Below are 56,333 nucleotides of genomic sequence, written 5' to 3' on the forward strand. Positions count from 1 at the left end.
GGGATAATCTGGCGCGCTTCAATCGACGCTCAAAGCGTTTCTCCAAAACTCATGACATGCTGGAGATAACGCTCACACTGTTCTTTAACAGGCACCTCATCGGGAGTCCTCAGTAAACACTGCCCCTACAAGGGGGGGGGGGGGGGGGGGGAGACAAGTGGAAAACGCTCGCTCTAATCTCACCTCGATTACGCGATGACGCCCTTCAGCCCAATAGAAGGCATTGCATTGCCGCCTCTTTCGTTCTCCCCCCTTGTGGGGGAGATGGCGGCAGCCAGAGGGGGAGTCTTTCGACAACGGGATTTTCTTTTAGAGCTTGTGAATGTCATCGTAGGGGATGGTGAATACCTTATCGTCAAATCGCACGCCTGTCTGGACGTTGTAGATCATGACGGACGTATCCTTGTTCTGCACGTCGGTGATCGTCCACTGGCGCAGATCATAGGTCTTCGGATCAAACATCATGGTGATGGTGGAATCCCCGAAGATCGTCTTGTTGCCGAGAACGATCGTCGTGAGGTCCGACTCCTCGCGTACCTCGCGCACCATCTGGTTGGAGAGATCGATCTTGTCGGCGAGAAGCAGGCTGAGCGGCGTCTTGGACAAGGGATAGAGATCCCAGGTCTTGAGCTTCAGGTTGCCGATCACGACGTTGCTACCATCCGCAATGACGCGGATCGGCGACGGATCCTCGAAGTTAAAGCGCAGCTTACCCGGTCGCTGGATATAGAACTTGCCGCCAGTTTGTTCACCGCGCGGACCGAACTGTACGAATTCACCCAGCATGGTCTTCACGGACGAAAAGTGGTCGGCGATCTTCTGGGCAGTCGTGGCACCCACAACCCCCTGTGCAAAAGCCGGCATGCCTGTAGCACCTGCCAGGGCGGCGCCGGCCATACCCAGAAGAAGGCTGCGGCGGCCAAGGAGCAGAGCGGAGGTTTCGGTCGCAGGTTTGGTCATGGGTGTTTACTCCTTCTTCTCTCTTATTGTGCGGCCAAAGGCGGCGGCTTCGTGACCAAGGTTATCGCTCAAGGATATCGGATTCGGTCGGCACCAGGATTTCGCGTTTGCCCGCATGGTTGGCGGGTCCGACAATGCCTTCTTTCTCCATCCGCTCGATCAGCGAAGCGGCACGGTTATAGCCAATGCCCATTCTGCGCTGGATATAGGAGGTCGATGCCTTGCCGTCACGCAGGATAATCGCCACCGCCTGATCGTAAGGGTCATCGGAGCCGGAAAGATTGGCGGTACCTGCAGGACCGTCGCCATCGCCGTCTTCATCATCATCGGCAGTGATCGCATCCAGATAATCCGGCGCGCCCTGGCTCTTGAGATAAGAGACGATGTCTTCCACTTCGCCATCGGAAACAAAGGGACCGTGAACGCGCTGAATGCGTCCGCCGCCTGCCATATAAAGCATGTCGCCCATGCCGAGCAGCTGTTCGGCACCCTGCTCGCCAAGGATCGTGCGGCTGTCGATCTTGGATGTTACCTGGAAGGAAATGCGGGTGGGGAAGTTCGCCTTGATCGTGCCGGTGATGACATCGACCGAGGGGCGCTGCGTTGCCATGATGACGTGAATGCCGGCGGCACGCGCCATCTGCGCGAGGCGCTGCACGGCCCCTTCGATATCCTTGCCGGCCACCATCATCAGGTCGGCCATTTCGTCGATGATCACGACGATATAGGGCATGGGCTTCAGGTCGAACTCTTCCGTCTCATACATGGCCTCGCCGGTGCGGCGGTCAAAGCCCGTCTGTACGGTGCGCGTCAGCACTTCGCCCTTGGCGAGCGCCTGCTCGACGCGGGTGTTGAAGCCATCAATGTTACGCACGCCGATCTTCGACATCTTCTTGTAGCGTTCTTCCATCTCACGAACGGTCCACTTCAGCGCCACAACCGCCTTTTTGGGGTCGGTGACGACGGGGGACAGGAGATGGGGAATGCCATCATAGACGGAAAGTTCCAGCATCTTCGGATCGATCATGATCAGGCGGCACTGCTCCGGCGTCATACGGTAGAGCAGCGACAGGATCATGGTGTTGATCGCGACAGATTTACCAGAGCCGGTGGTACCGGCCACCAGCAGATGCGGCATCTTGGCAAGGTCGGCAATCACAGGCTCGCCGCCGATCGTTTTTCCGAGCGCCATGGCAAGCTTTGCCTTGCTGCTGTCGAAATCCCGGCTGCCGATCAGCTCGCGCAGGAAGACCGTTTCGCGGCTCTGGTTCGGCAATTCGATGCCGATGGCATTGCGGCCGGGTACAACGGCGACGCGGGCAGCGATCGCACTCATCGAGCGAGCAATATCATCCGCGAGACCGATGACGCGAGAGGACTTAATGCCAGGAGCAGGCTCCAGCTCGTAGAGCGTCACGACCGGGCCGGGGCGCACATGGATGATCTCACCACGCACGCCGAAATCCTCCAGCACACCTTCAAGCATGCGGGCATTCTGTTCCAGCGCTTCGGCCGAAAGGGTAGCGTCCTTCACCACATTGCGAGGCTCAGCCAGAAGGTGAACCGAGGGAAGCTGGAAACCTTCCGGATCGATCAGCGAGCCCTGTGCTTCACGCGCCACCCGCGCACCGGGGCGCGGTGCCGCAGCCGGTGCCGAAATGCGCGCCGAGGTGCGTGGACCACCCTGTTGCAGGGAGCGAAGCCCCATGTCGAACGGCGGTTCATCGTCATCATCGGCCAAGATACCGGCAGGGCGCGGATGTGAAGGCAGATCTTCATCATCTTCGTCCTCGTGGACGGCGGCCTTCGGAGACAGGCGGCGGCGCGCCGCCATTAGATCCGACACCGACCCATCCATCGACGGTTCCGCGCGGGACGCCGGGCGCTCCTTGGCGCGCACCGGTTCGTTCAGCGTGCCGAATTCATCCTCGTTGAAATCATAAGGCTCATTATAGCCGGTCTCGGCCCTTGGGCGCGGCTTGATGCGCAACAGGCGGCGGAACCGCGCCTGGGTGATGTACCAGTAGTGCGCAAGTGCACCGAAGGCATGGAAGGCAAAGAAGCTGCGGTCCTCGTCTTCCTCCTGGAGATCACGAGCCGAAACAGCGCGCCGCACGGGGCGATCGTCATCGTCCTCGTCTTCCTCCTCGTCCTCATCGATTTCCTGCTGCCCGAGGAGCCCTGCGGCAAACAGCAGAAAGCCTGCCGTCGGAATGGCAAAGATGACGCCGAGAACGGTAGCGAGAATGCCTGTTGGATAGGTACCCACAAAAAGCGCGGGAAAGCGCAACAGCATGTCACCGATGACACCGCCAATGCCATTCGGAATGGGCCATGTATGCGGTGCCGGGAAGCAGCCGAGCGTGGCGGAGCCCAACAGCAGCCCCACACCGAGCGATGCGATGCGGGCAGGAATTCGCCCTATGCGGCGGCCGACGATCAGCGCCAGCGACCAGGACAGGACCGGCAAAAGCGCGATAACGCTGGCCAGCCCGAAGAACTGCATCATGATGTCTGCAAAGACGGCGCCGGGAAACCCGAGCAGGTTCGTCGCCGCGTGATCCGTCGCATAAGAGAAACTCGGATCCGAGACATTCCAAGTGGCCAATGCGGCAACGGCAAGCGCCAGCGCCAGGAATATCCCGAAGCCAAACATCGCCAGCACCTGCCGAACGACGAAGGCCGTCAGCGCTTGGCGTGTGGAGTGCTGCGCCATAGCGGCCGAGGTGCTTCTGCCCATGATACAATCAGCCCGAACTTAAGTTGACGCCAGGGCAAGCGTATCCGCGGCATGTGCCGCAAATTGCGCCCATCTATCCCAACGCTAGCGAAGTTTGGTTAACGCGACTTTAACCACCCGCGGCAGGCACTCGTTTACCAATATGAAAAACCCGGCACGAAGGCCGGGTAAAAGGAGGCGGTGTCGAATTTCGTCTTTTGAGAAGATGGCGCCTGTGACGCCATCTTCCGATTTGCAGGCTTAGGAGTGGTAAGCAGCTTCGCCGTGAGACGACAGGTCGAGACCTTCGCGCTCAGCTTCAACCGGCACACGCAGACCGAAGATAACATCCACGATCTTGTAAAGGATCGCCGAACCGATGCCGGACCACAGCAGGGTCACGACCACGCCCTTGAACTGCGCCCAGACCTGCGTAGCGGTGCCACCGTAAGTCGCTGCGAAGTCGGCCGTGGAGTAGTCGACAATGCCGGCGCCGCCGAGGGCCGGGTTGACGAAGACGCCCGTCAGGATCGCGCCGAGAATACCGCCAACGCAGTGGACGCCAAACACGTCAGCCGTATCGTCATAGCCGAACTTGTTCTTTACCGTGGAGACAAAGAAGTAGCAGATCGGGGAAACGATCAGGCCCATAACGAGGCCGCCCATCGGTCCAACATAGCCGGCAGCCGGCGTGATGACGACGAGACCGGCCACAGCACCGGAGGCAGCACCCAGCATGGAGGACTTGCCGCGAGCGAAGGTTTCAACCAGCGACCAGGAGACGATCGCAGCCGCAGTGGCGACGAAGGTATTCATCATGGCAAGGGCGGCGCCACCGTTCGACTCGAGGTTCGAACCGGCGTTGAAGCCGAACCAGCCAACCCACAGCAGGGATGCGCCGACCATGGTAAGCGTCATCGAGTGCGGGGCCATCATGTCCTTGCCGTAGCCGGTGCGCTTGCCGATCATGATGGCACCAACCAGGCCTGCGATACCAGCATTGATATGAACGACAGTGCCACCGGCGAAATCGATCGCGCCGAAGCCGAAGATCAGACCACCCGGATCAGCATAGGCGCTCGGGCCACCCCAGAACCAGACCATGTGCGCGATCGGGAAGTAGATAAAGGTGAGCCAAAGGACCACGAAGAGGATGACCGCGGAGAACTTTACGCGCTCTGCAAAAGCGCCCACGATCAGGCCGGGGGTAATGGCAGCAAAGGTCATCTGGAAGGCAACGTAGACCAGTTCCGGAATGACCACGCCCTTGCTGAAGGTTTCAACCGTGGACGCCGGCGTCACGCCTGCGAGGAACATCTTGGAGAGACCGCCGACGAACGGGTTGAGCCCGCCACCAGCCGTGAACGAAAGCGAATAGCCATAGACAACCCAGAGGATCATGGCGACAGCCGCGATCATCATGACCTGCATGCAGACGGACAGCATGTTCTTGGCGCGCACGAGGCCGCCGTAGAACAGGGCAAGACCCGGAACGGTCATCATCAGAACCAGTGCCGACGAAATCAGCATCCAGCTGGTATCGCCCTTATCCGGAACCGGAACCTTGGCAGCGGCGGCGGCGGCAGCCGGAGCGGCGTCCTGCGCAAAAGCGATCGCCGGGGCCAACAAGGCCGCGGACGCGACGCCAAGCCGCGCGACGTTGGATGTGAACTTGGAAAACGACATATGAATGAACTCCCCTCGACGACCAGTCTTACAAGGCTTCGCTGTTGGTTTCGCCGGTACGGATGCGCACGGCCTGCTCGATCGAATAGACGAAGATCTTGCCGTCCCCGATCTGACCCGTCTTCGCTGCAGAGGCGATGGCTTCAACAGCCTTTTCGACCATGTCGGAAGCAACCGCGATTTCGATCTTCAGCTTGGGCAGGAAGCTGACGGCATATTCCGTGCCACGATAGATTTCGGTATGCCCCTTCTGGCGCCCGTAACCCTTCACTTCGGTTACGGTCAGGCCCTGAATGCCGACAGCCGTGAGAGCTTCGCGCACCTCATCGAGCTTGAATGGCTTGATAATGGCCATCACGATTTTCATGTGGTTTCCCATCCTTTGCTACATCGGCGAAACGCCGAACTCTCCTGGCCGCTGGCACCGCACCGAGCAGCGACTGCCATCTACCATTCAAGGCCCGTGCCAGTTTGATGGGCGGAAATAAGTTATTGAAATATAAAGGTTATGATGAAGCGCTTAGTTTGAAATGCAATTGAGCGCCTTTTAGGCGCTCAATTTTCGTGCAATTTATTTTTTTTGCACAATCATTGTTCAGTTGCTCGTTTGCGAATCAAGCCTTCTTGCGCAACAGATGCAATCAGCATACCACAGCGTGTATAAAGACCGCCACGCGTCATACCGCGCGCACCGGAAGCGCTGGGACTGTCCTGCGTGTACAAAAGCCAGTCATCCAGGGCGCAAGGACGGTGAAACCACATGGCGTGGTCGATACTGGCCGCCTGGATCTCCGGATTGAAGATAGTCGTGCCATGCGCATAAAGGGATGTATCAAGAAGCGTCATGTCCGAAAGATAGGCAAGTGCTGCTGCCTGGTAATGGCGGTCATCGGGCACGGCTCCGGTCATGCGAACCCAGATCTTCTGTTCCGGCTTCAGCTTCTCATTTGAGACATAGTGCACGAGCGAGAGTGGGCGTATTTCTACCGGACGCTTCTGACCCCAATAGCGCTTTACCATCTCAGGCGCCTGCGCCAGGAACATGGCCTGAAATTCCTCCTCGGACATAAGTTCCTCGGGCTGACGCACCGGTGGCATATCGGTCTGATGGTCGAAACCCGGCTCCTCGACATGGAACGAGGCGGACATGGCGAAGATCGCCCGACCGTGCTGAATGGCCGTGACGCGACGTGTGGAAAAACTAGAACCATCCCGCAACCGCTCGACGTCGTAGATGATCGGGACCTTCGGGTCGCCAGGCAACATGAAATAGGCGTGCAGCGAGTGTACGAAACGGTCGCTATCCGTCGTGCGCTGGGCTGCCATCAGCGACTGCGCAATGACCTGTCCACCAAACACGCGCTGCCAGCCGATCTGCGGACTCATGCCGCGAAACAGGTTCTCCTCCAGCCGCTCGAGATCGAGCGTGACAAGCAGTTGATCCATGGCGGACAATGTGTCGGAAGGATGCGGCATTTTTAACAGGCCCTGACGGTAGGAAGCGCAAGTCACTTGCTCTATATGTCTGGCAGTTCAATCTCAAGTACAGGAGCGTTGCGATGCTGGACATGCTGATCGTCGGAGGCGGATATGTGGGCCTCGCGGTGGCGGTCGCGACCAAGCAGGCCGCGCCCCATTTGGCCGTTGAAGTGATCGAAGCCGCACCAGAAGGTGTTTGGCAGAAAGATGAACGCGCATCCGCCATCATCGCCGCTGCCACCAAGATGCTGGACGTATTCGGCGTCTGGGGCGAGATCGAGCCGGACGCACAGCCGATCACCCGCATGATCGTCACCGATTCGCGTACCTCCGATCCAGTACGCCCCGTCTTCCTGACCTTTGACGGCGACGTCGAGCCGGGCCGACCCTTTGCGCACATGATTCCCAACCTCGCGATCGTTCGCGCCCTGCGTGGGGCCTGCGAGCGCCTGGGTATCAACATTCGCCATGGCGCGGCGGCGACCGCTTTTGAAGCAGGTCCCTCCAGTGCGACGCTGACACTTGCAGATGGATCGGAAATCAAGACGAAACTGGTCGTCGCTTGCGACGGCGTTCGTTCAAAACTACGGGACATGGCGGGCATCCGTACCGTGCGCTGGGATTACGGCCAGTCGGGCATCGTGACGACGGTGGAGCACGAGCGTCCGCATGAAGGCTGCGCGGAAGAGCATTTCCTGCCCTCCGGCCCCTTTGCCATCCTGCCGCTGACAGGCAACCGCTCTTCCCTGGTGTGGACGGAACGCACTGCGGATGCAGATCGCCTCGTGGCTTCCGATGACCTGATTTTCGAAGAGGAATTGCAGCGCCGCTTCGGCCACAAGCTTGGCGCACTGACGGTAGTGGGTGGCCGCAAGGCTTTTCCTCTGGGGCTGACGCTTTCCCGCTCCTTCATCGCGCCACGCCTTGCACTTGCGGGCGACGCCGCGCATGGCATCCACCCCATTTCCGGCCAGGGCCTGAACCTAGGCTTCAAGGACGTGGCAGCTCTTGCCGAAACCATCGTTGAGGCGGACCGCCTGGGTCTGGACATCGGCGCGGTCAATGTTCTGGAGCGCTACCAGACCTGGCGGCGCTTCGACACCTTCCGCATGGGTGTCACGACAGATGTTCTGAACCGCCTCTTCTCGAACGATATCGAGCCGGTGCGCATTGCGCGCGATCTCGGTTTGGGCATCGTCGAGCGTCTGCCGAAACTGAAGTCCTACTTCATCGGCGAGGCGGCCGGAACCAAGGTGAAGGATTCGCCGCGTCTACTGGCAGGCGAGCAGATCTGACGGCCGCAGGCTATGCAGCCACTCAGTTCTCGATCTTGCGGGCTTCCGAAACAAGCATGATCGGGATGCCGTCGCGGATGGGATAGGCCAGCCGCGCAGCCTCTGAGATCAGCTCGTTGTTCTGCCGGTCATAGGTCAAACGCGTCTTGCCCAGCGGGCAGACGAGAAGATCGAGAAGCTTGGGATCCACCTTGCTGAGTTTCTCGTCCATGCCAACAGCCTATTGTAGGATCGTATCGGAATCGCCGAAGTCGCGCGCCAGATGGATCTCGGTAATGGCAATCAATGTTTCCGCCCGCGTCTTGAGGTCAGGAGCTTCCAGCAACGCCTGCTTCTCAGCGGGCCCGAACGGAGACATCATCGACAGCGAGTTCACCAGCGTCAGATTACCGGCACGCTCGACGCTGTCCCAATCCGCTTCCAGCTTGTTGGCATCCAGATAAGCCCGGAACACCCGCAGAAGCGCTTCGCGATCCACAGCCAGTTCATCGTCGTCTCCAGAGAGATCGGTCATGAACGGCATGAAGCGGAAAGTACGGAAAGGATGCCCCTCGCCAACCTCTTCCACCGCCCGAAAGCGGCACACGCCGCTCAGAGATACGATATAGCGGCCATCCCCGGTCTCAGCGAACGAGGTGATACGGCCAAGACAGCCAACCGTACTGAGGGCTGGCCGGGTTCCCTCGCCTGCTTCACCGAGGGCAGGCTGGATCATCCCGATCAGGCGATCTCCGGCAAGTGCCGCATCGAACATGGCCAGATATCGGGGCTCGAAGATGTTGAGGGGCAATTGCCCGCCGGGCAGCAGCAAAGCGCCGCTCAATGGAAACACCGGCACTGCTTCCGGAAGATCCTCACGCTTTACATATCTTGCATTGCCGACATGCATTGGCCTTCTCCCGCGTACAGCGCAACGGCCGCCCAATAGCGGCCTGCCATTCTATGTGGTGTGTCCGTTCTCAATCACAAGCGGCCGGGCGAAAGGTAGCCACCTCTCACGAAAAGAGAATAGACGAAAGCTTACGACGCGCCGAAATCGTCGCCGGATCCTTCGGTCCCCAGGTCTCGAAGAACTGCAGAAGCTGGCGGCGCGCGCCGTCATCATCAAAGGTCCGATCCTTGCGCATGATGAGCAGCAGGTGCTCTGCGGCTTCCTCGCGGTTGCCCTGAACGTTGAGAATTTTGGCAAGTTTCATACGCGCTTCGTGGTGATCCGGGTTAAGGGCCAGTTCATGCTCCAGAGCAACGGGATCGCCGAGTTTGCGGGCTTCCTCGATCTGCTGCAGCTTGAGGACAGCCGCCTGGATCGGTGCCTGCTTTGTCAGTTCCTCTGGCAAGGAGTCCAGCATCTGCCGGGCGCGGGCCGTCTCACCCAGCGCCACCAGGCATTCGAACATGCCGGCAATACCCTTCGCGTTTTCCGGATCGGCCTGCAACACTGCTGCAAACAGCTGGGCAGCGCCGTCGATATCGCCGCCATCGAACAGCGCCCGAGCTTCCTCGAGCGCCGATTCGATTTCCGCTTCCGGTCCGGCGCCAGCGGGGCCTGCGAGCTTGTCGATGAACTGACGGATCTGGCTTTCCGGCACCGCACCCATGAAGCCATCGACCGGACGACCATTGACGAAGGCAATGATGGCCGGAATGGACTGGATGCCGAGCTGGCCCGGGATGGAGGGATGATCGTCGATGTTGAGCTTAACCAGCTTGACCCGGCCATTGCCCTCATTGACCACCTTTTCAAGCACCGGCGTCAGTTGCTTGCACGGACCGCACCACGGCGCCCAGAAATCCACCAGCACCGGCTGCCGGCGAGATTCCTCCAGAACATCCTTCGTGAAGGCGGCCGTCGTCGTATCCTTGATATAGCCGCCTCCAGCAGCGGGTGACGCAGCGGGCTGCGAACCGAAGCTCATAGTGCCGCTCATCTGGCCGCCATAGCCGCCGCTATAGGGATTATTGGTGCCGCTGCTCATGGATGTCTCCCGGACTGAAATTTTTGTCTGCCGTTTGCTCGCAAAGATCGTATGTCAGCCGGTGACTTTCAAGACAAGCGGCTCATGCCCTGTCGCCTTCAGAAAACGCAAGAGATCCTCGCGACCGATGGAGGTCGTGGCATCGTTGGAAAGCGGATGGCCATTGATCACATCATAGGTCATCAGATCCTCATCGAGAACGAAAGTGACATTCAGCCCCGTGTCGTTGATGGCCCCGAACACGGTCACCGATCCCGGAACGACCCCCAGATATTCCAGCATCCTCTCCGGGCTGCCGAAGGACACGCGGCTGGAGGCTCCGATCACCTTGTGAACCGTCTTCAGATCCACCGTGGCATGCTCTTCCACGGTCAGCACGAAATACTGATCCTTCTTATCCTTCACGAACAGATTCTTGGTGTGCCCACCAGGGATCTCGTCCCGAAGGCTCGTGGATTCCGCGACCGTGAAGACCGGCGGATGCGTCTTGTTGGAATAGGAGATTTGCAGATCGTCCAGAAAACGAAAGAGGTCATCAGCGGTTTTCGGAGCGGCGGAAGTCGAAGTTTCGGTCATGGATACAAACGCGCTTTGTGGATTGATGAACATCAGGAACGAAGTTGCGAGACTATAGAAAGCTCCGCGAGAATCCGACAGCCCGATCTGCGTCACGAGTGGGTGCGATTTCACCACCCCTGGCACCATGAAACGGGTAGCACGAACCGCGATCAGATTTTTCCATCCTGCAATACATTGATTTTGCTAACAAAATAAACTTTCTTCAAAAAATCTGCCGATTCCTGTCATTTCCCTGTTGCATTCAAAAATGAGTTGGGCCATATAGCCCCCGTCGCCGCAACGCAGCGACCCGCGGTTCAGCGAACTACCCCGAACCGACGGAAAAATGAGCGGGTGTAGCTCAGGGGTAGAGCACAACCTTGCCAAGGTTGGGGTCGAGGGTTCGAATCCCTTCGCCCGCTCCAGTTTATCAAAAAAGCTTGTAGTATGATAAAGAGATAGACGCGCAACGCGTTGTCTAACCTCCGTTCGAACGGGCGCTTTCGCGCCCGCCCCCTTTTGTGATTTCGCGAATCATCAACTCGGCATCGTGCCTACGTAGCACGATTGCGGGCGAATGAGCCTGCCCGTCTGGTCCTGCTCCAGAACATGCGCCGTCCATCCGGCCATGCGCCCTGCGGCAAACACATTGGTGAAGCTATCGCGCGGAAAACCCACCGCTTCAAGAACAAGCGCCGTGTAGAATTCCACATTGGTCTGGAGCGGGCGTAGCGGCTTCCTTTCCTTGAGAAGATGAAGCGCTGCCGTCTCCACCTTGCCGGCAAAGGCGATCCGGCCCGAACCATCTTTCAGCGCCGAGACCGCTCCCTTCAGCACATCGGCGCGGGGATCACGCACGCGGTAGATCCGGTGTCCAAAACCCATCAGCCGCTCGCCGCGATCAAGTGCAGCCGCGAGCCAGGGCTCGATCCGCGTCTCGTCGCCAATATCGTCCAGCATATCAAGAACCGGGCCAGGTGCCCCGCCATGCAACGGCCCCTTCAAGGCGCAGAGCCCGCCCACGACCGAGGAAAACATGCCGGCCTTGGTGGAAGCGATAACGCGAGCCGTGAAAGTCGATGCGTTGAGGCCGTGATCGGACACCGTAACCAGATAGGTATCAAGCGCCTTCACCTTGTCATCATCCGGGTTGGCATCCCCAAGCATGCGCAGGAAATCTTCGGCCTGGCTGCAACTTGCGTTGGGTGAAACGGGGGCGAGACCCCTCGCCTGCCGAACGATTGCCGCGGTGAACACCGGCACGGATGCGACCGCCAGAACGTGGTGCGGTTCTGCTGCATCATCCGGCAGCGCCGAGAGCAGAAGCCGCAGGGCCTCCACGGGGCTGAGCGTGCGGATGCCGGCGAGCAAGGGCTGCATCAGAGAAAAGGCCGTGACACGGGCTTTGCCGAGCGCTTTGCCAATCTCCTCGGCGGTCAGCGGGGGCTGCGCGAGATCCCGCCAAAGCAGTTCCAGCACCTGTTCGAAACGCCAGTGCGCCAGTTGTTGCAGATGATATCCGGCGATGATGAGTTTCCCCGCCTGGCCATCCACATGGCTGAGCCGGGTTTCGGCAGCAATCACATCGTCGAGGCCGGGTGCGGGGGTCTGCGCAGCAAGCTTGGGCGCAGAGGGAGCAATAGGTGCCATGATCAATCTCCTCAAATTAGCAGGGTGACTTGAGGATGTTGCAGTGCATATATATGGTCAATCTTGATTCATATAATCAATGCATATGGTATGATCATGACCGCTGGTGAAAAATTCCTGGATGCTGACAGTGCTGCCGCAACGCTCGGCATTACGAAAGCCACGCTCTATGCCTATGTCAGCCGCGGCCTGGTCCACACGAGCGGAGCCGATGATGATCCCAGACGCCGGCTGTACAGCGCCCGCGACGTGGAAGCCCTGAAGAAACGAAAGTCCGTGGGCCGAAAGCCGAAGGAGGCTGCCGCAACCGCACTGGATTGGGGATTACCGGTTCTGTCCTCCGCCATTACCCTCATCGAAAACGGCCGTCTCTTTTACCGGGGAAAGGACGCGACGGCGCTCGCAGACCACGCCTCGCTGGAGGATGTGGCGCGCCTGCTCTGGGATTGCGGCTTGACCGACCCCTTCGAGGACCCGAAGGCAGAACCGGAGCCCTGGCAGCCCGCTCTTCTTGCCGCAACCGCCACCCTGCCTCTGACCGAACGCTGCCAGGCGCTCGTTCCCTTTGTCGCGGGCGGCAGGGCAACGGCCTGGAAGCGCGATGCCCGGCGCCTGCTGCCGGGTGCTGCAGCCCTCACGCGCAGCATGGCCGGCGCCTGTGTAGCAAGGAGCCCAAGCGCTGAGCCGATCCATGATTTTCTCGCAAGGACATGGGGCCTGCATGGAAAAGGCGCCGATATTCTTCGCCGTGCCCTGGTGCTGCAGGCAGATCACGAACTGAATGCATCTGCCTTTGCAGTCAGGGTTACGGCTTCAACGGGTGCCTCGCTCGGGGCCTGCCTGAATGCCGGCCTCTCTGCCTTGAGTGGACCGAAGCATGGCGGCATGACAAGCCTCGTGGAGCTGCTGTTCGACGAGGTCGAGCGCAGTGGCGATGCTTTTGATGTCGTCGAAAGCCGCCTGCGGCGCGGCGATGGCATTCCCGGCTTCAATCATCCGCTCTATCCGGATGGCGACCCGCGCGCCAATGCCCTGCTGCCGCACCTGCCGGATGATCCGCTTCGTACCTCCCTGCTGGGTGTGATGGAGGATACGGCAGGTCTGATGCCGACCTGCGACGTGGCGCTGGTCGCATTGCGGCGCAGCTTGAACCTGCCGCGGGGCTCGGCGCTTGCCCTGTTTGCCATCGCCCGCACGGTCGGCTGGATTGCCCATGCGCTGGAACAGAAGGATGACGAGCGGCTGATCCGCCCGCGCGCCCGCTATGTCGGGCCGGCCGCGCAGCAATCTTGAAAAAAATCGATTCGGCCGCGGAATAAGTTCAACACCTGCTCCGTATATTGGGGCATGAGCGAAAAACGGCACCCTTTCGATGTTCTGACCCAGTTGGCGACGCTTCGGCGTTACGCCCGCTCGCTGGTGCGCAACCCGGATGATGCCGAAGATCTGGTCCATGACGCTCTGGTGAAAGCCTATGAGCGCCACGGCACTTTCCGCTCCGGCGGAAACCTGCGCAACTGGCTGCTGTCGATCGTGCACAACACGCATATCGACCGCCTGCGCCGCCGCCGCTCGACAGAGCTTCGCCATCAGGCAGCTGCCGATCTGGCCGAGACCACGCAACATGCAGACCCGGATCAACCGATCCGCCTGCGGCAATTGCGGGATGCCTTCTTTGCCCTGCCCGACGAGCAGCGGGATGCGCTGCATCTCGTCGCCATTGAAGGGCTCAGCTACCAGGAGGCCGCCGATGCGCTTTCCATTCCGGTCGGCACGCTGATGTCCCGCATTTCCCGTGCCCGCGCCCGTCTGCGCGCCTTTGAAGAAGGCGATCGCACGGGCTCCGGGCCGAACTTGAAATTGATTGAAGGTGGACGCGATGAAAAGCCTTGATCCGATCCTGTCCTCTGACATTGAGGCCTATGTCGATGACCAGTTGGGCGCCGCACGCCGCATCGAAGTGGAGGCATACCTTTCCGCCAATCCGGAAATTGCCGCCCGCGTGATGGCCGATCTCAGCATCAAGGGTGAACTTCGCCTGGCGCTGGCTGGCACCTTCAACCATGGCCGCCCGGAAACGCGCGAGGCCGCGCGCCGCCTGCAGTCGGCACTCTCACGAGGGCGCATCTTTCGCACGCTGCAAAAGATTGCTGCCACCGTGGTCCTGATCGGCGCCGGTTGGGTGGCGAACGCTCATCTTGGTGCTTCGGAAGTGGTGGCGTCCGTTCATCCGCCGGAATTTGTTGAGGAAGCCATTCGCGCTCACGGCACATCGATCCTGCGTGGCACGATGACCTCCCAAACGGAAGTCTCGCATTACGATCCGGCGGAAATTCGTTCCGCAACAGCCATCGTGATGCCGACCATCCCGAAGGAATGGCGCGTTGAGGATGTGCAGGTTTTCCCCTCCGCCTTTGGCCCCAGCGTCGAAATGGCGGTGAAGGGAGAAAAAAACCTCAGGCTTTCGCTGTTTGCGGTGCGTCCGGGTTCCTTCTCGGTACAGCCGGTCACGCTCGTCAAACAGGGCAATGTGCAGGCGTCCTACTGGCAGATCGGGGAGGTGGCCTATGCGCTGGTGTCCAGCACGCCCGATGGCAGCCTTCTCAAGGATGAGGCGGAAAGCCTCAGCCGCTCTCTTTATTAAGTCATCAAGTTCAACCTCAAGGAGGAAAACATGAATCCGAATTTCGGGTACCATTCATCCGTCCAGTCCCAGGCCCTGTTCGACGAGAGCCTGCGCCAGCACATGCTGCGCGTCTACAACTACATGGGCATCGGCCTCGTCATCACCGGCATTGTCGCCTTCGTGGTCGGCAGCACGCCGGCGCTTTACGTGCCGATCTTCTCCACGCCGCTGAAGTGGGTGGTAATGCTGGCGCCGCTCGCCTTCGTCTTCTTCTTCTCGTTCAAGATCCAGACGATGTCCGCCTCCACCGCGCAGATGACCTTCTGGGCTTTCTGTGCCGTCATGGGCCTGTCGCTCGCATCCATCTTCCTGGTCTTCACGGGCGCAAGCATCGCGCGCACCTTCTTCATCGCAGCCAGCATGTTCGGCGCGACGAGCTTCTACGGCTATGTCACCAAGCGTGACCTGTCGAAGTTCGGCTCGTTCCTGATGATGGGCCTGATCGGCGTGATGATCGCTTCGATCGTCAACATCTTCCTCGGCTCCAGCGCACTTCAGTTCGCTGTCTCCGTGATCGGTATCTTCGTGTTCGTCGGCCTGACGGCCTGGGATACCCAGAACATCAAGGAGCAGTATGCGGAAAACTTTGACCAGGAAAGCCAGCAGAAGCTTGCCGTGTTTGGCGCGCTCTCGCTCTACCTGAACTTCGTCAACATCTTCCAGCTGCTGCTCAGCCTCACCGGCGACCGCGAATAACAATCGGCCTTAGGTACAAGGAGACGATCCATGGACTACAACGACCGTCAGGCGATCGAGGGTCTGTTCGGCAAGCTCTCCCGCGTGGAGAGCCAATCCGGCCCGCGTGATCCGGAAGCGGAAAACTTCATCCGTGACCGCATCGCCCACCAGCCCGGCGCCCCCTATTTCATGGCGCAAACGATCGTTGTGCAGGAGCAGGCGCTGACGGAAGCGCAGCGCCGCATCGAAGAACTGGAATACCAGCTGGCCTCTCGCCCGGCTTCGGGCGGCGGCTTCCTGTCCGGCCTCTTCGGCAGCAATCAGCCTGCGCGTCCCGCGCCGCGGCCGGTACAGCCGCAAGGCTACGGCGCAGCTCAGGCCTATGCCGCACCACAAGCACCGGCCGCAGGGCCTTGGGGCAATCAGGGCCAGGGTAATGGCTTTGGTCAGGCCCAGGGCTATGCGCCGCAAGGTCAAGCCTTCGCTCAGCAGCCCTCGCGCGGCAGCGGTTTCCTGGCAGGTGCTGCCCAGACGGCTATGGGCGTCGCAGGCGGCATGCTGCTTGGCAACGCCATTGCCGGCATGTTCTCCGGCAATGAGGCACAGGCAGCCGAAAGCGGCAACGAAGAGTCCGGCGCCGACGACGGCGGCATGGAAGATCTGGAATTCTGATCTTCCATTCTGACACAATTAAAATGGCCGTGCCTTGGGGCGCGGCCATTTTTGTTAGGGACTGACGCTGGCCAGGCGCTCTCTCAGGCTGAGAATCGTCGGCACATCGGCATTGGCAAAGGCAAAGCGCAGAGACTGCTCCTGGCCGGGGCCGAAATAACCGCCGGGGATGCAGACGATACCTGCCTGTTTTGCCAGATGTTCCGCCACTTGGGCAGAGGTCATCTCCGGGAATGGGTGCCGCACAAAGGCGAAGTAGGCGCCGACTGCATCCAGCCGCCAGGCGGGCAGCCCGGCCATCACTTCTCTCAGCGCATCGGCGCGGCGCAGGATCTCTTGCCGGTTTTCTTCCCGCCATTCGGTTAGTGGCACGAGGGTCTCGGCCACCGCCCCCTGCCCCGCCCGTGGCGCACAGATCTGCAGATTGTCCATGATCTTCGCCACCTGCTCGATAAAGCGAGGTCCAGCTGTAATCGCCCCCAGCCGGTGGCCGGGAATGCAGAAGCTCTTCGAAAAGCTGTAGAGTGAGACGAGACCATCCTCCCAACCCGGTACACTGAAAAGATCATGCGGGGCGATATTCGCCTGAGGCAGAAAGTCCCGATAGGTTTCATCCAGGATCAACCAGATGCCGCGCGCCTGACAGAGTTCGAAGATTTTACGTAGCAGCCCTGCAGGATAAACGGCGCCGGTCGGATTGTTGGGCGATACGAGAGCAAGCGCCCTGACGCCGGACACGATGGCAGCCTCGATCGCTTCAAGACGCGGAACGAAACCATCTTCCGCCAGGCACTCGACCAGCGCCGTGCGGATACCCAGCATGGCCAGCGTCGTCTCATGATTGAAGTAATAGGGATTGGTCATCAGCACCGTATCACCCTTGCCCGCCACGGCCATCGCCGCGCAGATGAAGGCCTGGTTGCAGCCGGAGGTGATGTGGATGTTATCGACGCCGATCTGCGCACCATAGCGGGAGGCGACGTGCGCCGCATACGCCTGCCGCAGGCTGCGATCACCCTCGATCGGTCCATAGCCGGCAAAAGACGTGGATGAGGCAGCCTTGCCTAAAGCCTCCAGCAACAGCGGGTGGGCGGGATAGCCGGGCACGGCCTGCGACAGGTCGATCAAGGGCCCCTTGCTGCCATCATAGGCTTTCGCCCAAGCCTGAACGGACGGGATGGGCGGTGGCGAGATGGTTTCGACCAAGGGGTTGAAGGCAGGCAAGGACATCAGGCAACAACCAAATCCGACAAAGGTGGATCAGAGATCCTAAGCTTTCCCGCACCGGCAGCGATGGCCCACCGGGGCGGCATGAAAGATCAGCTCTTGGAGAAGACGTAATCCGTTTCCTGGCGAAGCACCTCGCCCGGACGAAGAACAGCCTTCGGGAAGCCTTCGTGATTGATGGCATCCGGCCAGATTTGTGTTTCGAGGCAAAGCCCTGCATAGGGACCGTAGGGCTTGCCGGAGAGACCGGGTACCGTCGGTTTCAGCTTGAAGCCTGCATAGAGCTGGACGCCCGGCTCAGTCGTCCTCACCTCAAGGCTGACGCCGGAATTGACGCTGCGCACCAGCGCCACCGAGCGTTTCTCTGTCCGCTCGTTCGACAGGCAGTAATTGTGGTCGAACTCGACCTGGCCGCCATCCGCACCAGTGCGACGCACGGAACTAAGCTGGCGCAGATCCATCGCAGTGCCTTCAACAGCGATAAGCTTGCCCGTCGGCACCTGATGCTCGTCCAGTTCGAGATAGTGATCGGCGGCGATCATGATGTCGTGACCGAGGATGTCCTCACGGCCGTCCAGATTGAAATAGGTGTGCTGGCAAATGTTGGCGAGTGTCGGTTGATCGGTCACGCTCTCGTAAAGCACGGACAGGACGCCGTCGTCCTTCAGCTCGTAGGTCGCGGTGACGGTGCAGTTGCCGGGATAACCGCCGCGCCCGTCCGTATCGGTCACCTGCAACATGACCTTGTTTTCGGAGTGGGAAACGATGGTCCAGTTGGTCTTGCCAAGGCCGTCACTGCCACCATGCAGATGCGTATCACCATTCTGGTTGAGATCCAGCTGGTAGCTCTTGCCGTCCAGCGTGAACTGCCCCTTGCCGATGCGGTTCGCCACGCGGCCAGGCGTCGCGCCAAAATAGGAAGAATACTTTGGATAATCATCAAAAGCGTTGAAGCCGAGGACCAGCGGCGCCTCGTGTCCCTCAAGCCTCAAATCCTGAATGACCGCCCCCCAGGTCATGACATGGGCTGTCAGTCCGCCACCGGAAATCTTTACCCGGTACACAGTTTCGCCTTTGGGAGTGGTGCCGAAGATCTCGCCCTGGGTTGTCATTCTTTCTCGTCCTGTATGGTAATGAAGGCGGCAGCAACCTGCTTCATTTCAAACGCTTTCGCAATCACGAATAGACGAGAAACGACCGCCGCCAGATTGCGAGCAAGCGGCGATCGAACGCTGACAATGAGAAGCCTATTCCGCGCCGATCTTTTCCAGATCGTATGGTGTGGTCTGGTAGATTTCGTTAATCCAGTTGCCGAATAGAAGATGCGCATGGCTTCGCCAGCGGTTCTGGGGCGGCAAGGACACGTCATTATGCGGGAAGTAGTTGTAGGGCATCTTGATGGGAACGCCGGCATTCACATCCCGGAAATATTCGTCCGCCAGTGAGGTGGAATCATATTCCACATGGTTGAACATGTAGAGCCGCTTGCCCTTTTTCTCATGGACCAGGCAGACGCCCATTTCCTCCGATTCCATCAGGATTTCGAGCTGTGGGATCTTTACGATGTCGGCGCGACGCACTTCCGTCCAGCGTGAAACCGGAACCTGGAAATCATCCGAGAATCCATTCAGGTAAACGGAAGAGGGCACGAGGTTACGGTGACGGTAAACACCAAAGGCCTTCTCGCGAAGCTCATGCTTTGGCACGCCGTGGAAGTGATAGATAGCAGCCATCGCCCCCCAGCAGACATTCAGCGTCGAATGGACATTGGTTTCGGTCCAGTCAAAGATCTGCCGCATCTCGTTCCAGTAGGTTACGTCTTCATAGGCCAGCGTTTCCACCGGCGCGCCCGTGATGATGAAACCGTCGTACTTTCGGTGCTTCACCTCTTCCCAAGTTTCATAAAAGGAAAGCAGGTGTTCCTCGGAGGTGTTCTTTGCCTTGTGCCCCCCGACGCGGACGAGCGAAAGCTCGACCTGCAAGGGGGATGCCCCCACGAGGCGTGCCATCTGCACTTCCGTCTTGATCTTGTTCGGCATGAGATTGAGCAGACCAATCTGCAGCGGGCGAATATCCTGCCGCACGGCAACCGTTTCGGTCATGACCCGCACACCCTCGTTCAAGAGGGTCTGAAAGGCGGGCAGCGTATCGGGTATTTTGATCGGCATATTTGCACTCGACAAAACAAAAAACCGGCGGCGAAAAAATCGCGACCGGTCCGTGGAAGGTTTCTGATGTCTTCTCGCGGCCCTTTAGCGACTTGTTTTACGTGGCTGCAAGCCGGCCGGCCAAATCACCACGATTGAAAGCAACAAATAGGCCTTTCGCCTGCCAAGGTCAATGTCAGCGACGCTCGGGAGGCAGAACGTAGGATAGGTGACTTTCAATTATCATGAACTCACCGTTACCTGATCTGTCTAAACTACTGTCTACAAGATTATGATGCGCAAATCACCAACAGCTACGTTTGTATGATCAACCCGTAGACATCTGGAACAAACCGCGCATATAACCTAGTGGTTAGTAGGTATAACGATTTCAGCAAGAGCTATTGCACGATGGTCGCTCACCAGAACCGGCATAAAAAGGTATTATGCCGGCTGGGGCTGCGCAGTGATAACCGCATTGGGCTTGGTATCATCCGCCAGAAGCCCACTCGTTTTCAGCAGCGATGCAAAACGACCGCCCCGGGCAGACAACTCGTCGAAAGTGCCCTTTTCAATGATGCGCCCGTGATCCAGGAAGAGAACCATATCCGCATCCCGAATGGTGGACAGGCGATGCGCGATAATGAAGGTCGTGCGGTTCTGGCGAAGACGATCAATGGCTTCCTTAACGCGCGCTTCGGTTTCGACGTCGAGCGCGCTGGTCGCTTCATCAAGTACCAGGATTGGCGCATTCTTCAGGATCGCACGGGCAATCGCAATGCGTTGACGCTCGCCGCCGGACAAGCGGTTTCCACGCTCCCCGACATGTGTTTCGTAACCAGCCAAACGACTTTCGATGAAATCGGTCGCAGCCGCAGCTTCCGCCGCCGCAGTCACCTCAGCATCGCTCGCACCTTCACGGCCAAGACGGATATTGTCGCTGATCGAGCGATTAAGCAGACCCGCATCCTGGAAAACCGTCGCGATGGAGTGCCGCAGAGACTTACGGGTTACTGTCGCAATATCCACTCCGTCAATCAGGATGGCGCCGTTCTGCGGCTCGTACACCCGCTGCAGAAGATTGATCAGCGTCGTCTTGCCCGCGCCTGTCGGTCCGACGATGGCAATCGTCTGGCCCGCCTTCGCCACGAAAGAGACATCCTTGACGCCCTGCGTAGTGTTGGCGAAGTCGAAGGACACATCGCGGAACTCGACCTCACCCCGAACGCCGGCGAGTTCGCTGGCACTGGCAGGCTCTTCGCGATCCTTGACGGAGTCCTCCAGGCGGAAGAAGTCCTCAAGTTTAGAGCGAGCTTCGAAAATTTGCGTTGCAAATTGGCGCATCTGGTCCAGGCGGCCGATCAGCAGGTTCGCAAAGCCAATAAAGGCGATGATGTCGCCTACCTTCAGTTCACCCTTGCCGACCAGTACGACACCGATGATCAAAATGATCAGCATGGAGACAGTGGATGCCATGCGGTTCAAAGCACTGGCGAGGGCCCACCAATCCAGAACTGGGTACTGAGCGGACAAAAGCTTTTCAGTGAAGCCCTTCAGCGCCTTGGTCTCGGCTTCGATGCGGTTGTAGCTATGCAGCACGGTCACATTGCTGATGGAATCGCTGACATGCGAAAAGACCGTGTGATAGTGGCCCTCCACGGAAGCCTGGCCTTCCTTCGTGCGATTCATCACCACGCGACCGATGATCCAGTACAACACGCCAAGTACGATGAGCACAGAACTCAGACGCCAGTCCATGGACAGCGCTGTCGGAACCAGCAGCACGAGAGCGACTGCGGTGGCAAGATGGGTGCGCATGAATTCCAGCCAGAGGCCGAACAGGGTCTCGCTGGCACGCAACAGGGTGTGCAGAGCATTAGACGTGCCGCGCTGATGATGCCAGGCAAGCGGCATAGAAATGATTCGACCAAAGGCCTCCGTCAGCAATGTCGCACGGCGACCATGCGCAAGACGGTCGGCTTCGCGCGCAACAAGGACGTAAGCGACCGTATTGAAAACACCGAACCCACCCCACAATACAAGAATGGGTGTGACATCACCGCCGCCAGATATTCTGTCGATGATCCGTCCGAAGAGGATGGGCTCGGCAATGGTGATGACGGCAAGCACGATATTCGCGATCACCACAAGCGATACCCGGATGCGGCTCTCACCCAAATATTTCAGCGCTCTCGCGTAGACCTGCAACAAACTCAACTGATTGACCTCAATGGTAATGAATCATGAACATGATAATCGTGCCGACCTGTATGTACGGTGAACGACAACAACAACCTTAGATTGCATATTCGCAAATCTGCATAGGATAGTCGGCATTGCGGCTTGCATTCTGATGCACCAAAAGACCAAAATGAAATGCGGCAACCACCATTGTATTACCAGGTCGAAATCTAGGGTGGCTGAAAGAACGGAATCGGACGATAAGCGTCCAGACAATATTTTAAACGTGAATATAGATATCGAGGGGGCATGAGTGAGAGTTCACTCAATTTTACAGCTTTTGGTACTGATCGATGAAGCAAAGACCCAGGCAGAGCTTGTGTCAGAGCTCGAGTCAGTTTTGCGAGCTTATGGCTTTAATTACTATGGCTTATGGTTTCATCATAAACCGGTTGCCGGAATATCAACACAAATGTTGATCGGAAGCTGGCCCGATGGCTGGCGCCGCATATATATGGTTAAGAAATACTCTCTGATAGACCCAGTTCGCCGGATGCTTTCTATTGCACAACGCCCGTTTCGTTGGAAAAATGCGGTCAATACTTTCAAAAATGACCCGGCCTTCAAACGGATGACGAGGATGATGCAGGATGCTGCAAAGCATCATCTGACGGATGGCTACACGTTTCCTTTTCACGGCAAGACAGGGCTTCTTGGCCATTTCAGCATTGGCGGGCATCCGGTGGATCTATCGCCCGCCGAAGCGGCGCTGTTTGAAGCAACGGGACGCCGCATCTTCTGGCGCTTGATCGAATTGAATGGCATGGCGGGGGATCTCGAAACCACCGCAACCATGGAAACTGAACTGACCAAGCGTCAGATGGAGGTATTGGCACTTCTCGCAGAAGGTATGACTTCCAACGAAATTGCAAAAGACCTGGAGATTTCCAACCATACCGTCGACTGGTACATCAACGTGATCCAGGAAAAGTTCAACGCAAAGAACCGCCAACATGTGGTTGCGATGGCCTTCAGGCTTGGTTTGGTGAGCTGACACAGAAGTGACATTTTATTTTTGCGGTGCATGATCCTGAAATTGCACTTCCTCAAAAAGCAGTTAATGTTTCCTTCGCGGGTGCAGCATGACCCGCGGAGTTCGAGGGGGAATTGCTTTGCAGATCAGGAAGATTCTTGTCGCCAACCGGTCCGAAATCGCCATTCGCGTGTTCCGCGCGGCCAATGAATTGGGCATCAAAACGGTCGCGATTTGGGCAGAGGAGGACAAACTTTCCCTGCACCGGTTCAAAGCGGATGAGAGCTATCAGGTCGGTCGTGGCCCACATCTGGCGCGTGACCTTGGGCCGATCGAAAGCTACCTCTCCATTCCGGAAGTGATCCGCGTTGCCAAACTGTCCGGCGCAGACGCAATCCATCCGGGCTACGGCCTCCTGTCGGAAAGTCCAGAATTCGTCGAGGCCTGCAACGATGCAGGCATCATTTTCATCGGCCCGACTGCCGATACCATGCGCCAACTCGGCAACAAGGTCGCTGCCCGCAATCTGGCTATTTCCGTTGGCGTGCCTGTCGTTCCGGCGACGGAGCCGCTGCCGGATGATATCGAGACTGTGAAGAAGATGGCCGCCGAGATCGGCTACCCGGTCATGCTAAAGGCATCTTGGGGCGGCGGCGGGCGCGGCATGCGCGTCATCCGCTCAGAGGCCGATCTTGCCAAGGAAGTCACCGAAGCCAAGCGCGAAGCCATGGCCGCCTTCGGCAAGGATGAAGTCTATCTGGAAAAGCTTGTCGAGCGTGCGCGCCATGTGGAAAGCCAGGTGCTGGGCGATACGCACGGCAATGTGGTTCATCTCTTCGAGCGTGACTGCTCCATCCAGCGCCGTAACCAGAAGGTGGTCGAACGCGCGCCTGCGCCTTATCTTTCGGAAGCCCAGCGGCAGGAACTGGCCGGCTATTCGCTGAAGATTGCCGCTGCGACGAACTATATCGGTGCCGGCACCGTCGAATATCTAATGGATGCTGATACGGGCAAATTCTACTTCATCGAAGTCAACCCACGCATCCAAGTCGAGCATACGGTCACGGAAGTCGTGACCGGCATCGATATCGTCAAGGCGCAGATCCACATTCTCGAAGGCGCAGCCATCGGCACGCCGGAATCCGGTGTGCCAGCCCAGGAAAACATCCGCCTCAACGGTCACGCGCTGCAGTGCCGCATCACAACGGAAGACCCGGAACAGAACTTCATCCCGGATTATGGCCGCATCACTGCCTATCGTTCTGCAGCCGGTTTCGGCATTCGTCTTGATGGCGGCACAGCCTATACGGGCGCGATCATCACCCGCTACTATGATCCATTGCTGGTGAAGGTAACGGCCTCTGGGGGCACGCCGCAGGAGGCGATCAGCCGCATGGACCGCGCGCTGCGCGAGTTCCGTATTCGCGGCGTGGCAACAAACCTCACCTTCCTAGAAGCGATCATCGGTCACCCGAACTTCCGTGATAACTCCTATACGACCCGCTTTATCGACACGACGCCGGAACTCTTCCAGCAGGTGAAGCGCCAGGACCGTGCGACCAAGCTTCTAACCTATCTCGCCGATGTCACCGTCAACGGCCACCCCGAGACAAAGGGCCGTCCGAAGCCTTCCGACAAGGCACCGAAGCCGGTTGTTCCCTACATCGAAGCCGAGGTGCAGGCCGGCACCAAGCAGAAGTTCGATGAGCTGGGACCCAAGGCGTTTGCGGAATGGATGCGCAATGAGAAGCGCGTGCTGCTGACCGACACGACCATGCGTGACGGTCACCAGTCGCTGCTCGCCACCCGCATGCGCACCTTCGATATTGCCCGCATCGCACCTGTTTACGCCAAGGCACTGCCCAACCTCTTCTCGCTGGAATGCTGGGGCGGTGCGACATTCGATGTGTCCATGCGCTTCCTGACGGAAGATCCGTGGGAGCGTCTCTCCCTGATCCGCGAAGGCGCGCCGAATTTCCTTCTGCAAATGCTGCTACGCGGCGCGAACGGTGTGGGTTACACCAACTATCCGGACAATGTGGTGAAGTACTTCGTACGCCAGGCGGCGAAGGGCGGCATCGATCTCTTCCGCGTGTTCGACTGCCTGAACTGGGTGGAGAACATGCGCGTTTCCATGGACGCCATCCAGGAAGAGAACAAGCTCTGCGAGGCAACGATCTGCTACACGGGCGATCTCCTGAACAGTGCGCGTCCAAAATACGATCTGAAGTACTATGTCTCGCTGGCGGAAGAGCTGGAAAAGGCTGGCGCTCACATTATCGCGCTAAAGGACATGGCGGGCCTCTTGAAGCCTGCCGCCGCCCGCGTCCTGTTCAAGGCACTCCGCGAAGCCACAAGCCTGCCGATCCATTTCCACACGCATGATACGTCAGGCATCTCGGCGGCAACGGTTCTCGCCGCGATCGATTCCGGCGTCGATGCCGTGGATGCAGCCATGGACGCCTTCTCCGGCAACACCTCGCAGCCCTGCCTCGGCTCCATTGTGGAAGCCCTATCGGGTACGGAGCGCGATCCGGGCCTCGATCCCGAATGGATCCGCCGCATCTCCTTCTATTGGGAAGCAGTGCGCCACCAATATGCGGCCTTCGAAAGCGACCTCAAGGGTCCGGCTTCGGAAGTCTATCTCCATGAAATGCCGGGCGGCCAGTTCACCAATCTCAAGGAACAGGCCCGGTCGCTGGGTCTTGAAACCCGTTGGCACGAAGTGGCCCAGACCTATGCCGACGTCAACCAGATGTTCGGCGATATCGTCAAAGTCACGCCCTCCTCCAAGGTGGTCGGCGACATGGCGCTGATGATGGTGAGCCAGGATCTGACCGTTGCGGATGTCGAAAATCCAAGCCGTGATATCGCATTCCCGGACTCGGTCGTCTCCATGCTGCGCGGCGATCTTGGTCAGCCTCCAGGCGGATGGCCGGAAGCGTTGCAGAAGAAGGCGCTGAAGGGCGACAAGCCCTATACCGAGCGACCGGGCTCATTGCTGAAGGACGCCGATCTCGATGCCGAACGCAAGGCGATCGAAGAGAAGCTGGGCCGCGCGATCGATGATTTCGAGTTCGCCTCCTATCTGATGTATCCGAAGGTCTTTACCGACTTCGCGCTGGCCTCCGATACCTATGGCCCGGTCTCGGTTCTCCCGACGCCTGCCTACTTCTACGGCATGGCGGACGGTGAAGAGCTGTTTGCCGATATCGAGCGCGGCAAAACCCTGGTCGTTGTCAATCAGGCGGCAAGCGCCCCCGATGCGCAAGGGTTGGTCACCGTCTTCTTCGAACTGAACGGCCAGCCACGCCGCATCAAGGTGCCAGATCGCAGCCGCGCCGCCTCAAGCATTGCGCGCCGCAAGGCTGAAGCGGGCAATGCAGCGCAACTCGGCGCGCCGATGCCGGGTGTCATTTCCCGCGTCTTCGTTGCTGCGGGCCAGAAGGTGAAGGCCGGCGACGTGCTGCTTTCCATCGAAGCGATGAAGATGGAAACGGCGCTGCATGCAGAAAAGGATGGCGAGATCACCGACGTGGCCGTGAAGGCCGGCGACCAGATCGACGCCAAGGATCTGCTGGTCGTCTACGCGGCTTAATTGATCCGGTCGAGATGATGGGGCGCCGCAGGTTTATGCGGCGCCTTTCTATGTCAGGCGCCCGTCGTCTGCGCCGCCGTCACGCTGGCGACGAAGCGGCGGGTTCGTTCTTCGCGTGGGTTCTGGAAGATATCGGCAGAAGAGCCGGCTTCGACGATGCGTCCCGCTTCCAGAAAGATCACGCGGTTGGCGATGCTGGAGGCAAGCCGCAGGTCATGCGTTGCCATCACCATGGTCGTGCCTTCTTGCGCAAGCTTTGCCAGCACATCCACCACTTCAGCCGCCAGTTCCGGGTCAAGCGCCGAGGTCGGCTCGTCACACAGCAGCACGCGCGGTGAAGGTGCCAGCGCCCGAGCAATCGCCACGCGCTGCTGCTGTCCGCCGGAAAGGGTGGAAGGCCAGGCATCCGCCTTGTGCGCCATGCCGACCTTGGTCAGCAGTGCCATCGCGCGTTCTCGCGCCTTCTCCCTTGGCCATTTCAGAACCGTCATCAGCCCCTCCATGACATTTTCCAGCGCCGTACGATGCGGGAAAAGCTGAAAGTTCTGGAACACCATCCCTGTCTGGCGGCGAATGCGCTGGATGGCGGGCCACGGCGTTTTCTGGCCCGGCGTGAAAGCCAGCTTCTCGTCACCCAGCGTCAAGGAACCCGCTGTCGGAATTTCCAGCAGGTTGATGCAGCGAAGCAGTGTGCTCTTGCCGCCGCCGGACGGGCCGACAAGCGCCGTCACGCTGCCTTCCGGCATGGCGATGCTGATATCGTTCAGGATCACGGCTTCACCGAAGCGCTTCTGGATATGGGAAAGCTCGATCATGCATTGGCCTCCAGCATGCCGCCATAGCGGGCGAAGCGTTTTTCCAGGCGCGCCTGCAACGACGAGAGCACGGTGCTGAGCACCAGATAGATCAGCGCCGCTTCAATATAGAGGATGAGAGGCTCGTAGGTGGTCGCAACGATACGCTGCGCAGCCTGGAACAATTCCGGCACGGTAATGGCGGCTGCCAGCGAGGTATCCTTCACCAGCGAGATGAAGGTATTGGACAAGGGTGGCACCGCCACGCGCGCGGCCTGCGGCAGGATGGTGCGCATCATCGCCTGCCGCCAGGACATGCCGATGGAATAGGCCGCTTCCCACTGGCCTTTCGGCACGGAGGAGATGACGGCGCGGATGATCTCGGAACTATAGGCGCCGATGTTCAGCGTGAAGCCGATCAGCGCCGCCGGGAATGCATCCAGATAGATGCCGGCGCTCGGCAGCCCGTAAAAGATCACGAACAGCTGCACGAGAAGCGGCGTTCCCCGGATAACCCAGACATAGAAACGGGCAATGGCAGATACGGGCCTCGGCGCGAAGAGACGGGCAAGTGCCGTCATGAGCCCCAAGAGAAGGCCAAGAACAAAGGAAATAAGTGTCAGCGGGATGGTGAAGATCAGGCCCGCCCAAAGAAGGGAAGGCAATGAATCCGCCATCAATTGCAGCCAGTGGGGCACGGTAAGCTCTCTTCTCAGCCAAACAGGCGAGACCTGAAAAGGCCCCGCCTGCTTGCTCTATATGGAATGCGTTTGAAAAACGGGAACAAGCCGAAGCTTATTTGGACACGTCCTGCCCGAAATACTTGTCAGAAATCTTCTTATAGGTGCCATCGGCCTTGATGTCGGAGAGCGCCTTGTTGATTGCGGAGAGTAGTTCCGGCTCGCCCTTGCGGATAATGATGCCGGAGTAATCGGCATTGGCCTGCTCTGCCACGATCTTCACCGGCGCGGTGGGCTTCTGCTTCTTGAAGTCCAGGAAGGAGAGGCTGTCGTTCACGGTTGCATCGGCGCGGCGCGTCAGCACCAGCTGGATCGACTGGTCAAAACCATCGGTACCAACCAGCTCGGCGCCGGCTTCCTGCGCAAGCTTGCCGAAGTTGCTTGTGAGAGACTGGGCCGACTTCTTGCCCTTCAGATCTGCGAAAGACTTGATGGAGTCGTCGCCCTCGCGAACGATCAGCACCGCCTTGGAAGCGATATAGGGCTCGGAGAAATCATACTTCTGCTTGCGCGCTTCGGTGATGCCGACCTGGTTGATGACCGTGTCGTAACGCTTGGCGTCGAGACCGGCGATCAACCCATCCCACTTGCCTTCCACGAACTGCGGCTTCACGCCGATCTTGGAGGCAATGGCTTCACCAATTTCCACGTCGAAGCCCACCAGCTTGCCGGACGCATCATGGAATGTGAAAGGCGCATAGGTGCCCTCGGTGCCGATCTTCAGAACACCCGCCTTCTTGATGGCGTCGAGATTTTCGCCAGCATGGGCCGGCAGAAGCGCTGCCGCCTGAATAAGGGCTGCTGCAGCGAGAGCTTTGAAGAGCTTCATGATTGTCTCCTTGATAAGTTGGAAATGGTCTTCGCAGAAATGGGGCGCAATAGCTCGGCAGAAAACTGCGAATTTCGGAGGCAAATGCAAAAAATTTTCTCACTTCCCATATCAACTCGCCCGGGACCGCGCGATCAATCCGAAGGGTTTTGCATATTGCATGCACGTTTGAATCGGTTTATTCCGATTTATGCATGATTTGGATCGAGACCTGCTTATGACAGAGTTGATGCTGCAGGAGCGGCAAGGCCTTATTCTGGAACGGCTGCGTCGTAATGGCAGGGTGCTGGCCGCCCCCTTGGCCAGCGAGTTCGGCGTGTCTGAGGACACGATCCGCCGCGATCTGCGCGACATGGCGGCCGCGGGCCTTTGCGAAAGGGTGTATGGCGGCGCCCTGCCCGTCACGAAGGCCAAGACCAGCCTGAAGGAACGGCTGAACCTTCACATCGATTGCAAACGTATCCTGGCCAGCGCCATGGCGGAAACGATCCTTCCTCGCTCCGTGGTCTTCTTCGATGCCGGAAGTACGAACCTCGCCATCGCCGAAGCTCTGCCGGAAGCATTGTCATTGACGGCAGTCACCAATTCGCCGGCCATCGCGCAATGCCTGATGGAAAAGCCGGAGGTCGAAACGATCCTGATCGGCGGCACCGTCAACCGCATGGTGGGGGGAACGGTCGGGGCGCAAGCCATCATGGCACTCCAAGACATGGCGCCTGACCTTTGCCTGATCGGCACCTGCGGACTTGGCGAGGGGGGAGAGCTTTCCGTCTACGATCAGGAGGATGCGGCCTTCAAGCGCACCGCCGTCCGGCGCTCCCGCCAAGTCGCGGTTGCGGTGATGGCAGAAAAAATTGGCCTGAATGCCCCCTTCACCATTGCACGCGCCGGCCAATATCACCGCCTGGTGGTGGAGGCCCACATCGAACCATCGCGATTATCCGCGATCCGCGAAAGCGGATGCGAAATCGTCACTGCCATGCCCCAGAAGAGTTGAGAGCGAGAATGATCGACATGCCTTCCACTGCCCGTGCAGGCCGTGCCCCAGTTATCACCCGCGAGCGGGCAGCCGTCGCTCTGATGTTCCTGATGAACGGCTTCCTAGTGGGCGCATGGGCGCCCAAGATCCCGGAATTTGCAAGCCGTCTTTCTTTAAGTGAAGGCACGCTTGGCCTGATGATTTTGATCTTCGGTCTCGGCTCCATCACCATGATGCCGGTCGCCGGCATGCAGATCGCCCGGTTCGGCTCGACCTGGGTGACGCGTATCACCGCAGTCCTGGCACTCCCGACATTGCTTCTGCTCACCGTCGTGGAATCGGTCTGGACGGCGGCAATCGCCATCTTCCTGTTTGGCGGGCTGATCGGCGCCATGGACGTTGCCATGAACGCCAATGCGGTCGCGACGGAAAAGCACATGCGCCGCTCGATCATGTCGTCATGCCACGCCTTCTGGAGCCTCGGTGGGCTTCTGGGTGCCGCCACGGGCGGTGTGCTGATTGCCACGATCGGCCCCTTCGGCCATGCGGTGCTGGTCACGGTTGCCGCCGCCCTGATGGTTGCCATTGGATGGTCCATGCTGCTGGCAGACAAGCCGCACGCGGAGGAAGCCAAGCAAAAGGTGCGCCTGCCGATGACACCTCTACCGTGGTTGATCGGTCTTGTGGCCCTGTTCTCCATGGTGCCAGAGGGTGCGGTTCTCGATTGGGGCGCACTTTATCTGCGCAATGAGTTGAACGCGTCCGTGCAATTGTCGGGCTTCGCCTATGCAGCCTTCTCGCTCACCATGGCCACCATGCGTTTTGCGGGAGATATCGTGCGTGACCGTCTTGGTGCTGTGAAGACCCTGCGCATCTGTACCGTGACAGCCATGATCGGGCTTTTGATCGCCGGCTTTGCACCAAGCGCCACCTTCGTCATCATCGGCTTCGCGATTGCCGGTATCGGTATTTCCAACATGGTGCCGATTGCCTTTTCCGCTGCCGGCAACCTGCCCGGCATGGCGCAGGGCATTGGCCTCTCGGTCGTCACCACCATGGGCTACTCCGGCATTCTGGTGGCACCTTCTGCGATCGGCTTCATCGCGGAACATGTCGGGCTTGCCACCATTTTTGCAGCCCTGCCCGTGCTGCATATCGTGGTACTGCTGCTCTCCAACCTTGCGCGCCATGCGGATGGTGCCGCGGGCGGCTCTCACTGAATGTGATCTGCGGCGGGAGTTGACAAGGCAAACCGGTTGATCCACCTGAGGGACACCGTTTGTCCCCTTAAGCGAGATGCCGATGTCGTCCCAATACGATCCCAAACCCCGCCGCGCCTCCGTTGCCGTCGATGTGGGCGGCGTGATCGTCGGTGGCGGCGCCCCGGTCGTGGTACAATCCATGACCAATACTGACACGGCGGATGTGGATGCGACCGTCGCACAGGTCGCTGCCCTCTTTCGCGCCGGCTCCGAAATCGTCCGCATCACCGTCGATCGCGACGAAAGTGCAGCCGCCGTGCCAAAAATCCGCGAGCGCTTGCTGCGGCTCGGCATGGATGTGCCGCTGGTGGGAGACTTCCACTATATCGGCCACAAGCTTCTGGCCGATCATCCGGCCTGTGCGGAGGCGCTTGCCAAATACCGCATCAACCCGGGCAATGTCGGCTTCAAGGACAAGAAGGACAAGCAGTTCGCCGATATCATCGAGATGGCGATCCGCTACGACAAGCCTGTGCGCATCGGCGTCAACTGGGGTTCGCTCGACCAGGACCTCTTGACCCGCCTGATGGATGAGAACCAGGCCAACGGTTCGCCGCTCTCCGCCCGCGAGGTCATGCATGAGGCCATCTGTCAGTCCGCCCTTCTGTCGGCGGAACTGGCGGAAGAGATCGGCCTGCCGCGCAACCGTATCATTCTCTCGGCCAAGGTCAGCCAGGTTCAGGACCTGATTGCCGTCTACCACATGCTGTCCGAACGCTCGGACCACGCGCTTCATCTCGGCCTCACCGAAGCCGGCATGGGCACCAAGGGTATCGTCGCTTCGTCCGCTGCCATGGGCTATGTGCTGCAGCAGGGCATCGGTGACACGATCCGCGTCTCGCTGACGCCGGAGCCGAATGGCGACCGAACCCGCGAAGTGCAGGTGGCGCAGGAGCTGCTGCAGGTCATGGGCTTTCGTCAGTTCATCCCCGTCGTTGCCGCCTGCCCCGGCTGCGGACGCACGACTTCGACCGTTTTCCAGGAGCTCGCCCAGAAGATCCAGGACGATATCCGCAAGAACATGCCGGTCTGGCGTGACAAATATCCGGGTGTCGAAGGCCTGAACGTCGCCGTCATGGGCTGCATCGTGAATGGACCGGGCGAAAGCAAACACGCCGATATCGGCATTTCACTGCCGGGCACCGGCGAAACACCGGCAGCCCCCGTGTTCATCGATGGCCAGAAAGCTCTGACGCTGCGCGGCCCCAATATCGCCTCCGATTTCGAGGCGCTTGTGGCCGATTATATCGAGAAGCGTTTCGGCCAGAAGACGGCGGCGGAATAGGCGCGCTGAAGCCGGCACAATTTTCTCCCGAAAAATTGCAGCCAAATCCGATTGAGTGCGCTAGCTATCCTTTCTTGAGGGAGAGGAGGCCATGCACACATGACCCATGATGTATCTGAAACCGGCGACGCCATTACATCCACCGAGGCCCGACACCGCATTTTTTCGATCGTTGGCGCCGCCACCGGTAATCTGGTGGAATGGTATGACTTCTATGTCTACGCTTTTACGGCGATCTATTTCTCCGCGGAATTCTTTCCGGCCGGTGACCAGACGTCCCAGCTTCTGAACACCTCGGCCATCTTCTTCGCGGGCTTCCTGCTGCGCCCGATCGGCAGCTGGCTGTTCGGCATGATCGCCGACCGCTACGGACGCCGCACATCCATGGTCATTTCCGTGCTCGCCATGTGCCTTGGGTCGGCGATCATCGCGGTCCTTCCCACCTACGCCTCCATCGGACTGGCCGCTCCAATCCTGCTCTTCCTCGTTCGCGTCATGCAGGGCCTGTCGGTGGGCGGCGAATACGGCACGAGCGCTACGTACATGTCGGAAGTCGCGATCGGTGGCCGGCGGGGTTTCTATGCCTCGTTCCAATATGTCACGCTGATCGGCGGCCAGTTGCTGGCAACCCTCGTGCTAGCGATTGAGCAGCTGTTTCTGACGCAAGCCGAAATGCGGGAATGGGGATGGCGCGTACCCTTTGCGATTGGCGCCGTCGTCGCTGTCATCGCCTTCTATTTGCGGCGCGGGTTGCACGAGACGATCTCGGACGAGACCCGCAGCAAACAGGGCTCAGGCACCATTGCAGAAACCTTCCGCGCCTCTGGCAGGAACTTCCTCATCGTTGTCGGTTTTACCGCAGGCGGTTCTTTGATCTTTTACACCTACACCACCTACATGGGGAAATATCTGGTCAACACGGCAGGCTTCACCAAGGAAGCCGCGACCAACACGATGACGGTGGTCCTGCTGGTCTACATGCTGATGCAGCCTCTCTTCGGCTGGATTTCCGACCTGATCGGCCGCAAGACCTCAATGATCCTGTTCACGGGGCTCTCGACGCTGACGACGGTGCCGCTGATGACGGCGATCGGCGCCACCAAGAGTCCCGTCACCGCCTTCATCCTGATCACGGTCGCCCTTGCGATCGTCAGCCTCTACACATCCATCAGTGGTCTGGTGAAGGCCGAGATGTTTCCGGCGCATGTGCGGGCCATTGGCGTCGGTCTTGCCTATGCGATCGGCAATGCGCTGTTCGGCGGGTCGGCAGAATATGTCGCGTTGTGGCTGAAGTCGGCAAACATGGAAACCACCTTCTATTGGTACGTCACAGCGATGATGGCGATCGGTTTCGTGGTGTCTCTCATCATGCCGAATCCAAAAAAGGGCGGCTATCTGCAGGGCCACGGCACCGAGCATTAGTGACCCCATGATCCTGGAGGGCCGGCATCGTTTGCGTGAAAGCGCGATGCCTGTCCCGCCATCTCGCTATTGCCGCAATTCATGGTAAATCAAGTGTCATCACGACGACGGGGATGCTCGATTCCATGATGAAGAAAATTGTCATTGCCGCGCTTTGCGGCGTCTACCTTTCCTCCTGCACGACCACGGACCCCTATACGGGCGAGCAGAAGATGTCGAATACGGCGGGCGGTGCCGCCATCGGTGCAGGCCTCGGCGCCCTCACCGGTCTCGCGGTCGGCGGCTCTGCTCATGGACGCCGCAATGCAGCCCTGATCGGCGCGGGCGTTGGTGCACTGGCGGGTGGCGCTATCGGCAACTACATGGACCAGCAGGAAGCCCAGCTGCGCCAGCAGCTGCAAGGCACGGGCGTATCGGTCACCCGCGCGGGCGACCGCATCATCCTCAACATGCCGTCCAACATCACCTTCCCGACAGACCAGGATCAGGTGCTGCCGGCCTTCTACGCCACACTTGATTCCGTGGCGCTGGTCTTGAACAAGTTCAACCGCACGCTGATCGACGTCAACGGCCATACCGATTCCACCGGCAGCGCCGCGCATAACCAGGCACTTTCGGAACGTCGCGCCGCATCGGTTGCCAATTACCTGGGCAGCCGTGGTGTGGATCAGCGCCGCATGTCGACGCTCGGCTTCGGTGCAACACAGCCGGTTGCGTCCAACGCGACGCCGGATGGTCGCGCGCAGAACCGTCGTGTGGAAGTCCAGATCGCTCCGATCACGCAAGGCTAATCGTTTATCGATCCGCATCAGTCGAAAGGCGTCGCGCAAAGCGGCGCCTTTTGTTTTACACCGCTGACGAAATCATCTTAACGCCGGCTGCCCCAAAGACCAGCGCCATCAGCGCATCCATCGGGCGGCGAACACCTTGGTAGAGGCGTGCGGCCCGCGTGGTAGAAAACAGCAGGGCGTAGCTCATGAAAACGGTAAAGCCGGTCACGAGGCAACCGCCAACGATCAACGCCACCATGATCGGCGGCGCTTCCGGCGGAAGCCCGACCGCGATCGTTGCAAGCCAGCCGAAGATCGCTTTTGGATTGGTGATGTGAATGGCATAGCCAGCCATGAACGTACGCGAAAGTGGCGCCTCCGCGACGTCAGTCTTGAGGCTCTGCATGCTTCCGGCCCTGAATGCGCTGCGCATGGCCTTCAAGGCCAGGTAGATCATGTAGAGACCGCCGACGATCTTCAGAACCTGCAGGACCTCGCCGTATCGAGCCAGAACGGCAGAGAGGCCGAGCGCCGCCGACATGGCCCAGGTGAAAGAACCTCCAAAGATGCCAAGTGCCAGAATGATGGCGCGCTTGCGACCCTGATGAATGGCGGTGCCGATAATCGCCATATTGGCAGGGCCGGGACTAGCCACGGCAACCATATAAATCATGTAGGCAGCAGCGACCTGCGGCAGATGCGAGAGAAGATCGGACATGGGCGAAGCTCAACGTTAGAGATCTCGCCCACGCTAAAGGGAATGCGCAGGAAGATCACACGAGGATTTGTGATCTCATCCGTCAGCTATTGTGATGGATGGAGTCAACTGGTCCGGTTCGCCACGAAGCGTGCCGCATCCACCAGTATGGATGCTTTCTCACCGTAAGGCTCCAACAGAGCGACTGCCTGTTCCACTAGGCGGTCCAGTTCGCTTTCCGCCCAGGCCTGTCCATGCAGCGCCACAAGCGTGCCCTTGCCACGTGCGGCATCCTTGCCGGCCGCTTTGCCAAGGGTGGCTGCATCGGAGGTGAGATCGAGAAGGTCATCCGCCAATTGGAAAGCGCGCCCGATCACCTCACCAAAGCTTCGCATACGGTGACGGTCTTGCACTGGCGTGCCAGCGATGATCGCACCCGCTTCGCAGGCAAAGCGCAAAAGCGCACCTGTTTTCATGGATTGCAGAAGAACGATGCCCGCTTCATCCGGCGCCTGCTTTTCCGCCTGCAGGTCGAGCGCCTGACCACCCGCCATGCCGCCGACACCACTGGCGCGCGCGAGTTCCAGCACCAGTTGCGTCTTGGCCGCATCGGGGAGATTGGTTTCCGGTGCGGCAATGATATCGAAGGCAAGGGTGAGAAGGCTGTCGCCCGCCAGAATGGCAGTCGCCTCGTCAAACGCGATATGCACCGTCGGCTTGCCGCGCCTCAGGTCGTCATCATCCATGGCCGGCAGATCGTCATGCACCAGCGAATAGCTGTGAAGACATTCCAGCGCACAACCGACCCGAAGTGCCGCCTCGCCACCGGCGCCGAAAAGTTCGGCACTTTGCACGACCAGGAAAGGCCGCAGGCGCTTGCCGCCATTCAGCGCACCATGCCGCATGGCATTCAGCAACGTCTGAGGTCTTGCGATTTCCCCGGAAGCGGGGCCAGAGGACAGGATATCGTCCATCATGGCCTCGACACGTCGGGCATTGGCAATCAGGACGGCTTCAAATGTGGCAGGCTGTGCGGTCATGCAGGCTCCTTGCCATGGCTCTTTGTCGCATGCAACGGCGAAGCAGGGTTCAGCCCGCCTGACAATGCGATGCTGCAAGTTTCGCGTCATCCACTGGCCATTGGAAAGATCTGCGGTTATGTAGATTTCAGGTCGGCAAAGATGAGTGGCATGGTGGATATCGCACCCGAGCGGCAGTCCGAAGAGGAGGAGCCCCTGGCAAGCCTTCGCGAGGACAGCAGGGTCAGGATCTGGTTGCGCCGGATTGCCCTTGCGCTTGGCGCTCTCCTGCTTTTGCCCTACGTCCTCACCATTCTCTACGCCCCATCCTTTACCCATCCTGTCTCCACGCTGATGCTGGCGGATCTCGCACTGTTTCGCGGGTATGAGCGACAATGGGTGCCGCTGGATCGGATTTCTCCTGTGCTCGTCAAATCCGTCATGATGTCCGAGGATGGCCAGTTCTGCGCCCATAATGGTGTCGACTGGGTGCAGATGCGCGGCGTGGTGGAAGATGCCATGCAGGGAGAGCCGACGCGCGGCGCCAGTACCATTGCCATGCAGACCTCGAAGAACCTGTTTCTGTGGAACAGCCGCTCCTTTATCCGCAAAGGGCTCGAGGTTCCGATCGCACTATGGGTCGACCTGATCTGGTCGAAGAAGCGCGTGATGGAAGTTTATCTCAACATCGCCGAATGGGGTCCTGGCGTTTATGGTATTGAGGCCGCAGCACGTCATTATTTCCATGTACCCGCGTCCAGCCTTACCCCCCGACAAGCCTCGCTTCTGGCTGTTGCCCTGCCCAATCCCTTTACACGGGTTGCCAGCAAGCCCGGTCGCGGCATGCAGCGTCTGGCCATGACGGTGCAGGCCCGAGCCCGCGCCTCGGGTGATTACATCAAGTGTATTTATCCCTGATGTCAGCAATTATCATTGGCGTCACATACGCTTTCTTCCTAGATTTCTAAGGTCAAAACCGGGGAGGCAATCATGGACGGGCTTGTTCTTTACATCGCCAACAAGAACTATTCTTCCTGGTCGTTCAGGCCATGGATTGCGTTGAAGGCCGCCAGCATCCCCTTCGAGGAGGTGCTGATACCCTTCAACGATGACGCCTCCAACCCGAAGTTCCATGAGATTTCGCCCACCGGCAAGGTTCCAGTCCTGCATCATGGCAGCCTGCGGGTATGGGAATCGCTGGCCATCATCGAATATGCGGCAGACCTTTATCCGGATGCCGGCCTGTGGCCCTTCGATCCCGCGGACAAGGCCATGGCGCGTTCCATTTCCATGGAAATGCTATCAGGCTTTCGCGCCTTGCGAAGTGCCTGCCCGATGAACATCCGGCGCGAGAAGAAGGCGATCGACCTTCCTGACGGCGTGGCGCAAGACGTGGCGCGGATCACCACGATCTGGAAGACCATGCGACAGCGTTCCGGCGGTCCCTTCCTGTTCGGAGCCTTTTCGGCGGCGGATGCCATGTATGCTCCGATCGTCAACCGTCTTGACGTCTATGACTTCTCGGTTGATGAGGACACAGCCGCCTACATGGCCGCCATGAAGAACCACCCCGCCTGGCAGGAATGGGAAACGGCGGCACGCGCCGAAAGTTGGATCGTGCCTGCCGACGAGGCCTGATTCGCGTTAGCAGGAAAAAATCGGCTCAGGGACTGGTCAAGCCCACGTTTGACATGTATAAGCGCCGCAATTTCCGGGATCGAGACATGTGTCAGTCCGGCCTCATGCTGGCCGCGGATCATGTTTTGCACGACAATTGGAGTAACGAGAATGGCTGTACCGAAGAGAAAAACAAGCCCGTCCAAGCGCGGTATGCGCCGCTCTGCTGATGCGCTGAAGGCTTCCACCTACGTTGAAGACAAGAACTCCGGCGAACTGCGCCGTCCGCACCACATCGACCTGAAGACGGGCATGTATCGCGGTCGTCAGGTTCTGACGCCGAAGGAAAGCGCATAAGCGTTTCCGATCATGCATTTAAAGGCCGGCTTTGCCGGCCTTTTTTATTGCCTGCTCTGGCTGGTAATTCGAGCCGGATAGAGATCAGCCGGTATCATCCTCCGGCTGACGCTCATGAGCGGGGGATCAGGAGCCGAGGCTATCCAGGCGGTTCTGCAAGCTCTTCAGCTGCTCTTTCAGCTCATCCAAATCTTTAGCGTCAGGCGCCTTCTTCTGCTCGGCCTGCGGCGCCGTGAATGGTGAGAACATCTGCATGGCCTGACGGAACATATCCGTATTACGCCGCACCTGCTCTTCCATCATCTGAATCGGTACCTGCAGGTTCTTGGTGAGCGGCGTATCGCCGAAGGCGCGTGTCATCTGTTCGCGCATCTGCACCTGCTGATCCGCAAACGTCTTCATGGAGTGTTCCAGGAAAGTCGGCACGACCATCTGCATCTGGTCGCCGTAATAGGAGATCAGCTGACGGAGGAATGAGATCGGCAGAAGCGTATTTCCGGTTTTGGATTCCTGTTCGAAGATGATTTGCGTCAGCACGGAGTGGGTGATGTCTTCTCCGCTCTTGGCATCCTGAACTATAAAATCCTCGCCCTTCTTCACCATCTTGGCCAGGTCTTCCAGCGTCACATAGGTGCTGGTACCGGTATTGTAGAGGCGGCGGTTGGCATATTTTTTAATGACAACGTCACCTTCCGTCTTCGCCATGTTTCCCTCCTGATCGCGTCGACATGATGTATGGGTCGACAGGTTTCTCCCATGCCGACCTTACGCTCAAAACCTCTGAGCTTACAATGGGTTTGTGCACCGCAGTAGGAGAACCCATTCAACCTATGCAATCCTAGGTCTTTTAACAGTGAGAACAACGTCAATAACAGCTACTCTGATTTGCCTAGCGGATTGTTTTGACCGCAAATTAACAGTCCGGGATCATCGAGCCCACAAGGGTTTTCTGTGGGGCAAAGGCGCAACATGCAAAGTCGCCACAACCACAGGTTTTTAACAATTAGTACAATTTCATAAAGGGATGGCGTTTGACTTGGCTGAAAAGCTTTGTCAGTCTCCGGCAAAACAACGCTCAAGTTGGAGGAGAATTTTCATGGCCCAGCCTTCCATCGTCATCGCATCGGCAGCGCGAACAGCCGTCGGTTCGTTCAACGGCGCCTTCGGCAACATTCCTGCACATGAGCTGGGCGCAGCTGCCATCAAGGGCGCGCTTGAGCGCGCCAAGGTGGATGCCGGTGAAGTCGACGAAGTGATCCTTGGTCAGGTGCTGCCGGCAGGCGAAGGCCAGAACCCGGCCCGTCAGGCGGCTATGAAGGCAGGCGCACCGAAGGAAGCAACGGCTTGGGGTGTTAACCAGCTCTGCGGCTCGGGCCTGCGCGCGGTTGCCCTTGGCATGCAGCAGATCGCCCTTGGCGATGCAAAGATCATCGTAGCCGGTGGCCAGGAATCCATGTCCATGGCGCCGCATTGCGCCCATCTTCGCAATGGCACGAAGATGGGCGACATGAAGATGATCGATACCATGATCAAGGATGGCCTGACGGATGCCTTTTACGGCTACCATATGGGCATCACCGCAGAGAATATCGCGCGCCAGTGGCAGCTGACCCGCGATGAGCAGGACGAATTCGCCGTCGCTTCACAAAACAAGGCGGAAGCCGCCCAGAAGGCCGGACGATTCGCGGATGAAATCATTCCCTTCATCGTCAAGGGTCGCAAGGGCGACGTGACTGTCGACGCCGATGAGTACATCCGAGCAGGCGCGACGCTGGAGTCCATGACAAAACTGCGCCCTGCCTTCGACAAGGAAGGCACCGTCACCGCCGGCAACGCATCCGGGATCAACGATGGCGCTGCCGCAGCAGTTCTGATGAGCGAAGCCGAAGCATCCCGTCGCGGCATTCAGCCTCTGGCTCGCATCGTGTCCTGGGCAACCGCGGGCGTGGATCCGCAGATCATGGGCACAGGCCCGATCCCGGCCTCCCGCAAGGCACTGGAAAGAGCCGGCTGGTCGGTTTCCGACCTCGATCTCGTGGAAGCGAACGAAGCCTTTGCGGCCCAGGCCTGCGCCGTCAACAAGGACATGGGTTGGGACCCTTCCATCGTCAACGTCAACGGCGGTGCCATTGCGATCGGTCACCCGATCGGCGCATCGGGTGCGCGCGTGCTTAACACGCTCCTGTTCGAGCTGAAGCGCCGCGGCGCCAAGAGGGGCCTGGCAACGCTCTGCATCGGCGGCGGCATGGGCGTCGCAATGTGCGTTGAGGCACTCTGAGTATCCATCGTCTTAATTGATCAGCCGACCACGGAAGAAGGGCCAGAGCTGGCACAGGGGGGAATATGGAAAGAGTAGCATTGGTATCTGGCGGCACGCGTGGAATTGGTGCCGCCATCTCGATTGCGTTGAAGGCTGCCGGCTATCAGGTAGCTGCCAATTATGCCGGCAATGACGAACGCGCGCGCGCATTCGAAGCGGAAACCGGCATCCAGGCCTTCAAGTGGGACGTGTCTTCCTACGAGGCCTGCGCAGAAGGCATTGCCAAGGTCGAAGCCGCCCTTGGGCCCGTCGATGTGTTGGTCAACAATGCCGGCATCACGCGCGATGCCATGTTCCACAAGATGACCCCTGGCCAATGGTCCGAGGTCATCAACACCAACCTGACCGGCCTGTTCAACATGACCCATCCGGTCTGGACGGGCATGCGGGACCGCAGCTTCGGCCGCATCATCAACATCTCCTCGATCAACGGTCAGAAGGGACAGATGGGGCAGGCCAATTATTCTGCTGCCAAGGCAGGCGACATTGGCTTCACTAAGGCGCTGGCTCAGGAAGGGGCTTCCAAGAACATCACAGTCAATGCGATATGCCCCGGCTATATCGCCACGGAAATGGTGATGGCGGTTCCGGAAAAGGTGCTGAACGAGCGTATCATTCCGCAGATCCCCGTTGGCCGTCTCGGCCAGCCGGAGGAGATCGCCCGCTGCGTGGTGTTCCTGGCAGCGGACGAAGCCGGTTTTATCACCGGATCGACCATCACTGCTAATGGCGGACAATATTTCGTCTGATTGAAAACACAGACAAGCAAGCGGCCGGATACCAGATCCGGCCGCTTGCTTGTTTCAGGCTTTGACGGATGACGGCCTGCGCGCGAAGTAGGACAGAGTGGTGAGCCCCATGAAGCCGAGTGATGCGCCGTTGAAGATGGTGCAGGCATCGGTCCACATTCGGGTCAGCGGCTGGTCAGGCGCGAGCGCCGACATGACGCCGCTGACGTAATTCATCACAAACAGTCCAAAGTAGAGTCCGAGCGATACCCATTCGCCCGGCAACAACAGCCTTCCATCTTCGACCCATTGAGCAGAACGCCCAGGCTTCATCACCATCATCAAGGCTATTCCGATGACCAGACCAGCAAGTGTCGTGAGAATGGAGGATGCGGACGCTTCGGTGATGAAAATGCGCCTTCCGGCCAGAAGCAGCGTCAACAGCGGCATGATAACAAGTGTCGCGGGGGAAATCAGCTGAGGCTTGGTTCGTTGCCAGCCTCTCCACATAAGGAAGGCCAGAAGCAGCCACACCCAGAAGGGCGTATGCAAAATTGTCTGGTAGATGAAAGTCATTGGGTCTCTCCGTTCAAAAAGGTCCTGAACGGAATGCCCTGCCCGGCCTGCAACCACATCTCAGGCTACGCGAATGCGAGGCCTGAATTCGTAAAACGGGGCGCTGGGAAATTGGCGCTTCGCCAATTGCAGCGACCACAAAACAAAAACGCCGGGTCGAAACCCGGCGTCCGTAGGCGTGAAGAATAATATTAGCGGCAACGCGCTTCGTAAGTCCGGCCGTAACGGTCGCGATAGATGCAGTAGCCCTTGTGCTTCTGCGACTCGCCGATCGCTGCGCCAACCAGGCCACCTGCGACAGCGCCGACAGCCGCGCCACCCCAGCTGTTGGTCACAGCACCGCCGATGACCGCACCGGAGGCCGCACCAATGGCCGTGCCCTTTTCGGTCGTGGTGCATGATGCCAACGTTCCAACCATTGCAGCGACGAGCAAGATCTTCTTCATAGTCCAGTTTCCTTCCCTTGCCTGATTGATAATATTCGACAGATCAGATCCTGCCCATCAGCAGGAGAATAAGCAATATGATAACGACCAAACCCAGACCGCCGGAGGGGCCGTATCCCCATCCACGACTATAGCCCCAGTTCGGAAGCGCGCCGACCAGCATTAAAATGAGGATGATGAGCAGGATCGTCCCAAGCATGATGTTCTCTCCACTGCAACATGCGTTTGTCGTGCGGCGAGAACGCGGAGGGGAATTTTTTGTTCCATGCCAACGAGCAAGGCAATTCCCCCGGCGTTTAGGCGGCCCTGAAACTCAGCGAATAAGGCGTCGGGATGCGAAGAGGATGCAAAGGCCGGCAAAGGCCAAAAGAGCGCCCCACAAGATCCAAGGGCTTTGATTGATCATGAAGCTGGAGGCCGGATAAGGGAAGATACCGGTGCCCTGCGCCATCCACAAAACACCCATGGCCACAGCCAGCACACCAAGAATGGTCAGGATTAACCGCATCACAACCTCCGCCCTGCTGACTGCTACTGTTAGTCTGGGAAGATGTGATAGCATGCCAAGCCGGCGCGCATTGTCACATCTTCGATATCGAACGCGTCATATTTCAGTCAGCAAGCAGTCGGAACAAAAACAGAATCCCGCGAGTCCCGATTCGTCGCCGATTCGTTCGCAACTCGTTTCAAAGATGATACGGCATCGTTAACGTCACTGACGAAGATTCCCTGCTCAAAATCACCATCCTAAGCTCTTATTGCTTGCCTTATCGGCGCGGGATCGCCATGTGTTAGGCGGCCCTGCCGGTTCGGCGAGCGGCCGGACACGATGTGCGGAAACTGGCGTTGAATTCACAGCCCATGATTTTGAGCGGTCGCGGCGTTACTGCGGTCCTCGGCCCGACGAATACCGGCAAGACACACTATGCCATTGAGCGTATGGTGGCGCATGGGTCTGGTGTGATTGGGCTTCCCCTGCGCCTACTTGCCCGCGAGGTCTATACGCGCGTTGTGGAGAAGGTGGGGCCGCAGCATGTGGCACTCGTCACGGGCGAGGAAAAGATCACACCGCACGGCGCCCGTTTCTCGGTGTGCACCGTGGAAGCCATGCCCAGGGAAACCAAGGCCGCCTTCGTCGCGATCGACGAAATCCAACTGGCTGGTGACCTGGAACGCGGCCACATCTTTACCGATCGGCTTCTACACCTTCGCGGACGGGAAGAAACGCTGTTGCTAGGTGCTGGCACCATGCGCAGCATTCTTGAAAAGCTTTTGCCCGGCATCACTATCGTTGAGCGTCCACGTCTCTCAACCCTCTACTACGCCGGCCAAAAAAAGATCACACGCCTTCCGCAACGCTCTGCCATCGTCGCCTTCTCGGCAGACGAGGTGTATGCGATCGCGGAACTGATCCGCCGCCAGCGCGGGGGTGCCGCGGTCGTGCTCGGTGCGCTCAGCCCGCGGACTCGCAATGCACAGGTTGGTCTCTATCAATCCGGCGACGTCGAATATCTGGTTGCCACAGACGCGATCGGCATGGGTCTCAACCTGGATGTGGACCATGTGGCCTTCGCCCAGGACCGCAAATTCGACGGCTATCAGTTTCGCAACCTGAACCCGGGCGAACTTGGCCAGATTGCCGGACGCGCGGGACGCCACCTCAGGGATGGCACGTTTGGCGTCACCGGCCAGGTGCAACCTTTTGACGACGAATTGGTGGAACGCATCGAGACACACCAGTTCGATCCTGTAAAGGTTTTGCAATGGCGCTCGAAGGCCGTCGATTATTCATCGCTGCGGGCCTTGCGTACCAGCCTTGATGCGGCACCGACGATTGCGGGTCTCACGCGAGCACTTCCCGCGACCGACAGCCAGGCGCTGGATTACCTGTCGCGCTATCCGGAAATCATCGACATGGCCACCACGCCGGAGCGGGTGGAAAAGCTTTGGGAAGCCTGCGCGCTTCCTGATTATCGGCGTATCACGCCGGCACAACACGCCGATCTCATCTCCACCATCTTTTCCGATCTCGTGCGCCATGGCACAGTGAACGAGAATTTCATGGCAGAGCAGGTGCGGCGCGCCGACCAGACGGACGGCGAAATCGATACCCTGTCTGCGCGAATCGCCCAGATTCGGACATGGACCTATGTTTCCAACCGTCCTGGTTGGCTGGCGCATCCGACACACTGGCAAGAAAAGACACGGGAAATCGAGGACAGGTTGTCCGACGCGCTACATGAAAGGTTGACGAAACGCTTTGTTGATCGCAGGACATCTGTGCTCATGAAGCGCCTGAGAGAGAATGCGATGCTGGAAGCTGAAATCAGTGTGAATGGAGATGTCTTCGTCGAGGGACATCACGTAGGTCAACTTGCCGGTTTCCGGTTCACGCCCATTTCAGGCGCGGAAGGACCCGATGCCAAGGCCGTGCAGACGGCTGCGCAGAAGGCGCTGGCGCTCGAATTCGAGGCGCGCGCAGCGCGGCTCTACGCATGCGGCAACAGCGATCTTGCCGTCGGCTCCGATGGTTTCGTGCGCTGGCTGGGCGAACCCGTGGCAAAGCTTTCGGGCAGCGACCACATCATGCACCCGCGCCTGATCCTTCTGTCGGATGAGCAGCTCACGGGGAATGCGCGTGATCACGTCGCAGCGCGCCTGGAACGCTTCGTCAATCATCACATCGCAACGGTGTTGAAACCTCTCGACGATCTCTCGCGCGCGGAAGATTTGCAGGGCATCGCCAAAGGCATTGCCTTCCAGCTCGTGGAAAACCTCGGCGTTCTCTTCCGCCGCGACGTCGCGGAAGAGGTCAAGAGCCTCGACCAGGATGGTCGCGCTTCCATGCGCCGCTACGGTATCCGCTTCGGTGCCTACCACGTCTTCATGCCAGCGCTGCTGAAGCCGGCTCCCGCCGAACTCATCACCCTACTCTGGGCACTGAAGAATGACGGTCTCGACAAGGCGGGCTATGGCGACCTGATCCCGGCGCTTGCCGCAGGACGCACTTCCGTGGTGACCGACCCAACCTTTGAGCGTACCTTCTACAAGCTGGCCGGCTTCCGCTTCCTCGGCAAGCGCGCGGTGCGCGTCGATATCCTGGAGCGCCTCGCAGACCTCATCCGTCCGCTGCTGCAGTGGAAGCCGGGCACGACGCCGCGTCCGGAAGGCGCCTATGATGGTCGTCGCTTTACCACGACGACGGCCATGCTTTCGATCCTCGGCGCGACGCCTGACGATATGGAAGAAATCCTTAAAGGTCTCGGCTATCGAGCCGAAGCCGTGAAGGCGGAAGAGGCGCAGGCATACCTCGCAGCGCAGGCACCGGCATCGACGGGAACTGCCGAAGCGACTGAGACCGTTGCGACCGACGACGCAGACAGCGCCTCCGAAGAAGCCGGCGAAGCTGCAACCACCGCGACGGAAGAGGCAACGCCGGTCGCAGAAGCTGCCGAGGCGCCTGCTGCTGCAACGCCTGCGGAAGGTGAAGGAACCGAAGAACCGAAGCCGGTTCTGCTGTGGCGTCCCGGTGGCGGCCGCAGTGAGCAGCAGCGTGGCCCACGCCCGCAGCAGGGCGATCGCCGCGGTCAGAATAACCGCCAGCCTGGCAATGCTGCGACAGAAGGCCGCAACGAAAATCGTCGTCGTGACGACCGTCAGGACCAGGAACAGCGGGGCCGCGACGGTGGCCGGCCGAACCGGGGTGGTGATCGCCGCAACGAAGGTGGCCGCGGTGACCGTCCCGAGCGTGGCGAACGTCATGATCGTGGAGGTGATCGCCACGAGCGCAACAAGCCGCAGCAGGCCCAGCGCTTCGAGGCGAAGCCCCCGCGCAAGGAAAAGCCGATCGATCCGGATTCACCTTTCGCAAAGCTCGCTGCTCTCAAAGAGCAAATGAAGAAGTAACCATGCCGGAAACGCCACTTGGAGATCAGCGTCAGCGCATCGACAAGTGGCTTTTCTTTTCTCGTATCGTGAAATCACGATCGCTGGCGCAGGAACTGGTGCAGGCCGGCTTCGTGCGAGTCAACGGGGAGGTTATCTCGCAACCGAGCCGGATGATCCGCGTCGGTGACCGCTTGGATCTGCAACTCGAACGGCGTGATATTATCTTGATCATCAAGGGTGCCGGCGAGCGGCGTGGACCCTTTTCCGAGGCTCGGCTTCTCTATGAAGATGTCAGCAGCCCGCAGCTTCCCCTGACAGCATTCGAACGAGCACAGCGCCGCCTTTGACGGGCGGAGATGGACCGAATCCTTCGACATTCACCCTGTGCTTTCTCCTTGCTAAGCCCAAGGAAAGCCATTAGGGACAAAGCAAAGCTGGGTCATGTTGCGGTGCGGCCCGCGCGATTCGTCCGGTCTCCCAAACCAACCGACAATCCCGCGCATCCTGCTGATACAGACCAACGTGATGTCATTGGAGTGCCTCATGACGTATGTCGTGACCGACAATTGTATTCGCTGCAAGTACACCGACTGCGTCGAAGTCTGCCCGGTCGATTGCTTCTACGAAGGCGAGAACTTCCTGGTCATTCATCCTGACGAATGCATCGACTGCGGCGTCTGCGAGCCTGAATGTCCCGCCGAGGCCATCAAGCCGGACACCGAGCCGGGTCTGGACAAGTGGCTGAAGCTCAATTCCGAATATGCCCAGATCTGGCCGAACATTACTGTTAAACGCGACGCCCTGCCCGAAGCGAAGGAAATGGACGGCGTGGAAAACAAGTTCGAACAGTTCTTCTCACCGGAGCCCGGCAAGGGCGATTGATTCCCCGGTACCGCACGCATAGCAATATCTGGCTGTTTGCTTAAATTTTACGCATACAGCCCGGTGTTGCTGATTTGCGCCGTCGAAAGCAAATCATTGATTTCTTCCCATATTTGTGGTAGACAACAAGAACTGTTCCACAAAGCGGCATTTGCGTGCCCAAAAACATCACGAAAGCACCTGATTCGCAGACGCGGTTTCCGTGACACATCGCAGTGAAGAGATGTTGTCGTAGAAGTGATCGCGACGGGAGAGTTGTTTTCGCGCGCTTGTTGTCGGACCAGTGTGGAGTCACCCGACGGTTCCCCCGTCTCATCCGGGCCTGACTGACCCGGCCCCGGCAGAGAAGCCGGGTGCGTAACAGGGAGTTTGTAAGACGTATGACGACCCAGCAGAAAAAATCTTCAGCGCGCCATGGATTCAAGACCGGTGAAGCGATCGTTTACCCGGCGCACGGAGTGGGCACTATCACGGCGATCGAGGAACAGGAAGTCGCTGGCATGAAGCTCGAACTTTTTGTTATCGATTTCGAAAAAGACAAAATGCGCCTGAAGGTTCCTGTCGCAAAGGCCGTCAGCATCGGCATGCGCAAGCTTTCTGAAACGGATTTCGTCGAGCGCGCGCTCAAGGTTGTACAGGGCAAGGCCCGCGTGAAGCGCACCATGTGGTCGCGCCGCGCGCAGGAGTATGATGCGAAGATCAACTCGGGCGATCTGATCTCTATCGCCGAAGTCGTTCGCGACCTCTATCGCGCTGAAAACCAGCCGGAACAGTCCTATTCGGAGCGTCAGCTCTACGAAGCTGCTCTTGACCGCATGGCGCGCGAAATCGCCGCCGTCAACAAGATGTCGGAAACGGAAGCTGTTCGCCTTGTTGAAACCAACCTTGCCAAGGGTCCCAAGCGCAGCAAGGTTCTGGACGACGAAGACACACAGGAAGAAGAAGAGGCCGCATAAGCCCTTCGAATATTTCCTCAAAAAACCCGGCCGCAAGCCGGGTTTTTTTATGGGAACTTTTTGCACCCCCATGCGTTGACCCGCCGGTACGGCGAAGAAGCTGCGTTCGCAGAGGCTTTGTGCCGCACCCGAGGAAGGACGGTCGAACTGTCTCTCCCCGATCAGAACGAGGGGAACAGATGCGCATGCCACCTTTGCCTATCCTGCCGCCATCAGTGGCCAGGAATCGACGGCATTGTCTCGGCCATACGTTTCTGTTGGGTCACACACCATCATGGAGAGCGCGATGAATGCCATTTCCGCAGACCGCAACATGATCAAGATTGCCATGTCGGCGCCTTATCTTGCGCGCGACGAAGAACGCAATCTGGCTGTTCGTTGGAAGGACGACCAGGATCAGGATGCGCGCAACCAGATCGCTCTGGCGCATATGCGGCTTGTTATCGCCATGGCATCCAAATTCCGCGGTTTCGGCCTGCCGATGAGCGACCTCGTACAAGAAGGTTATGTAGGGCTGCTGGAAGCCGCGGCAAGGTTCGAGCCAGAACGCGACGTGCGTTTTTCAACCTATGCCAGCTGGTGGATCAGGGCCTCGATGCAGGATTACATCCTGCGCAACTGGTCGATCGTGCGTGGCGGAACCAGCTCCGCCCAGAAGGCACTGTTCTTCAACCTGCGGCGCCTGCGAGCAAAGCTCGCCCGTGGCGACAACAACCTGTCCCCGCATACCATTCACGAAGAGATTGCGACTGCCCTCGGCGTCAGCGTGGCAGACGTCCAGACCATGGATGCCCGCCTTTCGCGCAACGATGCCTCGCTGCAGGCACCCTCAATTGCCGGTGATTCCGACAGCGGCGAGCGTCTCGACCTTCTTGAAAGCAATGAGCCGCTTCCGGACGAGCAAGTTTCCGGCATGATCGACGGCGAGCGCCGCATGAAATGGCTTCAAGGCGCGCTGACCAAGCTGAATGATCGCGAAAAGAAGATAATCCGTGCTCGGCGGTTGACTGATGATGGCGCTACCCTTGAGGCGCTTGGCGCTGAGCTTGGCATTTCCAAGGAACGCGTGCGCCAGATCGAAAGCCGCGCGATCGAAAAGCTGAAATCGGCCCTCGTCAACCTCAACCCGCAGATGGCGGCGGCCTGCTGAGGCAGGTCGCCATTATTCCGAAATGATTTTGACCCGCTGGCCGGGAGTCAATGACGCACCGGCCGGAAGCGCGTTGATGAGCTTGAAGAGATCAAGCTTGCGCTCCGTCCCCATCATGCGGGCAGCCATTGTCGTAATCGTCTCTCCCGGCTGAACCTTGACCACACGCACACGTAGCGGCTTCAGTTCCGCAGTTTCCTGCGGCGTCATGCGGCGAAAACTCTGCCGCAAGGTATCTGCCGTGGATTGGAGCGCGGAGCTTCCCTTCGGCACAGCCGTCAGGAAACGGAAGATCTGCTTGTCGAGACGAATGACCGTCACATCGAAATCCCAACGCTCGGCCGAAGCACGCGCCGTTGCAGCCGGCATACCGTTGATGGTCGTCTCACGCACCGTTTCCGGCAGAAGACCCGCCACCCAGCCGCTCGTCATGTAATTGGCCAGGCTCTGATTGTTGTCAGCCTGCACGCCGTCGAAGCGCACTGCAATCTCATCCGGACCTGTTGCCAGAACAGCTTCCTGCTTGTTGTCGATCCGGAAGCCTTCCGGCACCTCGAAACGGATCCCGAGCTTGGCATGCATGAAGGTCTGGTTGCGCACATAGCCCTCATCGGGGCTATCGCCGTAGAGAAGCCCGTCAATGCCCGTGAGGAAGTAATCACGACCCGTATCTCCCACGGTGCCTTCCTGACCAAAGGCGCGCGCATGCTGCCGCGCCAGTTCCACGCGCTGGGGCGCACTCGGGTGGCTGGACAAGAAGTCAAGGCTCTGGTCCGTATCGGGATCAACCGAAGAATAGCGCGCGTAAGCCGCCATGGAGTCCAGGAAGCGTGCGGCCGCGAAGGGATCATAACCGGCCTCCCCCAACATGCGCACGCCGATCACATCCGCCTGAAGTTCCTGCTGACGGGAGAAGGCGGCAAGCCTCAGCTTGCCACGTGCCAAAGCCTGCTTGCCCGCAAGATCGCTGGACAAAACCTCGGCCACAACACGGCTGGCGATCACTTCCGCCTCCTCGCGCTTCTGGCGCTCGATGCCGTGGTTGGCGGTCACGTGACCCATCTCATGGCTGAGGACGGCTGCCACTTCCGACGCATCATTGGCGAGTGCCAGCAGCCCGCGCGTCACATAGAGATAGCCGCCCGGAAGGGCAAAGGCGTTGATCGCCGGCGAGTTCAGGATCGTGATACGGAAGGACTGTGTCGGATTTTCCGAAACCGCGGTCAGCGCACCGGCGATGCGGGCAACAAGCCGCTCGGTCTTCGGATCGTGATACTCTCCGCCATAGCTTGCCACGATGCGAGGATGCTCGCGGGCCCCCATCTGGGCACGCGGATCATTCTTCTGCACCTCATCCACGGTCTGCGGTTTGGAGGAGGGCTTCAGGTCGTTCGTATAGGTCTGGTCGATGACGGACTGGCATCCGGAAAGACCCAAGGTGAGCGCAGCAACTGTCACCCCGGCGCGCAAGCTACCCAAGGAGACTGCTGCGCGGATAGGCCGACGGGGCGATGTGCCCTCAAACTGGCTGATGCTGTTGCGTCTACCGATCGAAACCGTCATATCCCCTAGCCCATCACCGGGCGCCTCATGCGGCACTCGCCTCCCCGCCGCATCATGCTGCGTCCGTCATGGATGGCTATTTTGCCTTCAACTGTGTCCAACTACTTAGCGCAATTCAGTAGAACAAACAGCATCGCAAGCAATCTTCCAATCCCTGTTGCATTGCGGCATCGCATCGCGCAGAGACCAAATTGTGGCGGATTGGTTGACGCTTTATGAACGGCGGAGAAATTCGCTGATGGCGCCTGATGTTTCCTGCGCAAGAAAATCATCGCGTTTTCCTGCAAAGCTTATCCGGCCTTCCTCCACGAACAAGACTTCATCCGCCAGGCGCCGAACCTCTTCAAGGTCATGCGTCACCATCAGGATGGTCGTTCCGTCATCGCGATGAAGCTCGAGAAGCAGATCAGCCATCGTGCTTCTGAGAGCTGGATCGAGAGCGGCGAAGGGCTCGTCCAACAGCAGGACGGGCCTGCGACGCACCAGTGCCCGCGCAAAAGCCGCCCGCTGACGCTCGCCCCCGGAGAGCGTTCCGGGTTTGCGGGTCTCGAAGCCGCCGAGCCCCACACGTTCGAGAGCGGCGGATACGTTGCGCCGATCCTCCTTCGCGAGCCTCAACGAGGGGCTGATACCCAGCGCAATATTGGTGAAGAGGTCGAGATGGGTGAAGAGGTTATTGTCCTGGAAGACCAGTGATACAGGACGCTCGGAAGGATGAAGCTCAGTGACATCCTGCCCCCCGATGACGATACGCCCCTGCTGCGGTGCCTCAAAACCGGCCACCAGATTGAGAAGGGTCGACTTGCCGGAGCCGGAGCGTCCGGTGATGGCGGTAATCAAACCTTCGCCTATGCTACAGTCGAAGTGAAAACGCTGTTCACCGAGCGCAAGCCTCACCTCGCGAAGCAGAATATCCGCCTTTTGACCATCCTTCATGGGCGCATCTCCCGCTCAGCGGTCCCGATCAGCGTCAGGCCCAGGCAGATTAGGCCGAGAATAAGGGCGAGGCTGTCGGCATCATGGGACCTGTAACTGCCGAGGCTGCTGTAAAGCAGCCAGGGCAACGTGACCAGATCCTGCGAACCGAACATGGCGACAGCGCCGAGATCCCCCAGCGAAAGCGCCATGGCAAACGAGAAAGCCATAGCCAGTGGCTGGCCCAGCACGCGCCAATCCACGATGCGCCAGCGGGAAAAGCCCGTGATACCGAGGCTTGCGACAAGCCGGGCTGTGCGGGCTCGATGTGATTGCAGGGCTGGTTGAAGAACACGCATGACGAAGGGCAGTGCCATCAGCATGTTGATGACGATGATGATGGGAATGGAAAAGCGCGAGACTTCACCGATCTCCCGCAAAATCAGAAACCAGCCCGTGCCGAGAACCACCGGCGGCACCAGAAGGACCAGCGAAGAAAGGCTGCCAAGGCTCGCGCTGAAGATCCGGGCGCTTCGCGGCGGCGCTCGGCGCTCTGCCACGACCTGACGCGCGAAGGCGATGACAAGGGCCAGCAACACACAGGCAAACGCCGACAACATCGCGATTGCGAGACTGGTGGACAATGCCTGCAGAAAAATGGCGCTTGTCACAATCTCCAGAAAATTGCTGCGCAACCCCGCCCATGCAATGGCCAGAAGCGGCAAGGACAGAAACAGGCAGGCGCACATGATTACGCCCGTATCCCAAATCCTCGCCGGCCAACTCTGCCCATCCATTCTCGATATACGCCGTCCCTCACCCATGTTCATGGGATCGTTCGCCGGCAGGCGCGATAAGAGAGCTAGAATGCAGGCGGTGACCAGGATCTGCAGCAGAGCCATGGCAATGGCACGCGCCGGATCGAAATCCAGGCGGAGCGACTGGTAAATGGCGACCTCCAGCGTGGTTGCCGCAGGCCCGCCCCCCAGCACCAGCACAAGCGTGAAGCTCGTCGCACACAGCATAAAGATCAGGCCCGCCGCACCGGGAATGGCGCGCAGCAAGGCGGGAAGCTCGATGAAGCGGAAGATCGACCATGACCTCATGCCAAGACTGGCGCCAAGCCGCCAGTATTCCTGTGGCAGGCCCTCCAGCACGGCGATCATCAAGCGGCAAGCCAGCGGAAAATTGAAGAACACATGGGCGATCAGAATGCCTGTCAGGCCGTAAATGCTGAGGGGCTGTTCAAGCCCCAGCGCCAGCAGGGCCTGATTGACAATCCCCTGTCGGCCAAACACCGTAATCAGGCCCAGCGCACCGGCCAGAACCGGCAGCCCCATCGGCACCGCCATCAACCGGATGATCCACAGCCTGCCGGGAAAATGCGGCCGGCGGCAAAGCGCGAGCGTGACAGGGATGGCAATCAGGATCGACAGGAGCGTTGAAAGAACAGCCTGCAACAGTGTGAAGCGCAGCAGGCTGAACGTATAGGCATCGAAACCGGAATTTTCCGGAAAGCGTGATGCAAAAGCCAGAAGAGCCAGAACCGGAAGCGCCGTGATCGCGATGACCAGAGTGAGCGCAACAATGCCGCCCGCCAGCGCCCGCCGCGCTTCCGCCTGTGTCAGCATGCGGTTACTTGATGCTCATGGCGGTCAGCCACTCACGCACCCAGGCCTGTCGGTTCTGGGCCACTTCTTCCGGGCTCAGCAGGAAGGTCTTCTGCGGCTTGACGAGCTTGGAAAAAGCATCCGGCAAGGCTTGAGAGGTGGCGGCTGCCGGCATCATCCAGTTCGTGGTGGGAATGATGTCCTGAAAGGCCGGAGAAAGCGTGAAGGACAGGAAACGCTGCGCCAGATCCTTTTCCTTGGCGCCTTTCAGCAGGCCGCTGACTTCCACCTGGATGTAATGACCTTCCTCAAAGCTTGCAGCCTGATAGCGATCCGTCTTCTCTTCCACCATGTGGTAGGCCGGCGACGTGACATAGGAGAAGACCAGCGGCACTTCACCCTTTGTGAAAAGGCCATAGGCTTCCGACCAGCCGGGCGTGACCGTCAAGACGCGGTTCTTCAGCTTGGCCCAGGCTTCCGGCGCCTTGTCGCCATAGACGGCCTTGACCCAGAGCAGCAGACCGAGACCGGGCGTCGAGGTGCGCGGATCCTGAATGGCGATCTTCTGGGAGGGATCACCGTCCACGAGATCCTTCAGGCTCTTGGGCGGGTTCTTGACCGTCTGCGTGTCGTAGATCACGGCAAAATGGCCGTAGTCATAAGGAACGAAAACGTCGTCCTTGAAGTCGCCGGGCACCTTGGCGCCGGCGGCATCAATGCCATGCGGCGCAAACAGGCCTGTATCCTTGGCTTCCTTGAAGAGGCTCGTATCGAGGCCGAGCGCGATATCGGCGGGCGACGAGGCGCCTTCCAGCTTCAGACGGGTCAGCAGAGCGACGCCATCGGCCACGGCTACGAACTTGACGGTGCAGTCGCAAGTCTTTTCAAACGCCGCCTTGACCTTCGGGCCAGGTCCCCATTTGGAAACGAAGCTTTCATAGGTGTAGATGGTGAGGGTCTTCTTGTCTTCGGCGTGAACCGTCGCCGCCAGCAACACGGTGGCCGTAGCAATCAGCGAAAATACATTCATCTTGCGCATCAGCGCCTCCTCAACGTGATGAAGGGGAATAGGGCGCTGATCATCCGTGCCGTCTAATCCCTCCGCCGGTATCAACCGGATCAGGTTCCGCGGGTTGGCTTTGTCTGCCTCTCAGCCGCGCAAGGCGGCACCCCGTTAGATCGGTATATGGTTTAGCTTCACCAACTTACGTTGGCAAGGGTTGCATCAAGCACTGAAACGCATCAGCTCGCGGGGCACGGCTGCGACGCCGCCCACCCGATTGGCAACCGCATAGGTGATGCATTCTTCGACGACATCAGGCATGACAGGCTTGCTGAGCACGCCAAGCGAGGGCACCGCCTTCCCCGCCAACTGTTCCGGGTTGGCAGTCATGAAGATGACCGTTACACCAAAACGCTCGCTGAGTTCACGACCGATCTCCGGACCCGTTGCACCATCGGAGAGGTTCACATCAACAAGGGCAATATCGACGAAAGGGGCAAGCGTCAGAGCATGCTGACGACCGCTGGCAAAGCCTGCGACCTTCAACCCCATGGCTTCGATGGTTTCTGCCATATCGAGTGCGATGAGAAACTCATCTTCAACAATCAGGACACGCTGGTTCATGGCTGCATCTTCCAGCCGACGACGCGCTACATTTGCCGACATTGGACATTCCTCTGTTGACCCGGTACCCTCCACAAGGACATTCCTCATGATCAGGATGATGGCCGAACGCCCAATCTGATTTTATGTTCCTCTGCGTAACATCTTTTTCTTCAGATTAAATCTCTGTTAATGCTAACAAAAACTTAAATCACCCCTCCAGTTCTTCGCGCAGCATCTCCAACTCCAGCCATTCTTCTTCCATCCGCTGGAGATTATCGCGCAGCTTTTCAAGCTCGCCTGCGATGCGGTTAAAGGCTGCAGGATCCTTGGTGAAGAGGTTGGGATCGGCCATCTTCGCCTCACGGGAGGCGATCTCCTTCTCGATCTTCTCCATCTCCTTCGGCAGGTTTTCCAGCGCAAACTTCTGCTTGTAAGAAAGCTTGCCCTTGTTCTTGGGTGCCTCCGATGCGGCAGTCGGGTTGGCTGCCGCGGCCGCTTCTGCCTTGGCCTTGTCAGCCTTGCGCTTCTCCTCAAGCGCACCCTTCCGCTGGGCAAGCATGTCCGTATAGCCGCCGGCATACTCGATCCAGCGTCCGTCCGGCGCATCCGGGTTGGCCGGCGCAATGGTGGAGGTTACCGTGCGGTCGAGAAAATCGCGGTCGTGGCTGACGAGGATAACGGTGCCGGCATACCCCGCCACGATCTCCTGCAGGAGATCGAGGGTCTCGATATCGAGGTCGTTGGTTGGCTCGTCGAGGATCAGGAGGTTCGAAGGCTTTGCCATGATGCGCGCCAGCATCAGGCGCGCACGTTCACCACCGGAGAGGTTCTTGATCGGCGTGCGCATCTGCTCCGGCTGGAACAGGAAGTCTTTCATATAGCCCGCGACATGCCGCTGCTCGCCATTGACCAGCAGCGTTTCGCCACGTCCATCCGTCAGATAATGGCTGAGCGAGTCCTCAAGATTCAGGTCCTCGCGCTTCTGGTCGAGGGTGGCAATCTCGAGATTGGTGCCGAGCTTCACGAAGCCGCCATCTGGCTCCAGCTGGCCCGTCAGCATCTTCAGAAGCGTCGTCTTGCCGGCACCATTGGGACCGACGAGACCGATGCAGTCGCCACGATGCACGCGCAGCGAAAAGGGCGCAACGATCTGGCGCTCGCCATAACGTTTGGTGATCTGGTCCGCCTCGATGACCAGCTTGCCGCTTTCCTTGCCTTCCGTAATGCCGGCCTGGATCGTCCCTTGCGGGCCGCGATGGCCACGATATTGCGACCGCAGGCTCTGCAATTCACCGAGGCGGCGCATGTTGCGCTTGCGCCGTGCGGTCACGCCATAACGCAGCCAATGCTCCTCACGCTCGATCTGTCGGCCGA

General features: G+C 59.1%; 53 protein-coding genes, 1 tRNA gene and 2 riboswitches (1 of these 56 running past the window's edge). Of the genes, 24 read left to right on the plus strand and 30 right to left on the minus strand.

What is annotated here, in order from left to right; genetic code table 11:
* Positions 1–309: 309 nt before the first annotated feature.
* From Q2T52_RS23865 to tesB, 5 genes are all read right to left on the minus strand, one after another.
* A complete protein-coding gene (locus Q2T52_RS23865; RefSeq protein ID WP_302079428.1) occupies positions 310–960 on the minus strand; it encodes an outer membrane lipoprotein carrier protein LolA in 651 nt (216 codons plus the stop codon).
* Between the two features lie 61 nt (positions 961–1,021).
* Positions 1,022–3,700: an FtsK/SpoIIIE family DNA translocase gene (locus Q2T52_RS23870; protein ID WP_302079429.1), complete on the minus strand. Its 2,679-nt coding sequence runs from the start codon at positions 3,698–3,700 to the stop codon at positions 1,022–1,024.
* Between the two features lie 240 nt (positions 3,701–3,940).
* Positions 3,941–5,365 carry an ammonium transporter gene (locus Q2T52_RS23875; RefSeq protein WP_302079430.1) on the minus strand — a complete coding sequence of 475 codons (1,425 nt, stop codon included), beginning with the start codon at positions 5,363–5,365 and terminating at the stop codon, positions 3,941–3,943.
* Positions 5,366–5,393: 28 nt separating this feature from the next.
* A complete protein-coding gene (locus Q2T52_RS23880; RefSeq protein WP_302079431.1) occupies positions 5,394–5,744 on the minus strand; it encodes a P-II family nitrogen regulator in 351 nt (116 codons plus the stop codon).
* A 209-nt stretch (positions 5,745–5,953) separates the two neighbouring features.
* A complete protein-coding gene (gene tesB / locus Q2T52_RS23885; RefSeq protein ID WP_302079432.1) occupies positions 5,954–6,841 on the minus strand; it encodes an acyl-CoA thioesterase II in 888 nt (295 codons plus the stop codon).
* A gap of 83 nt (positions 6,842–6,924) precedes the next feature.
* Between tesB and Q2T52_RS23890 the strand changes: the two genes are divergently transcribed.
* On the plus strand, positions 6,925–8,139 hold the full coding sequence (locus tag Q2T52_RS23890) for a ubiquinone biosynthesis hydroxylase (protein ID WP_302079433.1): 1,215 nt from the start codon (positions 6,925–6,927) through the stop codon (positions 8,137–8,139).
* Between the two features lie 22 nt (positions 8,140–8,161).
* Here Q2T52_RS23890 and Q2T52_RS23895 read toward each other — a convergent pair whose 3' ends face one another.
* The 4 genes from Q2T52_RS23895 to Q2T52_RS23910 form a co-directional block, all read right to left on the minus strand.
* A complete protein-coding gene (locus Q2T52_RS23895; RefSeq protein WP_302079434.1) occupies positions 8,162–8,350 on the minus strand; it encodes a Trm112 family protein in 189 nt (62 codons plus the stop codon).
* 9 nt (positions 8,351–8,359) lie between these two features.
* Positions 8,360–9,028 carry an LON peptidase substrate-binding domain-containing protein gene (locus tag Q2T52_RS23900; protein WP_302079435.1) on the minus strand — a complete coding sequence of 223 codons (669 nt, stop codon included), beginning with the start codon at positions 9,026–9,028 and terminating at the stop codon, positions 8,360–8,362.
* 106 nt (positions 9,029–9,134) lie between these two features.
* Positions 9,135–10,115, minus strand: coding sequence for a thioredoxin (trxA, locus tag Q2T52_RS23905; protein ID WP_302079436.1), 981 nt, complete (start codon positions 10,113–10,115; stop codon positions 9,135–9,137).
* Positions 10,116–10,169: 54 nt separating this feature from the next.
* Positions 10,170–10,691, minus strand: a complete 522-nt coding sequence (locus tag Q2T52_RS23910; RefSeq protein ID WP_302079437.1) for a prolyl-tRNA synthetase associated domain-containing protein — start codon at positions 10,689–10,691, stop codon at positions 10,170–10,172.
* Between the two features lie 332 nt (positions 10,692–11,023).
* Here Q2T52_RS23910 and Q2T52_RS23915 point away from each other — a divergent pair.
* Positions 11,024–11,098: transfer RNA gene (locus Q2T52_RS23915), tRNA-Gly, on the plus strand.
* 112 nt (positions 11,099–11,210) lie between these two features.
* On the opposite strand, the gene Q2T52_RS23920 is transcribed toward Q2T52_RS23915, so the two are convergent.
* Positions 11,211–12,323 (minus strand): citrate synthase/methylcitrate synthase, encoded by a 1,113-nt coding sequence (locus tag Q2T52_RS23920; RefSeq protein ID WP_302079438.1) that lies wholly within the window; start codon positions 12,321–12,323, stop codon positions 11,211–11,213.
* Positions 12,324–12,419: 96 nt separating this feature from the next.
* Here Q2T52_RS23920 and Q2T52_RS23925 point away from each other — a divergent pair, with 96 nt between their 5' ends.
* Genes Q2T52_RS23925 through Q2T52_RS23945 form a run of 5 tightly spaced genes read left to right on the plus strand, consistent with a single transcriptional unit; the run spans position 12,420 to position 16,359 of the window.
* Positions 12,420–13,616 carry a citrate/2-methylcitrate synthase gene (locus tag Q2T52_RS23925; RefSeq protein ID WP_302079439.1) on the plus strand — a complete coding sequence of 399 codons (1,197 nt, stop codon included), beginning with the start codon at positions 12,420–12,422 and terminating at the stop codon, positions 13,614–13,616.
* 54 nt (positions 13,617–13,670) lie between these two features.
* Entirely contained in the window at positions 13,671–14,216 is a 546-nt protein-coding gene (locus Q2T52_RS23930; protein WP_302079440.1) for a sigma-70 family RNA polymerase sigma factor, read from the plus strand.
* Positions 14,203–14,967, plus strand: coding sequence for an anti-sigma factor family protein (locus tag Q2T52_RS23935; RefSeq protein WP_302079441.1), 765 nt, complete (start codon positions 14,203–14,205; stop codon positions 14,965–14,967). The genes Q2T52_RS23930 and Q2T52_RS23935 overlap by 14 nt, the downstream gene beginning before the upstream one ends.
* 30 nt (positions 14,968–14,997) lie before the next feature.
* Positions 14,998–15,705, plus strand: a complete 708-nt coding sequence (locus Q2T52_RS23940; protein WP_302079442.1) for a Bax inhibitor-1/YccA family protein — start codon at positions 14,998–15,000, stop codon at positions 15,703–15,705.
* Positions 15,706–15,735: 30 nt separating this feature from the next.
* Positions 15,736–16,359 (plus strand): DUF2076 domain-containing protein, encoded by a 624-nt coding sequence (locus Q2T52_RS23945; RefSeq protein ID WP_302079443.1) that lies wholly within the window; start codon positions 15,736–15,738, stop codon positions 16,357–16,359.
* A gap of 54 nt (positions 16,360–16,413) precedes the next feature.
* Here Q2T52_RS23945 and Q2T52_RS23950 read toward each other — a convergent pair whose 3' ends face one another.
* The 4 genes from Q2T52_RS23950 to Q2T52_RS23965 all read right to left on the minus strand — a co-directional run bounded on the left by Q2T52_RS23950 (position 16,414) and on the right by Q2T52_RS23965 (position 21,950).
* Entirely contained in the window at positions 16,414–17,583 is a 1,170-nt protein-coding gene (locus Q2T52_RS23950; protein ID WP_302079541.1) for an aminotransferase, read from the minus strand.
* Positions 17,584–17,678: 95 nt separating this feature from the next.
* Entirely contained in the window at positions 17,679–18,698 is a 1,020-nt protein-coding gene (locus Q2T52_RS23955) for an aldose epimerase family protein (RefSeq protein ID WP_302079444.1), read from the minus strand.
* A gap of 135 nt (positions 18,699–18,833) precedes the next feature.
* Complete coding sequence (gene metA, locus Q2T52_RS23960; RefSeq protein ID WP_302079445.1) at positions 18,834–19,754, minus strand: homoserine O-acetyltransferase MetA; 921 nt, start codon at positions 19,752–19,754, stop codon at positions 18,834–18,836.
* A 64-nt stretch (positions 19,755–19,818) separates the two neighbouring features.
* Positions 19,819–19,896: riboswitch (SAM riboswitch) on the minus strand.
* A 281-nt stretch (positions 19,897–20,177) separates the two neighbouring features.
* Positions 20,178–21,950, minus strand: a complete 1,773-nt coding sequence (locus Q2T52_RS23965; RefSeq protein WP_302079446.1) for a glucan ABC transporter ATP-binding protein/ permease — start codon at positions 21,948–21,950, stop codon at positions 20,178–20,180.
* Between the two features lie 277 nt (positions 21,951–22,227).
* Here Q2T52_RS23965 and Q2T52_RS23970 point away from each other — a divergent pair, with 277 nt between their 5' ends.
* Together Q2T52_RS23970 and pyc are read left to right on the plus strand one after the other, a co-directional pair.
* A complete protein-coding gene (locus tag Q2T52_RS23970) occupies positions 22,228–22,968 on the plus strand; it encodes a helix-turn-helix transcriptional regulator (protein ID WP_302079447.1) in 741 nt (246 codons plus the stop codon).
* A 118-nt stretch (positions 22,969–23,086) separates the two neighbouring features.
* Positions 23,087–26,545, plus strand: coding sequence for a pyruvate carboxylase (pyc, locus tag Q2T52_RS23975; protein WP_302079448.1), 3,459 nt, complete (start codon positions 23,087–23,089; stop codon positions 26,543–26,545).
* 53 nt (positions 26,546–26,598) lie between these two features.
* Here pyc and Q2T52_RS23980 read toward each other — a convergent pair whose 3' ends face one another.
* The 3 genes from Q2T52_RS23980 to Q2T52_RS23990 form a co-directional block, all read right to left on the minus strand.
* Positions 26,599–27,360 carry an amino acid ABC transporter ATP-binding protein gene (locus Q2T52_RS23980; RefSeq protein WP_302079449.1) on the minus strand — a complete coding sequence of 254 codons (762 nt, stop codon included), beginning with the start codon at positions 27,358–27,360 and terminating at the stop codon, positions 26,599–26,601.
* Positions 27,357–28,037 (minus strand): amino acid ABC transporter permease, encoded by a 681-nt coding sequence (locus Q2T52_RS23985; protein WP_302079450.1) that lies wholly within the window; start codon positions 28,035–28,037, stop codon positions 27,357–27,359. Before Q2T52_RS23985 ends, Q2T52_RS23980 begins: the two co-directional genes overlap by 4 nt.
* A 97-nt stretch (positions 28,038–28,134) precedes the next feature.
* On the minus strand, positions 28,135–28,908 hold the full coding sequence (locus Q2T52_RS23990) for an amino acid ABC transporter substrate-binding protein (RefSeq protein WP_302079451.1): 774 nt from the start codon (positions 28,906–28,908) through the stop codon (positions 28,135–28,137).
* A gap of 217 nt (positions 28,909–29,125) precedes the next feature.
* Here Q2T52_RS23990 and Q2T52_RS23995 point away from each other — a divergent pair, with 217 nt between their 5' ends.
* The 5 genes from Q2T52_RS23995 to Q2T52_RS24015 all read left to right on the plus strand — a co-directional run bounded on the left by Q2T52_RS23995 (position 29,126) and on the right by Q2T52_RS24015 (position 34,647).
* Positions 29,126–29,905: a DeoR/GlpR family DNA-binding transcription regulator gene (locus Q2T52_RS23995; RefSeq protein ID WP_302079452.1), complete on the plus strand. Its 780-nt coding sequence runs from the start codon at positions 29,126–29,128 to the stop codon at positions 29,903–29,905.
* 8 nt (positions 29,906–29,913) lie between these two features.
* Positions 29,914–31,107 (plus strand): MFS transporter, encoded by a 1,194-nt coding sequence (locus Q2T52_RS24000; RefSeq protein ID WP_302079453.1) that lies wholly within the window; start codon positions 29,914–29,916, stop codon positions 31,105–31,107.
* Positions 31,108–31,189: 82 nt separating this feature from the next.
* Positions 31,190–32,434: a flavodoxin-dependent (E)-4-hydroxy-3-methylbut-2-enyl-diphosphate synthase gene (gene ispG / locus Q2T52_RS24005; protein ID WP_436799585.1), complete on the plus strand. Its 1,245-nt coding sequence runs from the start codon at positions 31,190–31,192 to the stop codon at positions 32,432–32,434.
* Positions 32,435–32,533: 99 nt separating this feature from the next.
* The gene (locus tag Q2T52_RS24010; RefSeq protein WP_302079455.1) at positions 32,534–33,856 is read left to right on the plus strand and encodes an MFS family transporter; all 1,323 of its coding nucleotides are present in this window, start codon (positions 32,534–32,536) and stop codon (positions 33,854–33,856) included.
* A gap of 125 nt (positions 33,857–33,981) precedes the next feature.
* Positions 33,982–34,647: a YiaD family glycine zipper/OmpA-like lipoprotein gene (locus Q2T52_RS24015; RefSeq protein WP_302079456.1), complete on the plus strand. Its 666-nt coding sequence runs from the start codon at positions 33,982–33,984 to the stop codon at positions 34,645–34,647.
* A 55-nt stretch (positions 34,648–34,702) separates the two neighbouring features.
* On the opposite strand, the gene Q2T52_RS24020 is transcribed toward Q2T52_RS24015, so the two are convergent.
* Together Q2T52_RS24020 and Q2T52_RS24025 are read right to left on the minus strand one after the other, a co-directional pair.
* On the minus strand, positions 34,703–35,344 hold the full coding sequence (locus Q2T52_RS24020; RefSeq protein WP_302079457.1) for a LysE family translocator: 642 nt from the start codon (positions 35,342–35,344) through the stop codon (positions 34,703–34,705).
* Between the two features lie 104 nt (positions 35,345–35,448).
* Positions 35,449–36,363, minus strand: a complete 915-nt coding sequence (locus Q2T52_RS24025; RefSeq protein WP_302079458.1) for a polyprenyl synthetase family protein — start codon at positions 36,361–36,363, stop codon at positions 35,449–35,451.
* A 153-nt stretch (positions 36,364–36,516) separates the two neighbouring features.
* Between Q2T52_RS24025 and mtgA the strand changes: the two genes are divergently transcribed.
* The 3 genes from mtgA to rpmF all read left to right on the plus strand — a co-directional run bounded on the left by mtgA (position 36,517) and on the right by rpmF (position 38,316).
* A complete protein-coding gene (gene mtgA / locus Q2T52_RS24030) occupies positions 36,517–37,260 on the plus strand; it encodes a monofunctional biosynthetic peptidoglycan transglycosylase (protein ID WP_302079542.1) in 744 nt (247 codons plus the stop codon).
* Between the two features lie 72 nt (positions 37,261–37,332).
* The gene (locus Q2T52_RS24035; RefSeq protein ID WP_302079459.1) at positions 37,333–37,980 is read left to right on the plus strand and encodes a glutathione S-transferase family protein; all 648 of its coding nucleotides are present in this window, start codon (positions 37,333–37,335) and stop codon (positions 37,978–37,980) included.
* A gap of 150 nt (positions 37,981–38,130) precedes the next feature.
* Positions 38,131–38,316, plus strand: coding sequence for a 50S ribosomal protein L32 (gene rpmF / locus Q2T52_RS24040; RefSeq protein ID WP_006724402.1), 186 nt, complete (start codon positions 38,131–38,133; stop codon positions 38,314–38,316).
* Between the two features lie 126 nt (positions 38,317–38,442).
* On the opposite strand, the gene phaR is transcribed toward rpmF, so the two are convergent.
* On the minus strand, positions 38,443–39,021 hold the full coding sequence (gene phaR, locus Q2T52_RS24045) for a polyhydroxyalkanoate synthesis repressor PhaR (protein WP_302079460.1): 579 nt from the start codon (positions 39,019–39,021) through the stop codon (positions 38,443–38,445).
* A 391-nt stretch (positions 39,022–39,412) separates the two neighbouring features.
* Here phaR and Q2T52_RS24050 point away from each other — a divergent pair, with 391 nt between their 5' ends.
* Positions 39,413–40,594, plus strand: coding sequence for an acetyl-CoA C-acetyltransferase (locus tag Q2T52_RS24050; protein ID WP_302079461.1), 1,182 nt, complete (start codon positions 39,413–39,415; stop codon positions 40,592–40,594).
* A 65-nt stretch (positions 40,595–40,659) separates the two neighbouring features.
* On the plus strand, positions 40,660–41,385 hold the full coding sequence (locus tag Q2T52_RS24055) for a beta-ketoacyl-ACP reductase (RefSeq protein WP_302079462.1): 726 nt from the start codon (positions 40,660–40,662) through the stop codon (positions 41,383–41,385).
* A 54-nt stretch (positions 41,386–41,439) separates the two neighbouring features.
* Here the strand turns inward: Q2T52_RS24055 and Q2T52_RS24060 are convergent, their stop codons facing one another.
* The 4 genes from Q2T52_RS24060 to Q2T52_RS24075 form a co-directional block, all read right to left on the minus strand.
* Positions 41,440–41,940, minus strand: a complete 501-nt coding sequence (locus Q2T52_RS24060) for a hypothetical protein (protein WP_302079463.1) — start codon at positions 41,938–41,940, stop codon at positions 41,440–41,442.
* Positions 41,941–42,131: 191 nt separating this feature from the next.
* A complete protein-coding gene (locus Q2T52_RS24065) occupies positions 42,132–42,386 on the minus strand; it encodes a YMGG-like glycine zipper-containing protein (RefSeq protein ID WP_302079464.1) in 255 nt (84 codons plus the stop codon).
* A 43-nt stretch (positions 42,387–42,429) separates the two neighbouring features.
* Positions 42,430–42,585: a DUF3309 family protein gene (locus tag Q2T52_RS24070; protein ID WP_302079465.1), complete on the minus strand. Its 156-nt coding sequence runs from the start codon at positions 42,583–42,585 to the stop codon at positions 42,430–42,432.
* 114 nt (positions 42,586–42,699) lie between these two features.
* On the minus strand, positions 42,700–42,894 hold the full coding sequence (locus Q2T52_RS24075; protein WP_302079466.1) for a hypothetical protein: 195 nt from the start codon (positions 42,892–42,894) through the stop codon (positions 42,700–42,702).
* Between the two features lie 353 nt (positions 42,895–43,247).
* Between Q2T52_RS24075 and Q2T52_RS24080 the strand changes: the two genes are divergently transcribed.
* The 5 genes from Q2T52_RS24080 (at position 43,248) to Q2T52_RS24100 (ending at position 49,262) form a co-directional block, all read left to right on the plus strand.
* Positions 43,248–46,292 (plus strand): helicase-related protein, encoded by a 3,045-nt coding sequence (locus Q2T52_RS24080; protein ID WP_302079543.1) that lies wholly within the window; start codon positions 43,248–43,250, stop codon positions 46,290–46,292.
* A gap of 2 nt (positions 46,293–46,294) precedes the next feature.
* Positions 46,295–46,621 (plus strand): RNA-binding S4 domain-containing protein, encoded by a 327-nt coding sequence (locus tag Q2T52_RS24085; protein ID WP_302079467.1) that lies wholly within the window; start codon positions 46,295–46,297, stop codon positions 46,619–46,621.
* 196 nt (positions 46,622–46,817) lie between these two features.
* The gene (fdxA, locus tag Q2T52_RS24090) at positions 46,818–47,156 is read left to right on the plus strand and encodes a ferredoxin FdxA (protein ID WP_302079468.1); all 339 of its coding nucleotides are present in this window, start codon (positions 46,818–46,820) and stop codon (positions 47,154–47,156) included.
* A gap of 380 nt (positions 47,157–47,536) precedes the next feature.
* Complete coding sequence (locus Q2T52_RS24095; protein ID WP_302079469.1) at positions 47,537–48,112, plus strand: CarD family transcriptional regulator; 576 nt, start codon at positions 47,537–47,539, stop codon at positions 48,110–48,112.
* Positions 48,113–48,398: 286 nt separating this feature from the next.
* The gene (locus Q2T52_RS24100) at positions 48,399–49,262 is read left to right on the plus strand and encodes an RNA polymerase factor sigma-32 (RefSeq protein WP_302079470.1); all 864 of its coding nucleotides are present in this window, start codon (positions 48,399–48,401) and stop codon (positions 49,260–49,262) included.
* 12 nt (positions 49,263–49,274) lie between these two features.
* Here the strand turns inward: Q2T52_RS24100 and Q2T52_RS24105 are convergent, their stop codons facing one another.
* From Q2T52_RS24105 to Q2T52_RS24130, 6 genes are all read right to left on the minus strand, one after another.
* Positions 49,275–50,825, minus strand: a complete 1,551-nt coding sequence (locus Q2T52_RS24105) for a M48 family metalloprotease (protein WP_302079471.1) — start codon at positions 50,823–50,825, stop codon at positions 49,275–49,277.
* A 213-nt stretch (positions 50,826–51,038) separates the two neighbouring features.
* Complete coding sequence (locus Q2T52_RS24110; RefSeq protein ID WP_302079472.1) at positions 51,039–51,761, minus strand: thiamine ABC transporter ATP-binding protein; 723 nt, start codon at positions 51,759–51,761, stop codon at positions 51,039–51,041.
* Positions 51,758–53,371 carry a thiamine/thiamine pyrophosphate ABC transporter permease gene (gene thiP / locus Q2T52_RS24115; protein ID WP_302079473.1) on the minus strand — a complete coding sequence of 538 codons (1,614 nt, stop codon included), beginning with the start codon at positions 53,369–53,371 and terminating at the stop codon, positions 51,758–51,760. The genes Q2T52_RS24110 and thiP overlap by 4 nt, the downstream gene beginning before the upstream one ends.
* 4 nt (positions 53,372–53,375) lie before the next feature.
* Positions 53,376–54,389 carry a thiamine ABC transporter substrate binding subunit gene (thiB, locus tag Q2T52_RS24120; protein ID WP_436799586.1) on the minus strand — a complete coding sequence of 338 codons (1,014 nt, stop codon included), beginning with the start codon at positions 54,387–54,389 and terminating at the stop codon, positions 53,376–53,378.
* A gap of 40 nt (positions 54,390–54,429) precedes the next feature.
* A riboswitch (TPP riboswitch) is annotated at positions 54,430–54,534 on the minus strand.
* A 41-nt stretch (positions 54,535–54,575) separates the two neighbouring features.
* Entirely contained in the window at positions 54,576–55,019 is a 444-nt protein-coding gene (locus tag Q2T52_RS24125) for a response regulator (RefSeq protein ID WP_302079474.1), read from the minus strand.
* Positions 55,020–55,167: 148 nt separating this feature from the next.
* On the minus strand, positions 55,168–56,333 hold the 3' portion of the coding sequence (locus Q2T52_RS24130) for an ABC-F family ATP-binding cassette domain-containing protein (RefSeq protein ID WP_302079475.1). It continues 664 nt past the right edge of the window; 1,166 of the gene's 1,830 nt are visible here — the last part of the coding sequence; the start codon falls outside the window, past its right edge — the gene reads right to left on this strand; it ends in the stop codon at positions 55,168–55,170.

It is taken from the genome of Rhizobium oryzicola (genome assembly GCF_030504645.1).
Taxonomy (GTDB): domain Bacteria; phylum Pseudomonadota; class Alphaproteobacteria; order Rhizobiales; family Rhizobiaceae; genus Neorhizobium; species Neorhizobium oryzicola.

Coding starts and splice junctions, on each gene's coding strand:
- ispG (WP_436799585.1), top strand. CDS start 31,190: ATGTCGTCCCAATACGATCCCAAACCCCGCCGCGCCTCCGTTGCCGTC.
- Q2T52_RS23935 (WP_302079441.1), top strand. CDS start 14,203: ATGAAAAGCCTTGATCCGATCCTGTCCTCTGACATTGAGGCCTATGTC.
- Q2T52_RS24100 (WP_302079470.1), top strand. CDS start 48,399: ATGAATGCCATTTCCGCAGACCGCAACATGATCAAGATTGCCATGTCG.
- Q2T52_RS24105 (WP_302079471.1), bottom strand. CDS start 50,825: ATGACGGTTTCGATCGGTAGACGCAACAGCATCAGCCAGTTTGAGGGC.
- Q2T52_RS23880 (WP_302079431.1), bottom strand. CDS start 5,744: ATGGGAAACCACATGAAAATCGTGATGGCCATTATCAAGCCATTCAAG.
- Q2T52_RS23940 (WP_302079442.1), top strand. CDS start 14,998: ATGAATCCGAATTTCGGGTACCATTCATCCGTCCAGTCCCAGGCCCTG.
- tesB (WP_302079432.1), bottom strand. CDS start 6,841: ATGCCGCATCCTTCCGACACATTGTCCGCCATGGATCAACTGCTTGTC.
- Q2T52_RS23910 (WP_302079437.1), bottom strand. CDS start 10,691: ATGACCGAAACTTCGACTTCCGCCGCTCCGAAAACCGCTGATGACCTC.
- Q2T52_RS24050 (WP_302079461.1), top strand. CDS start 39,413: ATGGCCCAGCCTTCCATCGTCATCGCATCGGCAGCGCGAACAGCCGTC.
- Q2T52_RS23895 (WP_302079434.1), bottom strand. CDS start 8,350: ATGGACGAGAAACTCAGCAAGGTGGATCCCAAGCTTCTCGATCTTCTC.
- Q2T52_RS24110 (WP_302079472.1), bottom strand. CDS start 51,761: ATGAAGGATGGTCAAAAGGCGGATATTCTGCTTCGCGAGGTGAGGCTT.
- Q2T52_RS23925 (WP_302079439.1), top strand. CDS start 12,420: ATGACCGCTGGTGAAAAATTCCTGGATGCTGACAGTGCTGCCGCAACG.
- Q2T52_RS24020 (WP_302079457.1), bottom strand. CDS start 35,344: ATGTCCGATCTTCTCTCGCATCTGCCGCAGGTCGCTGCTGCCTACATG.
- metA (WP_302079445.1), bottom strand. CDS start 19,754: ATGCCGATCAAAATACCCGATACGCTGCCCGCCTTTCAGACCCTCTTG.
- Q2T52_RS24080 (WP_302079543.1), top strand. CDS start 43,248: ATGATTTTGAGCGGTCGCGGCGTTACTGCGGTCCTCGGCCCGACGAAT.
- Q2T52_RS23930 (WP_302079440.1), top strand. CDS start 13,671: ATGAGCGAAAAACGGCACCCTTTCGATGTTCTGACCCAGTTGGCGACG.
- Q2T52_RS23865 (WP_302079428.1), bottom strand. CDS start 960: ATGACCAAACCTGCGACCGAAACCTCCGCTCTGCTCCTTGGCCGCCGC.
- Q2T52_RS23955 (WP_302079444.1), bottom strand. CDS start 18,698: ATGACAACCCAGGGCGAGATCTTCGGCACCACTCCCAAAGGCGAAACT.
- Q2T52_RS23920 (WP_302079438.1), bottom strand. CDS start 12,323: ATGGCACCTATTGCTCCCTCTGCGCCCAAGCTTGCTGCGCAGACCCCC.
- fdxA (WP_302079468.1), top strand. CDS start 46,818: ATGACGTATGTCGTGACCGACAATTGTATTCGCTGCAAGTACACCGAC.
- Q2T52_RS23980 (WP_302079449.1), bottom strand. CDS start 27,360: ATGATCGAGCTTTCCCATATCCAGAAGCGCTTCGGTGAAGCCGTGATC.
- Q2T52_RS24000 (WP_302079453.1), top strand. CDS start 29,914: ATGATCGACATGCCTTCCACTGCCCGTGCAGGCCGTGCCCCAGTTATC.
- rpmF (WP_006724402.1), top strand. CDS start 38,131: ATGGCTGTACCGAAGAGAAAAACAAGCCCGTCCAAGCGCGGTATGCGC.
- thiP (WP_302079473.1), bottom strand. CDS start 53,371: ATGCTGACACAGGCGGAAGCGCGGCGGGCGCTGGCGGGCGGCATTGTT.
- Q2T52_RS24060 (WP_302079463.1), bottom strand. CDS start 41,940: ATGACTTTCATCTACCAGACAATTTTGCATACGCCCTTCTGGGTGTGG.
- Q2T52_RS23995 (WP_302079452.1), top strand. CDS start 29,126: ATGACAGAGTTGATGCTGCAGGAGCGGCAAGGCCTTATTCTGGAACGG.
- phaR (WP_302079460.1), bottom strand. CDS start 39,021: ATGGCGAAGACGGAAGGTGACGTTGTCATTAAAAAATATGCCAACCGC.
- Q2T52_RS23890 (WP_302079433.1), top strand. CDS start 6,925: ATGCTGGACATGCTGATCGTCGGAGGCGGATATGTGGGCCTCGCGGTG.
- Q2T52_RS23900 (WP_302079435.1), bottom strand. CDS start 9,028: ATGCATGTCGGCAATGCAAGATATGTAAAGCGTGAGGATCTTCCGGAA.
- Q2T52_RS23990 (WP_302079451.1), bottom strand. CDS start 28,908: ATGAAGCTCTTCAAAGCTCTCGCTGCAGCAGCCCTTATTCAGGCGGCA.
- Q2T52_RS24055 (WP_302079462.1), top strand. CDS start 40,660: ATGGAAAGAGTAGCATTGGTATCTGGCGGCACGCGTGGAATTGGTGCC.
- Q2T52_RS24125 (WP_302079474.1), bottom strand. CDS start 55,019: ATGTCGGCAAATGTAGCGCGTCGTCGGCTGGAAGATGCAGCCATGAAC.
- Q2T52_RS24085 (WP_302079467.1), top strand. CDS start 46,295: ATGCCGGAAACGCCACTTGGAGATCAGCGTCAGCGCATCGACAAGTGG.
- Q2T52_RS24070 (WP_302079465.1), bottom strand. CDS start 42,585: ATGCTTGGGACGATCCTGCTCATCATCCTCATTTTAATGCTGGTCGGC.
- Q2T52_RS24075 (WP_302079466.1), bottom strand. CDS start 42,894: ATGCGGTTAATCCTGACCATTCTTGGTGTGCTGGCTGTGGCCATGGGT.
- Q2T52_RS23875 (WP_302079430.1), bottom strand. CDS start 5,365: ATGTCGTTTTCCAAGTTCACATCCAACGTCGCGCGGCTTGGCGTCGCG.
- Q2T52_RS23870 (WP_302079429.1), bottom strand. CDS start 3,700: ATGGGCAGAAGCACCTCGGCCGCTATGGCGCAGCACTCCACACGCCAA.
- thiB (WP_436799586.1), bottom strand. CDS start 54,389: ATGCGCAAGATGAATGTATTTTCGCTGATTGCTACGGCCACCGTGTTG.
- Q2T52_RS24035 (WP_302079459.1), top strand. CDS start 37,333: ATGGACGGGCTTGTTCTTTACATCGCCAACAAGAACTATTCTTCCTGG.
- Q2T52_RS23945 (WP_302079443.1), top strand. CDS start 15,736: ATGGACTACAACGACCGTCAGGCGATCGAGGGTCTGTTCGGCAAGCTC.
- Q2T52_RS24095 (WP_302079469.1), top strand. CDS start 47,537: ATGACGACCCAGCAGAAAAAATCTTCAGCGCGCCATGGATTCAAGACC.
- Q2T52_RS24015 (WP_302079456.1), top strand. CDS start 33,982: ATGATGAAGAAAATTGTCATTGCCGCGCTTTGCGGCGTCTACCTTTCC.
- Q2T52_RS24010 (WP_302079455.1), top strand. CDS start 32,534: ATGACCCATGATGTATCTGAAACCGGCGACGCCATTACATCCACCGAG.
- Q2T52_RS24025 (WP_302079458.1), bottom strand. CDS start 36,363: ATGACCGCACAGCCTGCCACATTTGAAGCCGTCCTGATTGCCAATGCC.
- trxA (WP_302079436.1), bottom strand. CDS start 10,115: ATGAGCAGCGGCACCAATAATCCCTATAGCGGCGGCTATGGCGGCCAG.
- Q2T52_RS24065 (WP_302079464.1), bottom strand. CDS start 42,386: ATGAAGAAGATCTTGCTCGTCGCTGCAATGGTTGGAACGTTGGCATCA.